The 55,535-nt window shown below is 66.5% G+C and carries 59 protein-coding genes and 2 riboswitches (2 of these 61 running past the window's edge); of the genes, 26 read left to right on the top strand and 33 right to left on the bottom strand.

All coding sequences use genetic code 11. The features are described 5' to 3' along the window. A protein-coding gene (locus tag AC4LGL_RS07165; RefSeq protein ID WP_491838107.1) for an alpha/beta fold hydrolase crosses the window boundary here: on the top strand, positions 1-274 show its 3' portion. The gene continues 536 nt to the left of window position 1, outside the view; only the last 274 of its 810 coding nucleotides appear in the window; its start codon lies off the left edge, out of view; it ends in the stop codon at positions 272-274. Positions 275-289: 15 nt separating this feature from the next. Here AC4LGL_RS07165 and AC4LGL_RS07160 read toward each other — a convergent pair whose 3' ends face one another. The 5 genes from AC4LGL_RS07160 to AC4LGL_RS07140 form a co-directional block, all read right to left on the bottom strand. Continuing rightward, a complete protein-coding gene (locus AC4LGL_RS07160; protein WP_491838106.1) occupies positions 290-1,696 on the bottom strand; it encodes a DUF1254 domain-containing protein in 1,407 nt (468 codons plus the stop codon). A gap of 75 nt (positions 1,697-1,771) precedes the next feature. Next, complete coding sequence (locus AC4LGL_RS07155) at positions 1,772-2,038, bottom strand: hypothetical protein (RefSeq protein ID WP_491838105.1); 267 nt, start codon at positions 2,036-2,038, stop codon at positions 1,772-1,774. A 127-nt stretch (positions 2,039-2,165) separates the two neighbouring features. Then, on the bottom strand, positions 2,166-3,254 hold the full coding sequence (locus AC4LGL_RS07150) for an adenosine deaminase (protein ID WP_491838104.1): 1,089 nt from the start codon (positions 3,252-3,254) through the stop codon (positions 2,166-2,168). A 111-nt stretch (positions 3,255-3,365) separates the two neighbouring features. Beyond that, positions 3,366-4,667: a thymidine phosphorylase gene (locus AC4LGL_RS07145; protein ID WP_491838103.1), complete on the bottom strand. Its 1,302-nt coding sequence runs from the start codon at positions 4,665-4,667 to the stop codon at positions 3,366-3,368. Positions 4,668-4,716: 49 nt separating this feature from the next. Further along, on the bottom strand, positions 4,717-5,115 hold the full coding sequence (locus AC4LGL_RS07140) for a cytidine deaminase (RefSeq protein WP_491838102.1): 399 nt from the start codon (positions 5,113-5,115) through the stop codon (positions 4,717-4,719). 214 nt (positions 5,116-5,329) lie between these two features. On the opposite strand from AC4LGL_RS07140, the gene sdhC reads away from it, so the two are divergent. The 6 genes from sdhC (at position 5,330) to AC4LGL_RS07110 (ending at position 10,427) form a co-directional block, all read left to right on the top strand. Next, entirely contained in the window at positions 5,330-5,746 is a 417-nt protein-coding gene (gene sdhC / locus AC4LGL_RS07135) for a succinate dehydrogenase, cytochrome b556 subunit (protein ID WP_082448777.1), read from the top strand. 47 nt (positions 5,747-5,793) lie between these two features. After that, positions 5,794-6,216, top strand: a complete 423-nt coding sequence (locus AC4LGL_RS07130) for a succinate dehydrogenase hydrophobic membrane anchor subunit (protein ID WP_003882378.1) — start codon at positions 5,794-5,796, stop codon at positions 6,214-6,216. Positions 6,217-6,219: 3 nt separating this feature from the next. Further along, the gene (gene sdhA, locus AC4LGL_RS07125) at positions 6,220-7,974 is read left to right on the top strand and encodes a succinate dehydrogenase flavoprotein subunit (protein WP_491838101.1); all 1,755 of its coding nucleotides are present in this window, start codon (positions 6,220-6,222) and stop codon (positions 7,972-7,974) included. Between the two features lie 3 nt (positions 7,975-7,977). After that, a complete protein-coding gene (locus AC4LGL_RS07120) occupies positions 7,978-8,763 on the top strand; it encodes a succinate dehydrogenase iron-sulfur subunit (RefSeq protein WP_064879385.1) in 786 nt (261 codons plus the stop codon). Between the two features lie 161 nt (positions 8,764-8,924). After that, positions 8,925-9,527 carry a carboxymuconolactone decarboxylase family protein gene (locus tag AC4LGL_RS07115; protein ID WP_491838100.1) on the top strand — a complete coding sequence of 201 codons (603 nt, stop codon included), beginning with the start codon at positions 8,925-8,927 and terminating at the stop codon, positions 9,525-9,527. A 108-nt stretch (positions 9,528-9,635) separates the two neighbouring features. Next, positions 9,636-10,427, top strand: a complete 792-nt coding sequence (locus tag AC4LGL_RS07110; protein WP_491838099.1) for a phosphatidylethanolamine N-methyltransferase family domain-containing protein — start codon at positions 9,636-9,638, stop codon at positions 10,425-10,427. Positions 10,428-10,430: 3 nt separating this feature from the next. Here AC4LGL_RS07110 and AC4LGL_RS07105 read toward each other — a convergent pair whose 3' ends face one another. From AC4LGL_RS07105 to AC4LGL_RS07055, 11 genes are all read right to left on the bottom strand, one after another. Beyond that, positions 10,431-10,925: a PPOX class F420-dependent oxidoreductase gene (locus AC4LGL_RS07105; protein WP_491838098.1), complete on the bottom strand. Its 495-nt coding sequence runs from the start codon at positions 10,923-10,925 to the stop codon at positions 10,431-10,433. Beyond that, a complete protein-coding gene (locus AC4LGL_RS07100) occupies positions 10,925-11,851 on the bottom strand; it encodes a sigma-70 family RNA polymerase sigma factor (protein ID WP_491838097.1) in 927 nt (308 codons plus the stop codon). The genes AC4LGL_RS07105 and AC4LGL_RS07100 overlap by 1 nt, the downstream gene beginning before the upstream one ends. A 23-nt stretch (positions 11,852-11,874) precedes the next feature. Continuing rightward, on the bottom strand, positions 11,875-12,225 hold the full coding sequence (locus tag AC4LGL_RS07095) for a cupin domain-containing protein (protein WP_491838096.1): 351 nt from the start codon (positions 12,223-12,225) through the stop codon (positions 11,875-11,877). A gap of 4 nt (positions 12,226-12,229) precedes the next feature. Next, on the bottom strand, positions 12,230-13,648 hold the full coding sequence (locus AC4LGL_RS07090) for an NAD(P)/FAD-dependent oxidoreductase (RefSeq protein ID WP_491838095.1): 1,419 nt from the start codon (positions 13,646-13,648) through the stop codon (positions 12,230-12,232). 53 nt (positions 13,649-13,701) lie between these two features. Continuing rightward, entirely contained in the window at positions 13,702-14,790 is a 1,089-nt protein-coding gene (locus AC4LGL_RS07085; protein ID WP_491838094.1) for an ABC transporter ATP-binding protein, read from the bottom strand. After that, the gene (locus AC4LGL_RS07080; protein WP_236734645.1) at positions 14,780-15,580 is read right to left on the bottom strand and encodes an ABC transporter permease; all 801 of its coding nucleotides are present in this window, start codon (positions 15,578-15,580) and stop codon (positions 14,780-14,782) included. Before AC4LGL_RS07080 ends, AC4LGL_RS07085 begins: the two co-directional genes overlap by 11 nt. Then, positions 15,577-16,464 (bottom strand): ABC transporter permease, encoded by an 888-nt coding sequence (locus AC4LGL_RS07075; RefSeq protein WP_055109611.1) that lies wholly within the window; start codon positions 16,462-16,464, stop codon positions 15,577-15,579. The genes AC4LGL_RS07080 and AC4LGL_RS07075 overlap by 4 nt, the downstream gene beginning before the upstream one ends. 16 nt (positions 16,465-16,480) lie before the next feature. Next, positions 16,481-17,605: an ABC transporter substrate-binding protein gene (locus tag AC4LGL_RS07070; protein WP_135360872.1), complete on the bottom strand. Its 1,125-nt coding sequence runs from the start codon at positions 17,603-17,605 to the stop codon at positions 16,481-16,483. Between the two features lie 71 nt (positions 17,606-17,676). Beyond that, positions 17,677-18,270: a type II toxin-antitoxin system RelB family anti-toxin gene (locus tag AC4LGL_RS07065; protein WP_003882365.1), complete on the bottom strand. Its 594-nt coding sequence runs from the start codon at positions 18,268-18,270 to the stop codon at positions 17,677-17,679. Between the two features lie 238 nt (positions 18,271-18,508). Beyond that, positions 18,509-19,657: an FAD-dependent oxidoreductase gene (locus AC4LGL_RS07060; RefSeq protein WP_491839290.1), complete on the bottom strand. Its 1,149-nt coding sequence runs from the start codon at positions 19,655-19,657 to the stop codon at positions 18,509-18,511. A 28-nt stretch (positions 19,658-19,685) separates the two neighbouring features. After that, entirely contained in the window at positions 19,686-21,173 is a 1,488-nt protein-coding gene (locus tag AC4LGL_RS07055) for a gamma-aminobutyraldehyde dehydrogenase (protein WP_491838093.1), read from the bottom strand. Between the two features lie 123 nt (positions 21,174-21,296). On the opposite strand from AC4LGL_RS07055, the gene AC4LGL_RS07050 reads away from it, so the two are divergent. The 6 genes from AC4LGL_RS07050 (at position 21,297) to AC4LGL_RS07025 (ending at position 27,622) form a co-directional block, all read left to right on the top strand. Continuing rightward, positions 21,297-21,812 carry an Lrp/AsnC family transcriptional regulator gene (locus tag AC4LGL_RS07050; protein ID WP_463793300.1) on the top strand — a complete coding sequence of 172 codons (516 nt, stop codon included), beginning with the start codon at positions 21,297-21,299 and terminating at the stop codon, positions 21,810-21,812. Then, positions 21,809-23,197, top strand: coding sequence for an aspartate aminotransferase family protein (locus tag AC4LGL_RS07045; protein ID WP_064936410.1), 1,389 nt, complete (start codon positions 21,809-21,811; stop codon positions 23,195-23,197). The genes AC4LGL_RS07050 and AC4LGL_RS07045 overlap by 4 nt, the downstream gene beginning before the upstream one ends. A gap of 89 nt (positions 23,198-23,286) precedes the next feature. After that, entirely contained in the window at positions 23,287-24,285 is a 999-nt protein-coding gene (locus tag AC4LGL_RS07040; protein ID WP_491838092.1) for an SMP-30/gluconolactonase/LRE family protein, read from the top strand. A 114-nt stretch (positions 24,286-24,399) separates the two neighbouring features. Then, positions 24,400-25,614, top strand: a complete 1,215-nt coding sequence (locus tag AC4LGL_RS07035) for a D-alanyl-D-alanine carboxypeptidase family protein (protein WP_491838091.1) — start codon at positions 24,400-24,402, stop codon at positions 25,612-25,614. A gap of 125 nt (positions 25,615-25,739) precedes the next feature. Next, positions 25,740-26,369 carry a TetR/AcrR family transcriptional regulator gene (locus tag AC4LGL_RS07030; RefSeq protein ID WP_491838090.1) on the top strand — a complete coding sequence of 210 codons (630 nt, stop codon included), beginning with the start codon at positions 25,740-25,742 and terminating at the stop codon, positions 26,367-26,369. Then, entirely contained in the window at positions 26,366-27,622 is a 1,257-nt protein-coding gene (locus tag AC4LGL_RS07025; RefSeq protein WP_491838089.1) for a glycosyltransferase, read from the top strand. The genes AC4LGL_RS07030 and AC4LGL_RS07025 overlap by 4 nt, the downstream gene beginning before the upstream one ends. Positions 27,623-27,719: 97 nt before the next feature. On the opposite strand, the gene AC4LGL_RS07020 is transcribed toward AC4LGL_RS07025, so the two are convergent. Further along, positions 27,720-28,577 (bottom strand): nitronate monooxygenase, encoded by an 858-nt coding sequence (locus AC4LGL_RS07020; RefSeq protein ID WP_491838088.1) that lies wholly within the window; start codon positions 28,575-28,577, stop codon positions 27,720-27,722. 21 nt (positions 28,578-28,598) lie between these two features. After that, a riboswitch (guanidine-III (ykkC-III) riboswitch) is annotated at positions 28,599-28,663 on the top strand. A gap of 12 nt (positions 28,664-28,675) precedes the next feature. Between AC4LGL_RS07020 and AC4LGL_RS07015 the strand changes: the two genes are divergently transcribed. Further along, complete coding sequence (locus tag AC4LGL_RS07015) at positions 28,676-28,993, top strand: DMT family transporter (RefSeq protein ID WP_491838087.1); 318 nt, start codon at positions 28,676-28,678, stop codon at positions 28,991-28,993. A 230-nt stretch (positions 28,994-29,223) separates the two neighbouring features. On the opposite strand, the gene yhjD is transcribed toward AC4LGL_RS07015, so the two are convergent. The 3 genes from yhjD to AC4LGL_RS07000 are packed head-to-tail and all read right to left on the bottom strand — an operon-like array spanning position 29,224 to position 31,725. Then, positions 29,224-30,240 carry an inner membrane protein YhjD gene (gene yhjD / locus AC4LGL_RS07010; protein WP_491838086.1) on the bottom strand — a complete coding sequence of 339 codons (1,017 nt, stop codon included), beginning with the start codon at positions 30,238-30,240 and terminating at the stop codon, positions 29,224-29,226. 20 nt (positions 30,241-30,260) lie between these two features. Beyond that, on the bottom strand, positions 30,261-31,277 hold the full coding sequence (trpS, locus tag AC4LGL_RS07005; protein ID WP_491838085.1) for a tryptophan--tRNA ligase: 1,017 nt from the start codon (positions 31,275-31,277) through the stop codon (positions 30,261-30,263). Between the two features lie 34 nt (positions 31,278-31,311). Then, positions 31,312-31,725 (bottom strand): MarR family winged helix-turn-helix transcriptional regulator, encoded by a 414-nt coding sequence (locus AC4LGL_RS07000; protein ID WP_491838084.1) that lies wholly within the window; start codon positions 31,723-31,725, stop codon positions 31,312-31,314. A 51-nt stretch (positions 31,726-31,776) separates the two neighbouring features. Between AC4LGL_RS07000 and AC4LGL_RS06995 the strand changes: the two genes are divergently transcribed. Beyond that, positions 31,777-32,394, top strand: coding sequence for a TIGR03086 family metal-binding protein (locus AC4LGL_RS06995; protein WP_491838083.1), 618 nt, complete (start codon positions 31,777-31,779; stop codon positions 32,392-32,394). On the opposite strand, the gene AC4LGL_RS06990 is transcribed toward AC4LGL_RS06995, so the two are convergent. Next, complete coding sequence (locus tag AC4LGL_RS06990) at positions 32,385-33,176, bottom strand: exodeoxyribonuclease III (protein ID WP_491839289.1); 792 nt, start codon at positions 33,174-33,176, stop codon at positions 32,385-32,387. The two genes, AC4LGL_RS06995 and AC4LGL_RS06990, sit on opposite strands and share 10 nt — an antisense overlap. A gap of 89 nt (positions 33,177-33,265) precedes the next feature. Here AC4LGL_RS06990 and AC4LGL_RS06985 point away from each other — a divergent pair, with 89 nt between their 5' ends. Then, complete coding sequence (locus AC4LGL_RS06985; protein ID WP_491838082.1) at positions 33,266-34,093, top strand: epoxide hydrolase EphH; 828 nt, start codon at positions 33,266-33,268, stop codon at positions 34,091-34,093. Between the two features lie 76 nt (positions 34,094-34,169). Here the strand turns inward: AC4LGL_RS06985 and AC4LGL_RS06980 are convergent, their stop codons facing one another. Then, positions 34,170-36,410 (bottom strand): NADP-dependent isocitrate dehydrogenase, encoded by a 2,241-nt coding sequence (locus tag AC4LGL_RS06980; RefSeq protein ID WP_491838081.1) that lies wholly within the window; start codon positions 36,408-36,410, stop codon positions 34,170-34,172. Positions 36,411-36,688: 278 nt separating this feature from the next. Continuing rightward, positions 36,689-36,808, top strand: a riboswitch (SAM riboswitch). Between the two features lie 171 nt (positions 36,809-36,979). Here AC4LGL_RS06980 and AC4LGL_RS06975 point away from each other — a divergent pair. The 3 genes from AC4LGL_RS06975 to AC4LGL_RS06965 are packed head-to-tail and all read left to right on the top strand — an operon-like array spanning position 36,980 to position 40,175. Then, positions 36,980-38,302: a bifunctional o-acetylhomoserine/o-acetylserine sulfhydrylase gene (locus tag AC4LGL_RS06975; protein WP_491838080.1), complete on the top strand. Its 1,323-nt coding sequence runs from the start codon at positions 36,980-36,982 to the stop codon at positions 38,300-38,302. A 20-nt stretch (positions 38,303-38,322) separates the two neighbouring features. Continuing rightward, positions 38,323-39,453: a homoserine O-acetyltransferase MetX gene (gene metX, locus AC4LGL_RS06970; protein WP_491838079.1), complete on the top strand. Its 1,131-nt coding sequence runs from the start codon at positions 38,323-38,325 to the stop codon at positions 39,451-39,453. Continuing rightward, positions 39,450-40,175 carry a class I SAM-dependent methyltransferase gene (locus AC4LGL_RS06965; RefSeq protein ID WP_491838078.1) on the top strand — a complete coding sequence of 242 codons (726 nt, stop codon included), beginning with the start codon at positions 39,450-39,452 and terminating at the stop codon, positions 40,173-40,175. Before metX ends, AC4LGL_RS06965 begins: the two co-directional genes overlap by 4 nt. 11 nt (positions 40,176-40,186) lie before the next feature. Here the strand turns inward: AC4LGL_RS06965 and AC4LGL_RS06960 are convergent, their stop codons facing one another. Next, positions 40,187-40,690, bottom strand: a complete 504-nt coding sequence (locus AC4LGL_RS06960) for a winged helix-turn-helix transcriptional regulator (protein WP_491838077.1) — start codon at positions 40,688-40,690, stop codon at positions 40,187-40,189. 82 nt (positions 40,691-40,772) lie between these two features. Between AC4LGL_RS06960 and AC4LGL_RS06955 the strand changes: the two genes are divergently transcribed. Next, positions 40,773-41,192, top strand: a complete 420-nt coding sequence (locus AC4LGL_RS06955) for a nuclear transport factor 2 family protein (protein ID WP_491838076.1) — start codon at positions 40,773-40,775, stop codon at positions 41,190-41,192. Here AC4LGL_RS06955 and AC4LGL_RS06950 read toward each other — a convergent pair. Further along, positions 41,182-42,729 (bottom strand): FAD-dependent monooxygenase, encoded by a 1,548-nt coding sequence (locus AC4LGL_RS06950; RefSeq protein WP_491838075.1) that lies wholly within the window; start codon positions 42,727-42,729, stop codon positions 41,182-41,184. The two genes, AC4LGL_RS06955 and AC4LGL_RS06950, sit on opposite strands and share 11 nt — an antisense overlap. Before the next feature lie 80 nt (positions 42,730-42,809). Next, positions 42,810-43,451 carry a TetR/AcrR family transcriptional regulator gene (locus tag AC4LGL_RS06945; protein WP_491838074.1) on the bottom strand — a complete coding sequence of 214 codons (642 nt, stop codon included), beginning with the start codon at positions 43,449-43,451 and terminating at the stop codon, positions 42,810-42,812. 104 nt (positions 43,452-43,555) lie between these two features. On the opposite strand from AC4LGL_RS06945, the gene AC4LGL_RS06940 reads away from it, so the two are divergent. The 3 genes from AC4LGL_RS06940 to erm all read left to right on the top strand — a co-directional run bounded on the left by AC4LGL_RS06940 (position 43,556) and on the right by erm (position 45,410). After that, positions 43,556-43,900: a type II toxin-antitoxin system Phd/YefM family antitoxin gene (locus tag AC4LGL_RS06940; RefSeq protein ID WP_491838073.1), complete on the top strand. Its 345-nt coding sequence runs from the start codon at positions 43,556-43,558 to the stop codon at positions 43,898-43,900. 9 nt (positions 43,901-43,909) lie between these two features. Beyond that, positions 43,910-44,533, top strand: coding sequence for an ATPase (locus AC4LGL_RS06935; RefSeq protein WP_491838072.1), 624 nt, complete (start codon positions 43,910-43,912; stop codon positions 44,531-44,533). A 136-nt stretch (positions 44,534-44,669) separates the two neighbouring features. After that, positions 44,670-45,410 (top strand): 23S ribosomal RNA methyltransferase Erm, encoded by a 741-nt coding sequence (gene erm / locus AC4LGL_RS06930; protein ID WP_491838071.1) that lies wholly within the window; start codon positions 44,670-44,672, stop codon positions 45,408-45,410. Here erm and AC4LGL_RS06925 read toward each other — a convergent pair. After that, the gene (locus tag AC4LGL_RS06925) at positions 45,407-45,700 is read right to left on the bottom strand and encodes a DUF3017 domain-containing protein (RefSeq protein ID WP_055109665.1); all 294 of its coding nucleotides are present in this window, start codon (positions 45,698-45,700) and stop codon (positions 45,407-45,409) included. The two genes, erm and AC4LGL_RS06925, sit on opposite strands and share 4 nt — an antisense overlap. After that, complete coding sequence (locus AC4LGL_RS06920) at positions 45,697-46,548, bottom strand: bifunctional methylenetetrahydrofolate dehydrogenase/methenyltetrahydrofolate cyclohydrolase (protein ID WP_064880194.1); 852 nt, start codon at positions 46,546-46,548, stop codon at positions 45,697-45,699. The genes AC4LGL_RS06925 and AC4LGL_RS06920 overlap by 4 nt, the downstream gene beginning before the upstream one ends. Before the next feature lie 37 nt (positions 46,549-46,585). On the opposite strand from AC4LGL_RS06920, the gene AC4LGL_RS06915 reads away from it, so the two are divergent. Next, the gene (locus tag AC4LGL_RS06915) at positions 46,586-47,809 is read left to right on the top strand and encodes an NADH:flavin oxidoreductase (RefSeq protein WP_491838070.1); all 1,224 of its coding nucleotides are present in this window, start codon (positions 46,586-46,588) and stop codon (positions 47,807-47,809) included. A 23-nt stretch (positions 47,810-47,832) separates the two neighbouring features. Next, positions 47,833-48,717 carry a diphosphate--fructose-6-phosphate 1-phosphotransferase gene (locus AC4LGL_RS06910; protein WP_491839288.1) on the top strand — a complete coding sequence of 295 codons (885 nt, stop codon included), beginning with the start codon at positions 47,833-47,835 and terminating at the stop codon, positions 48,715-48,717. Here the strand turns inward: AC4LGL_RS06910 and AC4LGL_RS06905 are convergent. After that, positions 48,714-50,474: a BamB-related PQQ repeat family beta-propellar protein gene (locus AC4LGL_RS06905; protein ID WP_491838069.1), complete on the bottom strand. Its 1,761-nt coding sequence runs from the start codon at positions 50,472-50,474 to the stop codon at positions 48,714-48,716. The genes AC4LGL_RS06910 and AC4LGL_RS06905 overlap by 4 nt on opposite strands. Before the next feature lie 76 nt (positions 50,475-50,550). On the opposite strand from AC4LGL_RS06905, the gene AC4LGL_RS06900 reads away from it, so the two are divergent. After that, positions 50,551-53,214: an FHA domain-containing protein gene (locus AC4LGL_RS06900; RefSeq protein ID WP_491838068.1), complete on the top strand. Its 2,664-nt coding sequence runs from the start codon at positions 50,551-50,553 to the stop codon at positions 53,212-53,214. A gap of 182 nt (positions 53,215-53,396) precedes the next feature. Here the strand turns inward: AC4LGL_RS06900 and AC4LGL_RS06895 are convergent, their stop codons facing one another. The 5 genes in view from AC4LGL_RS06895 to AC4LGL_RS06875 are tightly spaced (at most 34 nt apart) and all read right to left on the bottom strand, a layout consistent with a single transcriptional unit that may run on beyond the window. After that, complete coding sequence (locus tag AC4LGL_RS06895; protein ID WP_418020357.1) at positions 53,397-53,960, bottom strand: pentapeptide repeat-containing protein; 564 nt, start codon at positions 53,958-53,960, stop codon at positions 53,397-53,399. A 3-nt stretch (positions 53,961-53,963) separates the two neighbouring features. Further along, positions 53,964-54,575: a GTP-binding protein gene (locus tag AC4LGL_RS06890; protein ID WP_003882325.1), complete on the bottom strand. Its 612-nt coding sequence runs from the start codon at positions 54,573-54,575 to the stop codon at positions 53,964-53,966. Continuing rightward, entirely contained in the window at positions 54,556-54,921 is a 366-nt protein-coding gene (locus AC4LGL_RS06885) for a DUF742 domain-containing protein (RefSeq protein ID WP_082448780.1), read from the bottom strand. Before AC4LGL_RS06885 ends, AC4LGL_RS06890 begins: the two co-directional genes overlap by 20 nt. A 34-nt stretch (positions 54,922-54,955) precedes the next feature. Further along, complete coding sequence (locus AC4LGL_RS06880) at positions 54,956-55,363, bottom strand: roadblock/LC7 domain-containing protein (protein ID WP_019346515.1); 408 nt, start codon at positions 55,361-55,363, stop codon at positions 54,956-54,958. Next, positions 55,360-55,535 carry the final stretch of a HAMP domain-containing sensor histidine kinase gene (locus AC4LGL_RS06875; RefSeq protein ID WP_491838067.1) on the bottom strand. Its footprint extends 2,824 nt past the window's final position, so the window shows 176 of its 3,000 coding nt (coding positions 2,825-3,000); its start codon lies beyond the right edge, outside the window; it ends in the stop codon at positions 55,360-55,362. Before AC4LGL_RS06875 ends, AC4LGL_RS06880 begins: the two co-directional genes overlap by 4 nt.

The following is a 55,535-nucleotide window of genomic DNA, read 5'->3' as shown; positions in this document are numbered from 1 at the left end:
GCCGAGCGATCAGGAACTGCGCGACGCGGACCACTTCTTCAACCACGAACTCCGCGCCACCACCCGCTTCCTGCCCGATGTCGCCGCGCTCAAGAACGGACGGGTCGTGCTGGGACTCGGTGAGGAGTCCGGGCGCCTGTTGACGAAGCGGACCACCATGGCACTGGCCGACCTGCTGGGCGTGCGCCCGGTGAAGTTCCCCGGCGACCATGGTGGATTCATGGCTGCGCCAGGGACTTTCGCCGACGTACTCCGTGGGGTGTTGCGCGACTGACCTGTCCGCCGAAGGTCAGTGTTTGATGACCTTCGGCGGCTGCCAGGTGCCGTTGAGCGCCTCCTCCTTGGGCCAGTACAACCGCAGGATCATCTGGAACGGTCCGTCCGGCGCCGGCAGCCAGTTCGCCTCTTTCTCTGCGCCGGGCGACTGATTCTGCACGTAGATCGTGACGCCACCGTCGGGATCTTTGACCAGACTCGGCAGCATCGGCGAATTGATGAGGTACCGGTTGATCGGGTTGGCCACCAACAGGCTCTGCGGCATCTTGTACATCGTGGTCGACCAGAAGGAGTTGACCGGTGGCAACTGCCCGGGCGCGAACCGCACGGTGTAGTTGTTGTTCCCGGCCAACGGTGCCCCGGTCGAGTCGACGGCCAGCACCGGGTAGATGGCCTCCTGCGCGGTGTTGCCGTAGATGCCCAGCACCGCGGCAGCCATGCGGTAGAGGTAGTTGTCCTTCAACGCTTCCCGCGTGCCGAACAGATCGGCCGACGTCACCTGGCCGGAATCCAGCTTGTCTTTCTTGAAGGTGTTGACCTCGGCCCAGGCGTCGGCCATCCCGTCCTGCACGGCTTGCAGGGTTTCCTTGCTCATGGTGTCGGGGTTGAAGTCGCCGTCGGGGCCGATTCCGATGGTGGCGAATCGAGCCCGAAGATCCTTCTCGGAAGGCACTTCTGGCGCGTATTTCAGAAGAAAGTTGAGGATCTGGAAGAACTTCGGCGACGTCTTCTGCTCATCGGGGGTCAGCGGCGCGATGAAGTCCACCGCAGGAGCGGTCGATGCGGGCTGCTTGGCGAACGCCGAGAGCGGCTCGACGGTGTAGCCGGCCTGGATCTTCTTGACATTGTCGATGTCCTTCGGATCGAACAGCTGCGTGCGGTAGATGACCAACGCAAAATCGGTGTCGGAGCGGATCACCTCGGTGATGCCGGATGGCTTGTCGCCCTTCCAACTCGGGCCGGCCAGCAGGTACTTGCCGCCACCGTTCCCGGTGGCGCGACTGCCCACGTAGGCGAAGTTATAGGTGTAGCTGTCGATGAACTGCAGCGAGTAGTACCGGCCTGCCTCGATCGGCGGCACAGTGAGCACCAACGGTTCTGCGCGTAGGTCAGCGCCCAACATCGTGTACGGAGTATCGGAGTTGGGTGTCTGGATCGTGGTGTCCTCGGGCGTGAACACCCGCGCGATGCTGTGCGTCTGGTTCCAGTCACCCTTGTACTGGGGGTTGGCCTTGTCGACGAAGTAGGCGTGCTGGATGCGATACGAATCGACCATCGGGAAGCCGTATATGTAAGCCTGCTTGACGATCTCGCGCACCGTCTCCGGTGTCGGCGCCGCGCCGGGCGACTCCTTGGCCCCACCACAGCTGACCACGGCCGCAAGCAGCAGGGCGGTCAGTCCGAACGACAAATACTTCATCCATCACTCCTGATCGAGTCGAAACTGGCACTGGCGCGGCAGATCCACTGCCGCGCCAGGTCGAAATTGTCTTTCTCAGCAGGGGTCGCCGGGAGGGGTGAAGTAGGGAACGCCTTCGACGGTGTAGCACGGAACTTCGCCCGGTACGTAGGGGACATGTGCGGCCGCGATGGCCGCGCCGGTAGCGACATCGCCGGCGATGTTGGTGCAGCCTCCGGCGGCGAAATGGCGTCCGTCTGCTCCGGCGCAGACGTCGGCGGTCGGTACCGCGACAACCGGAAGGAGCACCGCCGCCGTTGCCAGCACTGCGCCGGACAACACCGTGGTGAGGGGTCGGGCCATGAGGTCTCCTCGTTGATCCGGGCACGATCTTGCGTCGGGCCTGCTGGATTGTCGCAGCCGTAAACGCTGTTGTTACAGCGTTTCGACTGGAAATTTTCGGCGAGGAGAATTTGCCCGACGCGGTAACTCAGCCGACCAGGACCGCGTACCGGGGTTTGATCACCTCGTCGATGATGGCGAGCCGTTCATCGAAGGGAATGAACGCCGACTTCATCGCATTGATGGTGAACCGCTCCAGGTCGCTCCAGCCGTAGCCGAAGGCCTCGACCAGGCGCAGCATCTCCTGGCTCATGGTGGTGTCACTCATCAGCCGGTTGTCGGTATTGACGGTGACGCGGAACCGCAGCCGGGCCAGCCGGTCGAACGGATGCTCGGCGATGCTGGGCGCCGCCCCGGTCTGCACGTTGCTGCTGGGGCACATCTCCAGCGGAATTCGCTTGTCCCGCAGGATGGATGCGAGCCGGCCCAGATGCTGGGTGCCGTCGTCGAACTCGGTGATGTCATCGACGATGCGCACCCCATGGCCCAGCCGGTCAGCCCCGCAGAATGCGATGGCCTCGTGGATGGACGGCAAGCCGAACGCCTCACCGGCGTGAATGGTGAAGCGCGCGTTGTTACCTCGCATGTATTCGAACGCGTCGAGGTGCCGGGTGGGCGGGTACCCAGCCTCGGCTCCGGCGATGTCGAAACCGACAACACCCTTGTCGCGGAAGCGGATTGCCAGTTCGGCGATCTCCCGGGAGCGGGCAGCGTGACGCATCGCGGTGACCAGGCAGCGCACGGTGATGGTGCGCCCCTCGGCAGCGGCCGCCTTCTCGCCGTCGGCGAAGCCGGCCAACACGGCGTCGACCACGTCGTCGAGCGACAGGCCGCGATCGATGTGTAGTTCGGGGGCGAACCGGATCTCGGCGTAGACGACGTTGTCGGCGGCGAGGTCCTCGACGCACTCGTAGGCGACGCGGTGCAACGCCTCCGGGGTCTGCATGACCCCGACGGTGTGGGCGAACGGTTCCAGGTAGCGCACCAACGAGCCGCTGTGCGCGGCGGTGCGGAAGAACGTGGCCAGCTCGTCGACCTCGGTGGCCGGCAGGTCGTCATAGCCGAGCTGGCCGGCCAGATCGAGCACCGTGGCCGGCCTCAGGCCGCCGTCGAGGTGGTCGTGCAGCAGGGCCTTGGGAGCGTGCTGGATCTTGTCCAGACTCAGCGGCGTACTCATGCCCCCATCATGCGCGTCAGCGGCGCCGCTGCGCCGTCGAAACCGGGTCGCGGCGGGTGACGACCAGACCAATACCGGCCTATTTGTGAGTGTCCGCGGATTGGCGCCGCGTCAGCCGATCCGGTCGATGATCAGGGGCCGCTGCATGGGCGCGGTGTCGCCGACCGTCCAGGCGCCGTCGAGTTCAGCCAGAGCACCGGGCAGCCGCTCGGGCGTTTCGGTGTACAGAGTGAACAGCGCCTCGCCCGCGGCGACCGGCTCTCCCGGCGTGCGGTGGATCCGCACGCCCGCGCCGAACTGCACCGGTTCGCCCGGCTGGGTACGGCCGGCACCCAACCGCCACGCGGCCAGCGCCACGCCCATGGCATCGAGATCGCCCATGATGCCGCCGTGCGGGGCTGTCACGGTCTCCGTGGCCGTCCCGATCGGTAGCGGGTGGGTCAGATCCCCGCCCTGGGCCGCCACCAGCGCACGGAAGCAATCCATCGCGCTGCCGTCCCGCAGGGTCTCGGCCGGGTCGGAGTCACCGATGCCGGCCGCATCGAGCATCTCCGTCGCGAGCGCCAGCGTCAGCGCGACCACGTCGGACGGCCCGCCGCCGGCCAGGACCTCCAGCGACTCGCTGACCTCCACGGAGTTGCCGACGGTCCGGCCCAGCGGGCAGTTCATGTCGGTGAGAAGGGCCCGGGTCGGCACCCCGTTGGCATTGCCGAGGTCGACCATGGTCGCCGCCAGCTCACGCGACTCGGCCTCGGTCTTGAGGAACGCGCCACGGCCGACCTTGACGTCGAGCACCAGGGACCGCGCCCCTTCTGCCAGCTTCTTGCTCATGATGGAACTGGCGATCAGCGGCAGTGAGTCGACCGTCGAGGTGATGTCGCGCAATGCGTAGATCTTCCGGTCGGCCGGCGCCAGCTCGCCTGCGGCGAAGATCGCCGCCCCGATGTCCCGAAGTTGTTGCCGGATCTGGCCTTTCGACAATTCGGCGGTGAAACCCTGGATCGCCTCGAGCTTGTCCAGCGTGCCGCCGGTATGCCCGAGCCCGCGCCCGGAGGCCTGCGGGACGCTGGCACCACAGGCCATCACAACCGGCAGCAGCGGAATGGTGATCTTGTCCCCCACCCCGCCCGTGGAGTGCTTGTCCACCAGGGCCAGTGGGCGGCTCGGCGCGGCCGCACGGCGGAGATCAGAGAAGTCGAACCGCTCCCCGGAATTGACCATGGCCGCCGTCCACCGGGCAATCTCGGCCGGCGTCATCCCCTTCAGGAAGATCGCCATCAGTAGCGCCGACATCTGTTCGTCGGCGACCCGTCCATGGGTGTAGCCGTCGATCACCCAATCGATCGCGGCGTCGGACAGAACACCGCCGTCACGCTTGGTTCGGATCACGGTAGGTGCGTCGAGATGCGACATGGCCGCCAACCTACTCGCCAGTAACCCGGAGTTGTTGGACCACTTGGCCTTACCTACGCTCCAGGTCGTCGGGCCCGAAGGCGTCGGGCAGCAGCTCGCCCAGCGGCCGCGGGCCCCGGGGATGGTCGATCAGCAACTCGGGGCCGCCGTGCTCGAGCAGCACCTGCCGACAGCGCCCGCAGGGCATCAACGCGCCCCCGTCCGGGCCCACACACGCCAGTGCGATGAGCCTTCCGCCGCCCCCGGAATGCAGGGCGCAGGCCACAGCACACTCGGCACAGAGACCTAGGCCATATGAGACATTCTCCACATTGCAGCCGGTGACGACGCGGCCGTCGTCGACGAGGGCGGCAGCCCCCACCGGGAACCCCGAATAGGGGGCGTAGGCGCGAGAGGAAGCCTCGATCGCCTTGTAACGCAACAGGTTCCAGTCGACATCAACAGTCATGCGGCCACCCCCGGCAAAGGTTCTGAATGCATTCCGAAACCCCAATTCCCGACCCGCACAGTAAGATAGGTAAGCCTAACTTTCTCGCGTTTTTGCGGTAGAACGGCTCAACCGTAATTCCTTCGCCAGTACAAATGGGTTTAGAGTCGCCCCGAGGTTTGGGGCTAATTCACAGGCAGGTCCCGAACGTCCACCGAAGACGTTGGAGGGCGAGATGAGTACTCAGACGGAGGTGCCGGCTCCGCAACCCAGGAAAACCCGTCGGCGCACCCTGTACAAGGGTGACCCGGGAATGTGGTCCTGGGTATTGCACCGTATTACCGGTGCCACGATTTTCTTCTTCCTGTTCGTACATGTCCTTGATACCGCGCTGGTCCGGGTGAGCCCGCAGGCCTACAACGAGGTCATCGAGACGTACAAGACGCCCATCGTCGGACTGATGGAGATGGGCCTGGTCGCCGCGGTGCTCTTCCACGCACTGAACGGCATCCGCGTCATCCTCATCGACTTCTGGCAGCAGGGTCCCCGCTACCAGCGGCAGATGCTCGCGGTCGCCGTCGGCGTCTTTGCCGTGGTCCTCATCGCAGCACTAGGAGTTCTCGGTATGCACATGGCGGAGCGGTTCCTGTGAGCGCGCCAGGAGCGGGCGAGTCGCGGTTGGGCCGTCCGGCGCCGGTGATGGAGCGCGAGCACGACCGGCCGGCCGCGCTGGACCACCCACGCGCACCCCGTCGCCCCCGCGGTATCCCCTACTTCGAGAAGTACGCCTGGCTGTTCATGCGGTTCTCCGGCCTGGCGCTGGTGTTCCTCGCACTTGGCCACCTGTTCATCATGCTGATGTGGCAGGACGGCGTGTACCGCATCGACTTCAACTACGTCGCACAGCGCTGGGCGTCCCCGTTCTGGCAGATCTGGGACATGGCCCTGCTGTGGCTCGCGATGATCCACGGGGCCAACGGCCTGCGCACCATCATCGGCGACTATGCCCGTAAGAACGTCACGAAGTTCTACCTGAATTCGCTGCTTCTGCTGGCGACAGGGTTCACGTTGGTTCTGGGTACCTACGTCCTGGTCACCTTCGACCCGAATATTGGGGGTTAACCAATGATTCAGGAACACCGCTACGACGTCGTCATCGTCGGCGCCGGCGGCGCCGGCATGCGCGCTGCCGTCGAGGCCGGCCCGCGCGTCCGTACCGCAGTGCTCACCAAGCTGTACCCGACCCGGTCCCACACCGGCGCGGCCCAGGGCGGCATGTGCGCCGCACTGGCCAACGTCGAAGAGGACAACTGGGAATGGCACACCTTCGACACCGTCAAGGGCGGCGATTACCTCGCTGACCAGGACGCCGTCGAGATCATGGCCAAGGAGGCCATCGACGCGGTGCTGGACCTCGAGAAGATGGGCATGCCGTTCAACCGGACGCCCGAGGGCCGCATCGACCAGCGCCGGTTCGGCGGGCACACCCGCGACCACGGCAAGGCCCCCGTGCGCCGGGCCTGCTACGCCGCCGACCGCACCGGCCACATGATCCTGCAGACGCTGTACCAAAACTGCGTCAAGCACGACGTGGAGTTCTTCAACGAGTTCTACGCCCTGGACATCGCGCTGACCGATACTCCGGCGGGCCCGGTGGCCACCGGCGTCATCGCCTACGAGCTGGCGACCGGCGACATCCACATCTTCCACGCCAAGGCGGTCGTCTTCGCCACCGGCGGTTCGGGCCGGATGTACAAGACCACCTCCAACGCCCACACGCTGACCGGTGACGGCCTGGGCATCATCTTCCGCAAGGGACTTCCCTTGGAAGACATGGAGTTTCACCAGTTCCACCCGACAGGCCTGGCCGGCCTGGGCATCCTGATCTCCGAGGCCGTGCGCGGCGAGGGCGGCCGGTTGCTCAACGGCGAGGGTGAGCGGTTCATGGAGCGCTACGCGCCGACGATCGTCGACCTTGCGCCGCGTGACATCGTCGCCCGGTCGATGGTGCTCGAGGTGCTCGAAGGCCGCGGTGCCGGACCGAACAAGGACTACGTCTACATCGACGTGCGTCACCTCGGCGAGGACGTGCTCGAGGCCAAGCTGCCCGACATCACCGAGTTCGCCCGCACCTACCTGGGTGTGGACCCGGTGACCGAACTGGTGCCGGTCTACCCGACCTGCCACTACGTCATGGGCGGCATCCCGACCACGATCCACGGCCAGGTGCTGCGCGACAACACCAACGTCATCCCCGGCCTGTACGCCGCCGGTGAATGTGCGTGTGTGTCGGTGCACGGCGCCAACCGCCTCGGCACCAACTCGCTGCTGGACATCAACGTGTTCGGCCGCCGCGCCGGTATCGCCGCCGCCGAGTACGCCGCCAACCACAACCACGTCGACCTGCCGGAGAACCCGGCCGACATGGTGGTCGGCTGGGTCGGCGACATCCTGTCCGAGCACGGCAACGAGCGCGTCGCCGACATCCGCACTGCCCTGCAGCAGTCGATGGACAACAACGCCGCGGTGTTCCGCACCGAGGAGACGCTCAAGCAGGCGCTGACCGACATCCACGCACTCAAGGAGCGCTACGCGCGAATCACGGTGCACGACAAGGGCAAGCGCTACAACAGCGACCTGCTCGAGGCGATCGAGCTGGGCTTCCTGCTGGAGCTGGCCGAGGTCACCGTGGTCGGGGCGCTCAACCGCAAGGAGTCCCGCGGCGGGCACGCGCGTGAGGATTACCCCGATCGCGACGACACCAACTACATGCGCCACACCATGGCCTACAAGGAGGGCAGCGAGCTGCTGTCCGACATCCGGCTGGACTACAAGCCCGTGGTCCAGACGCGGTACGAGCCGATGGAAAGGAAGTACTAGACCGTGAGTGCACCTGTCATCGACAAGCCCGAAGCCGGCGATCCGCCGCTGCCCCCGGTCCCCGAGGGCGCGGTCATGGTCACCCTCAAGATCGCCCGGTTCAACCCCGAGGACCCCGACGCCGCGGGCTGGCAGAGCTTCCGGGTTCCATGCCTGCCCTCGGACCGGCTGCTCAACCTGCTCCTGTACGTGAAGGGCTACCTGGACGGCACGCTGACCTTCCGGCGCTCCTGCGCCCACGGTGTGTGCGGCTCGGATGCCATGCGGATCAACGGCGTGAACCGGCTGGCCTGCAAGGTTCTCATGCGGGATCTGCTGCCCAAGAAGGCGAGCAAGCAGCTCACCATCACCATCGAGCCGATCCGCGGCCTGCCCGTGGAGAAGGACCTCGTGGTGGACATGGAGCCGTTCTTCGACGCGTACCGCGCGGTGAAGCCGTACCTGATCACCAGTGGTAACCCGCCCACCAAGGAGCGCATCCAGAGCGCCACCGACCGGGCCCGCTACGACGACACCACCAAGTGCATCCTGTGTGCGTGCTGCACCACGAGCTGCCCGGTGTACTGGAGCGAAGGGTCGTACTTCGGCCCCGCTGCGATCGTCAACGCGCACCGGTTCATCTTCGATTCGCGTGACGAGGCGGCCGCCGAGCGGCTGGACATCCTCAACGAGGTCGACGGTGTGTGGCGCTGCCGCACCACCTTCAACTGCACCGAGGCCTGCCCGCGTGGCATCCAGGTGACCCAGGCGATCCAGGAGGTCAAGCGCGCGCTGATGTTCGCGCGCTAGGCCTGTCGCCGACCCTGCTTACCGGGCGTCGATTCTGCGCTCAGATCGTGTTTTCGAGGGGAATCCCGATCTGAGCGCAGCGTCGGCGCCCGTTTTGCATTCTCGCGCCCCGGCGGTCACACCCGCTGTCACACATTTCGGGGCCATCTCGTCTAACGGGTATGACCGAGACCAAGACACGAATTCCTGCTGTAACCCCCAAACAAGCCGGCCTGCTGACCCGAGCCATGTACTGGTACGCCAAGCGCCAGTTCGGTGAGGTGCCTGAGCCGTTCGCGGTGGCTGCCCACCATCCGCGTCTGCTGGTCGCCAACGGTGTCCACGAGATGCTGCTGCAGGGCGGCTCCAAGAAACTGCCCGCCACGGTTCGCGAGCTCGCGGTGTTCTGGACCGCGCGCACCGTCGGCTGCTCGTGGTGTGTGGACTTCGGCTCCATGCTGATGCGGCTGGAGAACCTCGACGTGGAACGGCTCAAGTCGATCGACGACTACGCCACCTCGCCGCTGTTCACCGATGACGAGCGCGCCGCGATCGCCTATGCGAACGCGATGACCACCGACCCGCACACCGTCACCGACGAGCAGGTGACCGATCTGCAACGCCGGTTCGGCGACGACGGCGTGATCGAGCTGACGTATCAGATCGGGGTGGAGAACATGCGGTCGCGGATGTACTCGGCGCTGGGCATCACCGAGCAGGGCTTCAACTCCGGGGATGCGTGCCGGGTGCCCTGGGCCGACGAGCGCTCGCGCGAGGAGCAGTGACTCCGGAGTAAGCGCGGGCGCTGGCTTCAGGATGCGGCCAGGTGGTAGAACACGTTACAGAAACAGCGGCCCCTGCTGCTGAAACCACCTGCTCAGCGAGGAGCGCCCATGCACTGGTACACCGGCAACACGTTCTACGACACCGTGTTGACCGCGGCCTTCGCGTTCGCCGTATTCGTGATCATCGGCGGCTTCTTCGCCCAGAGCTCCTATGGGCGTTTCTCGACGACGAAACTCGGCCTCAACCTCAACCCGAAGCTCGGCTGGTGGCTGATGGAGATTCCCGCGACCGTGGTGTTCTTGATCAGCTACCTGGCCGGGCCGCACCGTTTCGAGCCGACGTCCCTGGTACTGGCGGGAATCTGGATGCTGCACTACGCCAACCGGGGCTGGTTCTTCCCGCTGGCGATCCGCCAGGTGCCGGGCAAGCGGGGCACCTTCAACGTCTCGGTGATCGTGATGGGCATGCTCGTGACCTCCATGCACGGCTACCTCAACGGGACCCTGTTCAGCCACGACTTCTTCGGGCAGTACACCACCGCCTGGTTGACCGACCCGCGATTCCTGGCGGGGTTGGTGATCTACCTGTGCGGGTTCGCGTTGCTGGTCAACTCCGAGTCGATCGTGCGAAATCTGCGGGAGAAGAAGAATCCGGGTGGTGCCGAGTACCGGATCCCGTTCGGTGGCGGCTTCCGGTTCGTCACCAGCCCGGCCTATCTGGGCGAGATCATCGCCTGGTCCGGTTTCGCGCTGCTGACCTGGGCCCTGCCCGGCGTTGCGATCCTGTTGATCACCGCAGGAAATCTGATTCCCCGGGCGCTGGGCACCCACGGTTGGTACCAGGAGAAGTTCCCCGAATACCCCACCGACCGCAAGGCGTTGATCCCCTACGTCCTGTGAGCGTCACGCCTCCGCGGGCGTGATCTCGATGTAAGCCGTTGGTACCCCGGCCAGTTGGCTGCCGTAGTCGAGGCTGCGCTCGAACACCTTCATCGGCGCACTCCAGTTGGCGGCGATCACCGCCTCGGCGTGGGCGTGTTCGGCCTCGGGCAGGATGCGCGCCACGCCGGCGACGACGGGTCCGCTGGGCTTACCGCGTAGATTGCTCGCGACCACAAGGACTTTCGGGTTGTTGCGGATTCGCTTGACCTTCCCGGTCGACGGATCGGTGCGCACATAGATCTTGCCGCCGGCCACACCGTGGTTGATCGGGCTGGGCATCGCCTCACCCGAGCGCTTGAAGGTCACCAGCACGATCTGGCGGTACTTCTCGAAACCGGAGAAGTCCGATCCGGTGGGCGCGCCGATGTCGAAGGCGTCGCGATGGCGCATCTTGTCCATGCCGCGGAACATCATTCGGCTGAACGTGTGGGCCAAGGTGCCCGGTTCGTTCGGCATCACTGGCCACCTCCGTGCTCGGCACCCCCGCGAAGGGGCGATCCGGTGAACTTGTCAGGGTTGGCGATGTCCCACACCGCGCAGACCAAGCCGTCGCGAACGGTGAAGATCGTGACCCGCGGCATCATCTCGGGATACCCGTCCCCGGCGGGCGCGCCTGCCGTGTAGACCCCCAGCTGGCCGTTGACGAGGGCAAATTGACTGCCGGCCAACCAGTTCGGGCCGTACTTCTTGGACAGGCCGAGGATGAACCGGGCCACCTTGTCCGGCCCGTGGATGACACGGGCAGCGGTCGGGGCGCGACGGTTCGAATCGCCGGTGAACGTGACGTCGGGGTGCAGCAGCCGTACGACGGCATCGAGCTCCCCCGACGCCAGCGCGGCCATCAGCTCACCGGCGACCTGGTTGTGCAGGTCGTCGGGCGACGAAGCAGGCGGATTGTCGGAGACCGCGCGGCGGGCCCGCGAGGCCAGCTGGCGGGCCGAGGCATCGCTGACGCCGAGCACGCCGGCAATCTCGCTGAAGGGCAGGCCGAACCCGTCGTGCAACACGAACGCCACCCGCTGATCGGGGGTGAGCCGCTCCAGCACCACCATCGCGGCGAACCGGGCGTCCTCCCCCGCCACCACGCTGGTGAGCGGGTCGTTGGCGTCGAAACCGGTCACGACGGGCTCGGGCAGCCATTCCCCGTAATACGCTTCGCGCCGATGCGCGGCCGAGCGGAGCCGGTCCAGCCCGAGCCGGCTCACCACGGTGGTCAACCAGGCCCGTAGGTCGGCGATCTGGGTACGATTGGAGTCCCAGCGGATCCACGCGTCCTGGACGATGTCCTCGGCATCGGCGAAGGTTCCGGTGAGGCGATAGGCCACGGCAAGCAGGTGTGGCCGCAACTCCTCGAACTCGCCGACCCGAGCGCTCGCGGTCATGCCCCCCAGTTTAGGGCGCGCCCTCAGGCACCGACCATGACGTAAGTCTTACGGATCGCCTCCGTGACGAACCACGTCCCGCGCCACCCTCGAGGCAGGACCAGCAGCGTGCCCGGCCCGATGTCGGCGCGCGTTCCGTCCTCCCCGACCACGGTCCCGGCGCCCGAGATGATGTGACACACCTCGGTCGCACCCGAACGGTCTGCGGTGAACTCACCCGGGCCGCATTCCCACACCCCGGTGTCGGTCACCGCGTCGGCCCAGACACTGATCGCAGATTCCAGCTGACCGCTGACACTCGTCGGTTTCGGTTGCGGCTCGGGCAGTTCGGCCCTGGACGCGTCAACATGCAGCAGGTTCACAGTCGTCTCCATCGCGTCAGCGCCCCGTGATCTTGTTGGCCACCCGCGCCAGCCCACTGGTACCGGCCAGCCCACGGGTGGACTCGCGACGGTCAGCGGTGCGGTACAGCGCATACATCGCCTGGACCCCGAGCCACCGGAATGGCTCCGGTTCCCACTTGCGGACCCGTCGCCCCACCCAGGGCAACCGGGTGAGCGCGGTGTCACGCTTGAGGACGAGGTCGGCGAGGGTGTGCCCGGCCAGGTTGGTGGTGGTCAGGCCGCTGCCGACATACCCGCCCGCGGTGCCGAGCCCGCTGGCCTGGTCGAAGTCCACGGTGGCGGTCCAGTCGCGTGGCACTCCGAGCACGCCGCACCAGGCGTGCTCGATCGGAACATCGCGGGTAGCGGGGAACATGTCGCGAACCAGTGCGCCGAGCGCGTCGATGGTCCACTGCTGGGTGGCCCCGCGATGATCGAGCGCCGAGCCGTACCGGTACGGGATCCCGCGGCCGCCCAAGGCGATTCGATTGTCCGCCGTACGCTGGGCGTACATGTAGCCGTGCGCGTAGTCGCCGAGGAGCTCGGCCCCCTTCCAGCCGACCTCCTGCAGCACGGATTCCGGAAGCGGTTCGGTCACGACCATCGACGAGTTCATCGGCAGCCACGCGCGGCGTTGTCCCGGCATGGTCGCGGTGAAACCTTCGAGACAGCGCAGGATCACGGGGGCGCGGACATCGCCGCGGGCCGTGATGGCCCGGCCGGCCTTGATGTCGGTCACCTCGGTCTGCTCGTAGATGGCGACGCCCATGCCCTCCACCACGCGGGCCAGGCCGCCCACCAGCTTGGCCGGCTGCACGCGTGCACAGTGCGGGGTGAACAGCGCACCCATGGCGCCTTCGACCCGGATGCGGGCATTGGATTCGTCACCGGTGAGCACAACGAAGTCCTCCTCGGTCGCACCCCAGCTCCGCTCGTAGTCGAGCGACTCGCGCAGCCTGCCCATCTGGGCCTGGTTGCGTGCCACGTGCAGCACACCGTCCTTGACGATGTCGGCCTCGATACCCTCGGACTCAGTGACGCCGATGACCTCGTCGACCGCACCCCGCATGGCCCGCATGAGTTCAACGACGCCGCCGTGACCGTGCGTGGAAGCGTAGGCGTCGCGGGACCCGGCGAGTTCGGCGGACAGCCATCCACCGTTACGGCCGGACGCCCCGAAACCGGCGAACTCCTTCTCCAGCATCACGATTCGCAGGTCAGGCTGTTCCCGCTTGAGGTAATACGCTGCCCACAAGCCGGTCAGCCCGGCCCCGACGATGCAGACGTCGGCTTCGAGCGACCCCGGCAGCGGCGGTCTCGATTTCGGAAAACCCGCCGCGCGATACCAGAACGACACGCTGCCGTTCACGAAGTCATTGGCGAGACCGCTGGTCGTGCGACCGTCGGGGGACATCTTGGTTCTCCTGTACTCGTGGCTGTTGTCAGTGATGGATATGCCGGCCGACGTCACGTGTCGGCGGGCAGGATCGTGGCGACATCCGGATCGAAGGTCAACCAGACCTTCTGCCCCGCCTGGGTCGGCGTGATGCTGTCCGCACTTTCCCGGACGAGCGCTACGGTGCCGTCGGGCAGGCTGACCTCGACCTTGCGGGAGTTGCCTAGGTAGATTTCCTGAATCACGGTGCCCGGCACCGCATTGACGGCCTCGGGCTCCGCATCGCCGGTGAGGATGCGGATCCGCTCCGGACGCACCACCACGGCCACCGCGTCACCACTGGCAGCATCGCCCCGGCCGGCCACGATCCGCCGCCCATAGGCGTTCACGGCGAGCCCGTCTTCGAGCTTTCCGTAGAACAGCGACGACTCCCCGAGGAACCGGGCCACGAAGATGCTCTGCGGGCGCTCGTAAAGATCTGTGGGCGAACCGATCTGTTCGATTCTGGCCTTGTTGAACACCGCGATGCGGTCGGACAGCACCAGGGCCTCGTCCTGGTCGTGCGTGACGTAGACGAACGTGGTGCCGAGCTCGCCGTGGATGCGCTTGATCTCCAGTTGCAGCGAATCGCGCAGTTTCTTGTCCAGCGCACCGAGCGGTTCGTCCATCAGCAGCACCCGCGGTTCGTAGACCATGGCCCGGGCGAACGCGACCCGCTGCTGCTGACCACCGGACAGTTCCTTGGGCATCCGCTTGCCGTAGCCGTCGAGGCCGACGGTCCGCAGCGCGGCAGCCACCTTCTCGCGACGCTGCGCCTTGGCCATCTTGCGTTGCCGCAGCGGATATTCGACGTTGTCGATCACCGTCATGTGCGGGAACAGCGCGTAGTGCTGGAACACCATGCCGATGTTGCGGCGGTACGGCGGCAGATCGGCGACCGGCCGACCGTCGATCAACAGCTCGCCGTCGGTGACGTCGGCGAAGCCGGCAATCATGTTGAGCGTGGTGGTCTTTCCCGAGCCGCTGGGGCCGAGAAGGGTGAGGAATTCACCCGGCCGCGCATCGAGGTCGATGGCGTTGACGACGGTCTCCGACCCGTAGGTCTTGGTCAGGCGCCGCATGGTGATCGACGCTCCGTGCGGGGTTTGGTCAGTGGACACGGTTCCTCCTGCGCGAATAGATGCCCGCGACGACGGTCAGACACGTCGTGAGGGCGAGGATGAGGGTGGCGGCCGCAGCGATGGTGGGATCGGTGTCACGGGTGACCGAGGCATACATCTTGACCGGCAATGTCTGCAGATACGGGTTCTGGATGAACAGCGACAACACCACTTCGTCGAAGCTCGTCGCGAACGCGAACAGCGCACCCGAGAGCACCCCCGGGGCCACCGAGGGCAGTGTGACGGTACGGAAGGTGGTCCAGCGGCCGGCACCGCAGATCGCCGCGGCATCCTCCAGGCGCCGGTCGAACCCCTGCAGACTCGCCATCACCGGCACGATGACGAACGGCAGCGCCAACATGCTGTGCGCGACGACGAAGCCGAACACCGTCCCGAGCAGGTTGAGCCTCAGAAACAACGCGTACAGGCCGACCGCTACCACGATCACCGGGACAACCATGGGAGCCAACAGGAATGCGCGTATCCCCTGCCGCCCGGCCAGCGAAGTGCGGCTGAGCGCCACCGCCGCGGCAGTGCCGAACAAGGTCGCGAACACGGCCACCAGGACGCCGACTTCCAGGCTCGCCTTCAGGGCCGAGATCCACGCGGGATCCTCGAAGAACGTGTGGTACCACCGCGTCGACCATCCGGTCGGCGGGAACGCGAACGAGGGCCGGTCGGTGAAGCTCAGCGGCACCACGATCAACGACGGTGCGACCAGCCATAGTCCGACACCCGCACAGAACAGTCCGAGCAGAACGTTCCAGAACGTCTTCATGTGCCGTGTCATGCCGTGCGCTCCTTCCGGTTTCGGCGCAGCAGATACATCAGGGCCGCGAGGACCAGGAAGGTGACGAGCAGCAAGACCACGCCCATCGCCCCTCCCCTGCCCCAGGCCAGCAGGCTGGTGACCTGCACATAGATCTGCTGACTGATCAGGGCGTCATCGGGAGCGCCGAGCAGCGCCGGGGTGACGTAGAAGCCGAGGCTGCTGATGAACACCATCAGGCAGCCGGCTCCCACACCGGGCATCGACAGCGGAACCCAGATCCTGGCGAACGAGATCACCGGTCGCGCACCGAGACTCGACGATGCGAGCACGAGCCTGCGGTCGATACCGGACATCACCGCGTACAGCGGCAGCACCATGAACGGCAGCAGGATCTGGCTCATGCCGATGACCACACCCAGATTGGTGCGCAGCAACGGCACACCGCCCAGCCCGACGAAGGACAGCAGGGTCTGTATCGGTCCGCCGTCCTCCAGCAGGATCACCCAGGCGAAGGTGCGCACCATCAAACTGGTCCAGAACGGCACCAGCACGATAAGTGTCAGCGCGATACGCACCGCCGGTCCGAACGCGACCATGGCATACGCGTACGGGTAGCCGAGAATCAGGCAGATCGCCGTGACCTCCAGGCCCGTGGTGAACGTGCGCAACAGAACACTGCGTTGTACGGAATCGCCCAGGTACCAGGCGAAGTTGCCGAAGCCGAGTTCTGGATCGCTGAAGGCCTGCCAGAACATGATGACCAGCGGCAGTCCGAACACCCCGACCACGAGCAGGATCGACGGCAGCAACAACCCGACGTCGCCCAATCTCCGACCCGAAGGCGGGGCGGTTGTCTGAGTCTTGGGTGGCGCTCCGCCCGCCAGAACATCGACCATCGACATGCGACGAAAACCCTTCCTAGCCCGCGAGCCAGGCCGTGTACTTGGACGCGATCTCTTCCTGGTGTTCGGCCCAGTACGCGAGATCAAGTGGGAACCGGTCCTTTTCCCGCTCCGGCGTGGTGGTCAGATACGACCGGGCGAGATCGTCGAGCTGTGGCTTGGCGTCGACGTTGATCGGGCTGTACGACGTGAGCTCGGCAAGCTTGGCCTGCTGCTGCGCACCGAGGTAGAAGTTGATGAACGCCATGGAGGCCTTGGGGTTCCGGGCGCCGACGGGCACGGCGATCGTGTCAGCCTCGGGCATCCACTGGTCCCACATCGGGGCGAACGGCGCCCCGTTCTTGACGGCCGAATACGCCCGGCCGCTCCATACCAGCGCCATGTCGACCTGGCCGGATTCGATGAGCTGCTGGGACTGCGCGCCCGTGGTCCAGAAGATCGTGTCCTTGCGGATGCTGTTCATCTTGTTCAACGCCCGGTCCAGGTCGATCGGGTAAACCGCGTCGCGCGCCACGCCGTCGGCGAGCAGTGCACCTTCGAGAACACCCGGGTCGAGCTCACCGGGCACGCCCTCGATGGCCCGCTTACCCGGGAACTTCGCAGTGTCGTAGAAATCGGCCCAGGTCTTCGGCGGGTTGGCACCGTACTTCTCGGTGTTGTAAACCACGATCAGGCCGTAACCCATTGCGGGGACCGAACAATCGTCGGTCTTGGTGCCCGCCGGCAGCTTGCTGATGTCCACGATGCTGGTATCGAGCGGCATGAAGAGGGTGCCGCAGTTCTTGGCGGTGAAGACGTTGGTGCTGTCGACCACGTCCCAAGTCACGTTCTTGGAGTCGACCTGGGCCTTGATCTTCGAGTTCTCGGTGGGACCGTCCTGCAACACTTTTGCCCCGGACTGCGCCGCGAACGGTTCGATCGCGGCTTTCGCCTGACCGTCCTGGAAGATGCCGCCGTAGGAGACGAATGTCATCGTGGTCCCTTTGAGAGCACCCTCTTTGACCGTGCCCGCTTGCGGCGGTCCGCTGCCCAGATCCACATCGGCGGCCTGGCCGGGACCTGCCGGCGTACATGCGGTTGCCAGGAGAACGCCTGCGGCGATCAAGGCGGGCACACTGCGGGCGACAGGTGAGGTGTTCATTTGCGGATCTCCTTTGATCTGGGCGGAAAGGTGTTCGCGGATGCGGGCATCCGCAGCGGGTGAGCGGCCCGTCAGGTCGGCCAGTCAGTCGGGGGGCTGACGATCCAGATGAGTTCGACCGGCGCGTCGCTCAAGTTGTGGACGGTGTGCGGCATGGATGTCCGGTACTCCGCGCTGTCGCCCGGTTCGAGCAGATAGCGCTCGCCGTCGAGCTCAAGGGTCGGAGTGCCGGCGATGACGATGAGGATCTCCTGCGCGTCACCGTGCACATATGCCTCGCCCGCACTCGAACCGGGCGACAGTTCCCCCGCGTACACTTCGAGGTTTCGCAGCGGCTTCTGCGACAACAGGTACTTCGAGCTCAGCTCCGACACCTCGATGGTGGGGCGAGCCGCCTTCCGGAGAATGCGGACGTCGCTGACCTCGTCGTCGGTGAACAGGTCGGGCAGGACAATGCCCAGTGACTGCGCCAACCGGCGCAACGTTCCGACACTGGCGTTGACCTGGCCGCGTTCGACCTGGCTGAGGAAGCCCGGGGAGATACCGGCCCTGTCGGCCAACTGCCGAAGAGACATCTTCCGCGCGGCGCGGAACTGCCGGATCCGGGCACCGACCACGGTGTCTGCCGTCGTCCCAGCGGGGTCCGGCTCGACAGTCGCACTCATATCGAAACATCCGTTCGTCTCATCAGAGCAGGAGGATTGTTTTCAACGAACACTTTGTTCGCTCAGGCCGAACCCTATGTCTGCTTTGATTGCGCACGCAAGGGCTGGATCACATTCCCCACACTTTGTGGGATAGGACACAGTGGCTCGTTATCGGCTGCCGTCAGCAGAAATGCCGTCGATTAGCACGGCGGAAACCGCCATCGGCGACTGATTTCGTAGACCCGTCGGACGCCTTCTAGTGCCTGCCGAGCACATGCGGGCCGGTGCGCGCGGGCACGCCCTGGGCGAAGCGCGCCAACGACCATGCGGCTACATCAGCGTCCGGCATGCGCCCCTCGGCCAGATCGGCGAGCACCTCACCCATCAGCGCGGAGTACTTGAAGCCCTCCCCCGAGTCCCCGCAGGCGATGACGATCCCTCCGGCGAGCCGATCGACGACGAAGGTGCCGTCGGGAGAGTCGGTCCAACTGCACACCTGGGCGTCGAGCACCGTCGGATTCACCGAGGACATATCGGCGCGCACCCGGTCACGCAGGACAGCGGTCCGCCCGGCATCGGGCGTCCGGTCGATGTCGCCGGCCCGGTAGTCCCGCAATGGCTTGTCCAGACCGATCTTGTAGCCCGCGCCCGGCGAGGGCATGGCGTAGATGCCGGGGCGGTCATCACCCGGCCCGTCGAACAGGCACGGAAAGTCGTCGGTGGCAGCAGGATCGGCCGGATCGCCGAAGTAGACCACCTGTTCCAGATATGGGTGCAGCGACAGCTCGAGGCCGAGCGGTGACAACAGCGGCCAAGCCCCCGGCCCGGCAGCGATCACCACGACGTCGGCGCCGATGGCATCCCCGTCGTCCAGCACCACCCGGACACCGTTGGCGGCCTTCTCCACAGCGCCCACATCCCGTTCGAGAATCGTTGCGCCGGAAGCACTCCGGAGAAGCTTCAGCTGAGCCTTGAGCGATTCCACGGCCAGGACGACACCCGCCACCGGCTGCCACAGTGCGTCGCGTCCGTCGCCGCGCAGACCGGGGAAGAACCGGTCCACATCGCCAGGGGCCACGCTCGTGTACGACACCCCGAGAGCGTCCAGCGTCGACTGCACGGCAGGCAGTGACTGGTCGTCACGCCACAGCAGGCCACGGGTGAGGAACACCGGGGTGCCGGCACGTTCGGCGAGGCGGTGCATCGCATCAACCCCACGCTGCGCCAACCGCACCCGGAGCGGGTCGGGATCGGCCAGCCTCCACAACCGGGTCGATCCCCCGGATGACGACAGCGTGTTGAGCGGGCCGTAGCGGTCGATCAGCGTCACCCGGTGCCCGCGGCGGGCGAGTTCGGCCGCGGCGGGCAGACCCCAGGCACCCGCGCCGATCACCACGCACTTCATGGCCACGGCTGCATTCCCTCCGGATCGGTCAGCGCTTGTTGAAAACCGTTCGGTGCCATTCTTTTTCGGCGACCCCGGTGATGTCGCTCATCACATGCTTGATGGTGAGGTACTCCTCGAACGAGTAGTCGCTCATGTCCTTGCCGAAGCCGGACGCGCCGACGCCGCCGTGCGGCATCTCGCTGATGATCGGGATGTGGTCGTTGACCCACACGCATCCGGCGTTGATCTCGCGTGAAGCCCGCTGGGCGCGGTACACGTCGCGGGTCCAGGCCGAGGCGGCCAGGCCATAGACGGTGTCGTTGGCCTGCCGGATCGCGTCGTCGTCATCGGTGAACGGGCGCACGGTGAGCACCGGTCCGAAGATCTCGTCGCGATAGACCTCGGAAGTCTCCGCGACATCGGCGATCAGGGTGGGCCGATAGAACGCACCGGGCAGGTCGGGCGCTACGCCGCCGGTGACGACACGGCCGCCCTGCTCGGGTGCGCGCGCCACCATCTGCGCGACCTTGTCGCGGTGGGCGAACGAGATGAGCGGGCCCAGGTCGGTGTCGGGATCGTGCGGATCTCCGACCACCATCTTGCTCATCACCTCGGCGACGCCGGCGACGAAGTCGTCGTACAGGTCGCGGGCCACGATGGCCCGGGTCGCAGCGGTGCAGTCCTGGCCCGTGTTGATCAGCGAACCGGCCACCGCGCCCTGGATCGCGGCGTCCAGATCGGCGTCGTCGAACACCACGAACGGCGCCTTGCCACCCAGCTCAAGCTGGGTGCGGTGGCCGTGGACTGCGGCGGCCGCCATCACCTTGCGGCCGACAGCGGTCGAGCCGGTGAAGGTGACGACGTCCACGTCGCGGTGCCCGGCGAGGGCGGTACCCACGTCCGCGCCACCACCGGTGACCACGTTCAACACTCCGTCGGGCAGCCCGGCCTCGGTGGCCAGCCGCGCCAGAGTGAGGGTGGTCAGCGGGGTGATCTCTGCAGGCTTGATGACGACGGAACAGCCGGCCGCCAGCGCGGGGATGACCTTCCACACCGCCATCTGCAGCGGGTAGTTCCACGGGGTGATGGTGGCGACGACGCCGACGGCTTCGCGCCGGATGCTGGAGGTGTGGTCACCGGAGTACTCCGCCGTGGCCTTGCCCTCCAGGTGGCGGGCCGCGCCGGCGAAGTAGTCGATGTTGTCGATGCTGCCGGGCACGTCGAACTCGGTGGCCAGGCGCACCGGCTTACCGGTCTGGCTGACCTCCTCGGCAATCAGCTGATCAGCATGTTCGTCGGCGAGCTTGGCCAGCTTGGCCAGCACGGCGGACCGCTCGGCGGGTGTCGCCTTGGACCACGCCGGGAACGCCTGGCGGGCAGCGGCGACGGCGTTGTCGACGTCGGCAGGAGTGGCCAGTGCGTAGTCGGCAACGGCCTGCCCGGTGGCCGGGTCGATGATCCGGTGGGTCGGCCCGGACGTCGCCACCGACGCGCCATTGATCCAGCTGCTTGTCACATTCACTGCCACGCTCATGGGGCCCCACGGTAACCGATAGCAGATTTGATCTCTACGCAATCCCGCGTTCGGCCCGGTTCAAACGAGGGATTTCATCGATTCGATTGCCACAAACAACGGATTCCGTGCACAATCAGAGTCATGAGCAACCCTGAGGGTGACGACCTTCAGCCCGTCCAGCTGCGGGTGAACAACAATTCTCGCACCGCCTTTCAACTCGACGACCTGTCGAAGGCGATCATCGAGAAGCTGCAGGCCGACGGCCGCCGTTCGTATGCCGGGATCGGTAAGGCCGTGGGCCTGTCCGAAGCCGCGGTGCGCCAACGCGTGCAACGCATGGTCGACGCGGGTGTCATGCAGATCGTCGCGGTCACCGATCCGCTGCAACTCGGGTTCGCACGCCAGGCGATGATCGGCATCCGGTGCACCGGCGACACCCTCAAGCTGGCCGAGAAACTGTCCGCCATCGACGCCGTCGACTACGTGGTACTGACCGCCGGATCCTTCGACGCCATCTGCGAAGTGGTCTGCGAAGACGACGACAGCCTGCTCGAACTTCTCAACACCCAGATCCGCTCGCTGCCGGGAGTGATAACCACCGAAACCCTTGTTTACCTGAAACTCGTCAAACAGCAATACAATTGGGGAACGCGATGACTATCGCAGAACACGCACCAACCACCTCCACCACAGATCTGGCCGCCAAGGCCAACCGCCATCTATGGGGACACTTCGCCCGACACGGCGAAGGCATCACACCGCCCATCATCACCCGCGGCGAGGGTGTCCGGATCTTCGACGACAAGGGCAAGAGCTACATCGACGGCTTGTCCGGCCTTTTCGTCGTCCAGGTCGGCCACGGCCGCAAGGAACTTGCCGAGGCCGCCGCCAAGCAAGCCGAGAAACTGTCCTTCTTCCCGCTGTGGTCCTACGCCACGCCGCCGGCCATCGAACTGGCCGAACGCGTCGCCAACTACGCCCCCGGCGACCTGAACCGGGTCTTCTTCACCACCGGAGGCGGCGAAGCCGTCGAGAGCGCCTGGAAACTGGCCAAGCAGTACTTCAAGCTGACCGGAAAACCCGGTAAGCACAAGGTGGTTTCGCGTGCGATCGCGTACCACGGCACCCCGCAGGGCGCGCTGGCGATCACCGGCATCCCGGCGTTCAAGGCGCCGTTCGAGCCGCTGACCCCCGGCGGCTTCCGCGCACCGAACACCAACTTCTACCGGGCACCTGCCGAATATGCGCACGACGAAAAGGCTTTCGGTCGCTACTGCGCCGACCGGATCGCCGAGGCCATCGAGTTCGAGGGCCCCGAGACCGTGGCCGCGGTGTTCCTCGAGCCGGTGCAGAACGCGGGCGGTTGCTTCCCTCCCCCGCCCGGCTACTTCGAGCGGGTGCGCGAGATCTGCGATCAGTACGACGTGCTGCTGGTGTCCGACGAGGTGATCTGCGCTTACGGTCGCATCGGGTCGATGTTCGCCTGCGACGACCTGGGCTACGTGCCCGACATCATCACCAGCGCCAAGGGCCTGACCTCGGGCTACTCGCCACTGGGCGCCATGGTGGCCAGCGACAGGTTGTTCGAACCGTTCAACGACGGCAAGACTGTCTTCGGCCACGGCTATACCTTTGGCGGGCACCCGGTTTCAGCCGCGGTCGCCATGGCCAACCTCGACATCTTCGAGCGCGAGGGCATCAACGACCACGTCAAGCAAGCCGCCCCGGCGTTCCGGGCCACCCTGGAGAAGCTCTACGACCTGCCGATCGTCGGCGACGTCCGCGGCGAGGGCTTCTTCTACGGCATCGAACTCGTCAAGGACAAAGCCACCAAGGAGACGTTCAACGACGAGGAGTCCGAGCGCCTGCTGCGCGGGTTCCTGACCCCGGCACTGTGGGAAGCCGGACTGTACTGCCGCGCCGACGACCGTGGCGACCCAGTGATCCAACTGGCCCCGCCGCTGATCAGCGGGCAGGCCGAGTTCGACGCGATCTACGAGATCCTGCACGGCGTGCTGACCGAGGCCGGAAAGCTGTTGTAACTCGGCTTCTTTTGCGCGAAACGGCATTCCAGCAGAACAAGTTCGAGTAACTCCCTGCCGGAATGCCGTTTCGGCGGCAGACTGGCAGCGTGCCTCGCAAGCCAGCCATCGACCCGGTCCGTTGGACACCGCCACCGATCGCCCCGCTGCCCGAATACGGGCCGGCCGAACTGACCATCGTCCCGCTGCCTGGCGAAGGACCTGAGGATGTCGTGGTCGATACCTCCGGGCACCTGTGGACCGGGCTGGTCGATGGGCGCATCGTGCGGGTGTCGCCCGACGGAGCCGCAACGGTGGTGTCCGACACCGGCGGACGCCCGTTGGGCCTGCACGTCGCCCGCGACGGCCGCGTGTTGATCTGCGACAGTCACCGGGGGCTGCTGGCTCTGGATCCTTCCACCGGAGTGTTGTCGACGCTCGTGGAGTCCGTGGCCGGCCGGCCCCTGAAATTCTGCTCGAATGTGACCGAGACTGCAGACGGCACAATCTATTTCACCGAGTCGACCAGTCAGTTCCATTTCGAGCATTTCGCCGGCGCCATCATGGAGGCCCGTGGTCGCGGCAGCCTGTTCCGGCTGAGCACCGACGGCTCCGTCACCACCTTGTTGGACGGCCTGTACTTCGCCAACGGCGTGACCACCACCGCCGACGAATCGGCGTTGGTGTTCGCCGAAACTCAGGGCCGGCGGCTGTCGAAGTACTGGCTGAACGGGCCGCGGGCCGGGACCGTGACGCCGCTGGCAGTGCACCTGCCCGGCTATCCGGACAACATCTCCACCGGCGCCGATGGCCGGATCTGGGTTGCGATGGTGTCCCCGCCCAATGCTGCGGCGGAAGCGCTCGCGCCGCGTGCGCCGATGATCCGAAAACTACTGTGGCAGTTACCTGACCGAATCCAACCCAAGATCCGCCCGCAAGTGTGGGCACTGGCCTTCGACGCCGACTCCGGCGAGGTGCTCGCCGGGCTGCGCACCACCCGGCCAGATTTCGGTACGGTCACCGGGCTCGTCGAATCCGCAGGCAGGTTGTGGATGTCCACCATCGCCTTCCCGGCGCTCGCCTACGCCGAGCTTCGCGATCTGGGGTGAGCACCGGGCGCCCGTCGCCGCGATTCCACTTCGATCACAATCGTCACACAAACCACACACGTCACAGCGTGGCAAACGGGAAATTTGGTGCCGATCACCTAATCTTCGGACACGATGGCGACCTTGCGGAGGACTACCCAGCGCGCGGTGTCCGCGTTTGCGGCACTGGCGATGCTGACGGCACCCCTGATGACGGCCGGCGCGGCCAATGCTGACCCGGCGCCCGAATGCCCGTACAAGGTGACCACTCCTCCAGCGGTTGACGCCTCCGAAGTGCCCAAGCCGGGCGAGGTCGCACCGGGACCACTGCCCGTGCCCGCCAAGACGGTTGGCGGTGAGGCGCTTTCAGGTTGTGGAGTGATCACCGCCGCAAACACTCCGCCACTGCCCAACGATGTCTCCGCCGAGGCCTGGGTGGTCGCCGATCTCGACAGCGGCGACATCATCGCTGCCCGCGACCCGCACGGCCGCCACCGTCCGGCCAGCATCATCAAGGTGCTGGTGGCCACCGCTGCGCTCAACGAACTCAACCTCAACAAGTTGGTTGCCGGCACTCAGGACGACGCCAACTCCGAGGGCACCCGGGTCGGCGTCGGTCCCGGCGGTCAGTACACGATCAACGACCTGCTGCACGGTCTGCTGATGCACTCCGGCAACGATGCCGCACATGCCCTGGCGGTTCAGCTGGGCGGCATGGACCCCGCGCTACAGAAACTGAACATCCTGGCCGGCAAGCTCGGCGGACGCGATACCCGTGCGGCCACTCCTTCTGGCCTGGACGGCCCAGGTATGAGCACCTCGGCCTACGACATCGCCCTGTTCTACCGCTACGCCTGGGAGAACCCGGCATTCGCTGACATCGTCGCCACCCAGACCTACGACTTCCCGGGCAGAGACGGCAATCCGTCCTATCCGGTGGAGAACGACAACAAGCTGCTCTACAACTACCCGGGCGCGATGGGCGGCAAGACCGGATACACCGATGATGCGGGGCAGACCTTCGTGGGCGCCGCCAATCGTGACGGCCGCCGCCTGGTGGCCATCTTGATGAAGGGCACCCGGGTCCCGATCGCGCCATGGGAACAGGCCGCACACCTGCTCGACTACGGGTTCGCCACTCCCCCGGGAACCAAGGTCGGGACCCTCGTCGACCCCGATCCGTCCCTGACCACCCCCAAGGCTGACCCAGCGGCCGCAGCGCAGGCGGCTTCGGTTCTGCCTCCGGCAGATGCCCTGCCCGTGCGGATCGGCGTCGGGATCGTCGGAGTGTTGGTGGTGTTCATGCTCATGATGGGCGCGCGGTCGCTGAACCGCCGCACCATTCGTTAATCCCTTTCGCGGATCAGTCTTCCGCCAGCAGACGTCGCGGTACCCGGAACTGCAGTTCTCGGGTACGGCGACGTCTTTTCGTCGTACCCTTGCCAGGTTCTGACCGATCGGTCTAATCTCAGACCATGCGGTCTGAAGGCACGAAAACGTTCACCGAACAAGCCCGGCGGCGGCAGATCGTCGACGGTGCCTTGGAAGTGATTGCCGAACGGGGCTATCCACAGGCATCCCTGGCGCGCATTGCCGAACACATCGGTATCGCGAAAAGCGCTGTCCTGTACCACTTCACCAGCAAGTCTGAAGTGGTCGAGGCAGTCTTCACCGAGATCTTCACTCGCGGGGCCGCGGTGATCGTGCCCGCCGTCAACGCCGAAACCACCGCGGCGGCAAAGCTGTCCGCCTACATCCGGGCCAACGTCACATTCGTCGCGGCCAACCGGTCGGCGGCCGTGGCCATGCTCGAGCTCATCTCCGGTTACCGCGACGCGGACGGGCTACGGGTTGACCAAGCCGCCGCCAAGGCGGTGCAGGAACATCCGCCAGCCGGAGAAATGGCCGCCCTCGACCCGCTGACCATCTTCACCGAAGGTGTGAGCAACGGTGAATTCCGCGATCTGTCACCGCTGCTCATGAAGAACATCCTGCGCGGCGCGCTGGACAGCGCCGCACAGGAGTACGCCCGAGATCCCGAGTACGACGTCGTCGGCCACGGCGAAGCGATCGTGGAGATCTTCGAGAAGGCCACCGCACCATGACCACGATCGCCATCATCGCCATCGGCAGTCGCGGTGATGTCGCCCCGCTGACCGGGGTCGGGGTACGGCTGCGGCAAGCCGGTCACCGCGTGATCGTGGTGGCGTTTCAGGCATTCGCCGATCTGGTGACCGGATGCGGGCTGGAGTTCCGCGGACTCGACGACGGCCTCGGCGACGACACCGCCGAGCTGTCGGACGTATCGGCACGCCAGGCCGCACAAGCCATGGCAGCGTTCTTCTCCCCACGCGGAATGCGGACGTTGGGCAACGATGTGCTGGCCGCCGTGGGTGACGAGCGACTCGATGCCCTGCTGCTGTCACCGTTCGCCGAACTGGTCGGCCATCCGCTGGCCGAGGCGCTCGCCATCCCCAGCATCGGCGTGCGGATGCAGCCCATGTCGGCGACTGCGGACTACCCGCCGGCATTGCTGGGAGCAGGGACCGCCGGGCGATACGGAAACCGGTCGGCGGCGCGGATCGGCGAAACGCTGATCGACGGCCTGTACGGCAGGACTACCAATCACTTTCGCGAGCAGCTCGGTCTGCCGAGGCGCGCCGCCGGGCTGCTGCGGCAGCAACGCACCGATGCGAGCTGGCCCATCCTGTACGGCTACTCCTCCGCGGTGCTGCCCCGACCCTCGGACTGGAGAACCGGGATCGACGTCGTCGGCTACTGGTGGCCGGCCCGCCCTTCCGGGTGGGAAGCACCCCCCGAACTGGTGAAGTTCCTCGACGCCGGCCCACCACCGGTTGTCATCGGTTTCGGCAGTACCGTCAACAGCCGCGACGCGGCTGAGAAGATGTCGGCCGTAGTCACGCAGGCCGTTCGCATCGCGGGCGCGCGGGCAGTGATCCAGGCCGGTTGGTCGGGCCTACATGCCTACGGGGACGACGTGCTCGTGGTCGGCGATGTGCCGCACGATTGGTTGTTCCCACGGGCGTCCGCGGTCGTACACCACTGCGGCGCGGGCACCACAGCTGCGGGGCTACGGGCAGGCGTACCGACGATTGCTGTACCTGCCGGCTTCGGAGACCAACCGTTCTGGGCGCGACACCTTTTCGAACTCGGAGTCAGCCCGCCGCCTCTCCGGCAGAATCGCCTGAGCCCCGGCGGGCTCGGCGCCGCAATACGAACGGCGCTGTCGAACAACATATTTCGAGACAGCGCCAACAGTCTCGCGACGCGCATCAGTACCGAGGATGGCGCGGGAAAGGTGGTGTCGACAGTGGAGCGGGCACTCAGCTACCGCTGAGGAAATCTCCCATTCGGCTGACACATAATTGCCACACGTGTTAAATACACCCCGGGCCTGCCAATCCGCCGCCGCTCTCGGCGGTTTGGCAGGCCCATCATCGCCAACGTCGCAGTAGCTGCTCGGCACCGTCGGACAGCGACGCCACGATTTCAGCCGCGCTCACCGAGCGTCGAACCTCCCCGACGCCCTGCCCCGCGTTGACCGGGGACCCACGCAGCACCCGTTCGGGAATACTTGCCGGCCAGCGATATCCGGCGGCGATGTCGTACTCGCTGGTGAGCTCGGTGGCGTCACCCGCTGCGGTCAGCAGCGCCTCACGCGCCGGGACCGGGGTCAACGCCTCCACACAGGCGGCGAACGCCGTGCCGACCCAGGCCGCGCCCGCCCCGGCCGCCAACACCGCGGCCACGGCCCGCGGCGACGAGATCCCACCGGCAGCCAGCACCGGTACGTCGACCACGTCGAGCACCTCGGCCAACAGCGGCAGCGTCCCGACCGTCGGCTCACCGTGACCGCCGCCCTCGGCGCCCCGCGCCACCACCACGTCGACACCGGCGTCGACTGCCCGCCGGGCCGCATCGACCGTCGCCACCTGGGTCGTCACCGTCAGGCCCGCATCATGCGCCCGACGGACCCAGTCCCAGTCCTCACCGAAGCTCACGCTCAACAACGCCGGCTGAGCCGCCAGCGCGACGTCGAAGAGATCCGGCCGATCGTGAACGACCCAGTGCACCAGGCCAATTCCGAATCGCTGTCCATCGAGTTGTGTCAATTCAGCGGTCAGTTGCTCCGCCGTCGCCGAACTGCCCATGCCGACCATGCCGAGGCCTCCGGCAGCCGAGACCGCGGCGGCCAGCCGGCCTCCGGCCGCACCACCCATCGGCGCGTTGACGATAGGGACGTCGATGCCGATCGACTGCGACCATGTGGTTGCCAAGCTCACAGCCCGCAATGTTACGTCGTTGTTACAATGGCAACTGCCAGCACATGGCACCGGACGAGGCCACCCGTACCCGGCCAGCGACAAGACGGGGTGTTTGGAGGTGTGCCATGGCTTGGCTGATTCTCGTCGTCTCAGGTGTCCTGGAAGCAGTCTGGGCGACCGCCCTGAGCAAGACCGACGGTTTCACCCGTCTGGTTCCGTCAGTGATTTTCGGTGTGGCGCTTGTGTTCTCGATGATCGGACTGGCCATCGCGATGCGTAGCCTGCCGCCCGGCACCAGCTATGCGATCTGGGTCGGCATCGGCGCGGTGCTCACCGTCGGCTTCGCGATGATCACCGGCGCGGAATCCGCATCGGTGATCAAGGTGCTGCTGATGCTCGGTGTCGTCGGCTGCATCGTGGGCCTCAAGGCCGTCAGCCACTAGCTAGCTTTTTCCCGCCGGCGCCGACTGTGTCACGCCAGCGTGGCTCTCGGCGTCGCGAGCTGCACTGGCGTGACAGTCGGTTGCCCGCGATAGAGCCGATGCGACGCTTCACGCGCGAGTGTCACGCTGGAGTGGCAGCCGCGTTCGACAGCCACTCCAGCGTGACAAACCGGCCACCGCCGCAGACAGCCACAGCCACGGCCGCAGCCACAGCCGCAGACCCTCAGCCACTACCTGCGCAGTAAGCGCGAAAGCCCGAGCGCGCCAATGGCTCCCATGGCAGCGGCGGCCAGCGCGCCGGACACCCCGATCCCCTCGTGGACCTGCACCCGGGTGACGATCTTCGCGGGGTCCGGTGGTGGCACCGGCGCCTCGGCCAGGCTCTCCGTGGACGTCGCCGCCCAGGCCGTCGCGAACAGGATGAGCCGCGCGGTGACGTAGGCGAACACCATCAAACCCAGCACCGGCCCGAACGTCGCCCCCGCCGGGCCGTTCAGCACGGACTGCAGATAGATCGACGCCACCTGCTTGAAGATCTCGAAACCCACGGCGGCCAAGAGGCCGGCCCGGATCGACCGGCGGAACGGCACCGGTTCGCGCGGCAACCGGGAGATGATCCAGGTGAACAGCAGCCACGAGATCGAGACCGACACCGCGATCGAGATGACGCGTAGCCCGCCGCCGAGTATGGCGCCGTCGTGAAGGCCGATCCAGCGCAATATCTTCCGCATCAAGGAGGGGTCCCCAAGCACGGTCAGCCCGATGGTGACCACCATCGCCAGGAACGCCGACACCAGGGCGAGCAGATCCGACAGCTTGTTACCGACGAAGCTGGATTCGGCGTGTTGCTCCCACATCTGGCTCAAAGCCTCGCGCAGGTTCGCCATCCAGCCCAGGCCGGCCCACGCCGCGGTTGCGAGGCCGATCACGCCGACCGTGCCGCGCGAGGCAATGGCCGAATCCATCAGGGTAACCAGTTGCTGGCCGAGGTCACCGGATACCGCCTCACGGATCCGGTGCTCGATTTCTTCGAGCAGATCCGGACGGCGCGACAGCAGGAAGCCACCGGCGGCGAACCCGACCATCAGTAGCGGGAACAGGGCGAAGATCGTGAAATAGGTGATGCCAGCGGCGTAGAAGTTGCCGTTGCAGTCGTTATAGCGCTCCTGCGCCCGCATCACGTGGTCGAACCATGGAAAGCGCGCACGCACTCGGGCCAGTAGCCCCGGCTTCTCAGGCTCGTCCACCGCCGACCCCTCCCTGGCGCTTATGGCGTTTGCTGGAGAAACCCTATCCTGTCGTAAACCCGGGCGAGGGTCTTCCCCGCGACCTCCCGGGAATGTTCCGCGCCGGCGGCCAGCACAGCCTGCAGTTCTGCGGTGTCAGCCAATAATTCGTCCACGCGTGTCTTGATCGGCGTGACGAACTCCACCACGGCCTCGGCGGTCTCCTTCTTGAGATCGCCGTAGCCGCGGCCCGCGTAGCCCTCGACCAACTTGTCGACGTCGGTGCCGGTCACCGCGGACTGGATGGTCAGCAGGTTCGAGATGCCGGGCTTGGCCTCCGGATCGAACCGGATCTCACGCTCACTGTCGGTCACCGCGGAGCGGATCTTCTTGGCTGTGGCCTTCGGGTCGTCGAGCAGGCTGATCAGCCCGGCATCGGACGCCGCAGACTTGCTCATTTTCGACGACGGATCCTGCAGGTCGTAGATCTTGGCCGTCGCCTTGGGAATCATGGCCTCGGGCACCACGAACGTGTCGGGGAACCGGGCGTTGAACCGCTGCGCCAGGTCGCGGGCCAGCTCCAGGTGCTGACGCTGGTCTTCCCCGACCGGGACCAGGTCGGTGTCGTAGAGCAGCACGTCGGCGGCCATCAGCACCGGATAGGTGAACAGGCCCACGGTGGTGGCGTCCGCACCCTGCTTCTGCGACTTGTCCTTGAACTGTGTCATCCGCGATGCCTGGCCGAAGCCGGCGAAACATCCCAGCACCCAAGCCAATTGACTGTGCTCGGGCACGTGGCTCTGGACGAACACGGTGCTGCGCGCCGGATCGATACCCAGCGCCAGGTACTGCGCGGCGGTCACCAGCGTGCGCCGGCGCAGGGTCTCGGGATCCTGCGGCACGGTGATGGCGTGCTGGTCGACGACGCAGAAGAACGCCTCGTACCCGTCCTGTAGCTGCGCCCAGTGCGTGACGGCGCCCAGGGCATTACCGAGGTGCAGGGAGTCCGACGTGGGCTGAGCGCCCGAGAATACGACCTGTTTGCTTCCGCTACTCATGATGCTGTTGATTTTCGCACTGGCGTCATCCGGATTATTCGGGGGTCAGCCGCTGCAGGACCCGCAAGAACACCGCACGCTCGTCTGCCGACAGCTCGCCGAGCCAACGCTCCTCCCCGCGCTGGATCTCCCGCTGGGCCGCATCCTTGACCGCACGGCCCGCTTCGGTGATGCCCAACAGCCGGACCCGCCGATCGTCGGGGTCGGCCTCGCGCTCGATGAAGCCCTGCTGTTGCAGGTCATCGAGGGTGCGGATGATGCGGGTCTTGTCCGCGCCGATCGCCTCGGCCAGCGCCGCCTGCGTTCGCACCGACGACCGGTCGAGCGCGAGCAGGACGACGTAGCCCCACATTGTCAGCCCGTGGGCGTCGAGTACCGGCTGCTCGGCGGCCATCAGGTCCCGCATCAACGGGGCAAGCATGGCCGCCAGATCCGGGCGCTTCGACATCCGCTCATGGTAGGCGTTGCAATATCGTAAGCTCAGGCTTATCGTATGCTTATGCCTACTATTGAAACCGGCCTCCGCACCTTCCATCGCGTCGCCGTGCTGCGCTCCGTCGAAGCCGTCGACGCGGTCCGCACCTCCGACCTGAACCGCCCCACGCCGTGCACGGAGTGGACGTTGGCGGACCTCCTGGCGCACATGACCGTGCAGCACCACGGGTTCGCCGCGGCCGCGCGCGGAAATGGCGCCGACGAAGCGGTATGGCAGGTGGCGACGGTGGCCGACGCCGTCCGCGCCGACCCGGTCGGCACCTATGCTGCTGCCGCCCACGATGTGCTCGACGCGTTCGCGGCCGACGGAATCACCGAGGCGACGTTCGCCTTGCCCGAGTTCGGACCGGATGCGACATTCCCCGGCGCGTTGGCGATCGGATTCCACTTCGTCGACTACGCCGTCCACGGGTGGGATGTCGCAGCTTCGATGGGTGTGCCGTACCAACTGCCCGACGACGCGGTCACTGCCCTGCTTCCGCTGGTCATGGGGATTCCCGACGGAGACTTGCGTGACAGTGCGGCGTCACCGTTCGACCGGGCGGTCGATGCCACGGCCACAACGGAATTCGAGAAGATCCTGCTGCATCTCGGCCGCAGGCCGAACTGGCGTCAGCCGTAGCTGACCGTCACCGGTGAGTGATCCGACCACCGCAGCGCGTACAGCTCGGCCCGGTCCACCCGCGCCGACGTTGCCCGGACCGCCAGGGTCGGGCTGGCCAGGTGATAGTCGATGCGCCAACCGGCGTCGTTGTCGAAAGCCTTGCCGCGCCACGACCACCAGCTGTAGGGCCCGGCCACATCGGGATGCAGCACCCGCACGACGTCCACCCAGCCGGTGCCCAGAAGCTCAGTGAGCCAGGCCCGCTCGCTGGGCAGGAAGCCGGCCTTCTTGACGTTGCCCTTCCAGTTCTTGATGTCGTTCTCGGTGTGTGCGATGTTCCAGTCACCGCAGAGCACCGCGTCGGTGGCCTGCAGCTCGGCCATCCGGGCCGCGATCGTGGCCATGAACCGTTCCTTCTCCAGCTGACGGTCCGTCTCGGCCTCGCCGGTCGGCACGTAGATGCTGGCGACCGTGACTCCCGCGGTGTCCACCTCGAGGTAGCGGCCGTGAGCCTCGAACTCGTCGGACACCAGCAGTCGCGCAGCCTCGATGGGGTGTCGGGACAACACCGCAACGCCGTTGCGGCCCTTGACATGCGGGACGGCCGAGGCCAGATTCCACCCGTCGGCCAGTGCCGGGGTCAGGGCATCGTTGAGCTGCTCGTCGTCGGCCCTAGTCTCCTGCAGACACACCACATCGGCGTCGGTCTCCTTGAGCCAGGGCAGCAGGCCGAGGTTGTCGGTGGACCGCTGCTTGACCGCGGCGCGGATGCCGTTGACGTTGATGGTGCTGACGGTCAGGGGTCCCGGAGATGCCACGGCCCCGACCCTACCGACCCACACCGACAGCCCCTTGCGGTACCGGCGGTATCACCTTAATGTCGGGCGACATGGCTGAACGTGCTCCCATCCACCTGGGATCGGGCGAACCAATTCTGTTGCTGCACCCCTTCCTGCTGTCGCAGAGCGTGTGGAAGTACGTCGCGCCGCAACTCGCACAGACCGGGCGCTACGAGGTGTTCGCACCCACCATGGCCGGCCACCATGGCGGCGCACACGCGCCGCTGCTCCTCGACGTCGCGACACTGGCCGACGACGTCGAACGCCGCCTCGACGAACTGGGCTGGTGCACCGCGCACATCGTCGGAAACTCGCTCGGCGGCTGGGTGGCCTTCGAGCTGGAACGCCGCGGCCGGGCCCGCACGCTGACCGGCATCGCCCCCGCGGGTGGCTGGTCGATGCACACGCTGGCGAAGTACGAGATCATCGCCAAGTTCCTGGCGGCCCTGCCGATCGTGCTGTCTACTGCACTGTTGCGTCAGCAGCTGCTCAAACTCCCGATGACGAAGCAGATCTCATATCTGGCCGTGAGTGCGACCCCTGAGGTGCTCAACGACAGCGACCGTCGCGATCTGATCGACGATCTGGCACACTGCCCGGCCTACTTCAAGCTCATGGTCAAGGCACTGACCACCGCGGGACTGATGGAGATCAAGAACTCGCGAACCCCGACCCAACTCGTGATCTGCGAGAAGGACCGGGTGCTGCCCGCGCCACGCTTCACCCGGCACTTCACCAAGAGCCTGGCGCCCGACGCGGTGGTCACCACGCTGAAGGGTGTGGGGCACGTCCCGATGTTCGAGGCACCCGACACCATCACCCGGCTGATCACCGAATTCGTCGACCGGCACATGGACCAAACACGCGCGACGGGGTAGTCGACCATGCGCGCAGGCTCGGAGAGCTGAGCACAGGCTCGGCGCGGATGCTGCCGCGCCGAGCCCGACCTGCTAGCTAGGCCTTGTCGAAAGCGGCCAGCGCGTCGTTGAGCGTCTTGCTCGGACGCATCACCGCGGCGGTCTTCTCGGCGTCCGGGTAGTAGTAGCCGCCGATGTCGGCCGGCTTGCCCTGCGCCGCGTTGAGTTCGGCGACGATGGCCTGCTCGTGCTCGCCGAGCGACTTGGCCAGCGGCGCGAAGTGCTCGGCCAGCTCCTTGTCCTCGGTCTGCTCGGCCAGTGCCTGCGCCCAGTAGAGCGCGAGGTAGAACTGGCTGCCGCGGTTGTCGAGCTCTCCGGTCTTGCGCGACGGAGACTTGTTCTCGTCCAACAACTCTCCGGTCGCGGTGTCGAGCGCGTGCGCCAGCACCTTGGCCTTCTCGTTGTCCAGCTTGTTGCCCAGGTCCTCGAGGCTGGCACCCAGCGCGAGGAACTCGCCGAGCGAATCCCAGCGCAGGTGGTTCTCCTCCACCAACTGGTGCACGTGCTTGGGCGCCGAACCACCGGCACCGGTCTCGTACAGCCCGCCACCGGCCATCAGCGGCACGATCGAGAGCATCTTGGCGCTGGTGCCCAGCTCCAGGATCGGGAACAGGTCGGTCAGGTAGTCGCGGAGGATGTTGCCGGTCACCGAGATGGTGTCCTGGCCGCGGATCAGACGCTCCAGGGTGTAGCGCATGGCCCACACCTGCGGCAGGATCGTGATCTCCAGCCCCTCGGTGTCCTCCTCCTTGAGGTAGGCCTTGACCTTCTTGCGCAGCTCGTTCTCGTGCGGACGCTCGTCGTCGAGCCAGAACACGGCAGGCATACCGGACAGCCGGGCCCGGTTGACGGCCAGCTTGACCCAGTCGCGGATCGGGGCGTCCTTGACGATCGGCATGCGCCAGATGTCGCCCTCTTCGACCTCCTGGCTCAGCAGGACCTCACCGGAATCGATGTCGACGATCTTGGTGGTCCCGGCCTGAGGGATCTCGAAGGTCTTGTCGTGGCTGCCGTACTCCTCGGCCTTCTGCGCCATCAGGCCGACGTTGGGAACGGTGCCCATCGTGGTCGGATCGAACTGACCGTGGGTCTTACAGAAGTTGATCACTTCTTGGTACATCCGGGAGAAGGTCGACTCCGGGTTGACCGCCTTGGTGTCCTTGGTGCGGCCGTCGGCGCCGTACATCTTGCCGCCGAGCCGGATCATCGCCGGCATCGACGCGTCGACGATCACGTCGGACGGCGAGTGGAAGTTCGAGATGCCCTTGGCCGAATCGACCATGGCCAGCTCGGGGCGGTGCTCGTGGCAGCGGTGCAGATCCTCGACGATCTCTTCGCGCTGCGAGGCCGGCAGCGCCTCGATCTTGCTGTAGAGATCCGACAGACCGTTGTTGACGTTGACGCCGAGCTCGTCGAACAGCTTCTGGTGCTTGGCAAAGGCGTCCTTGTAGAAGACCTTCACTGCGTGGCCGAAGACGATCGGGTGGCTGACCTTCATCATGGTCGCCTTGACGTGCAGCGAGAACATCACGCCCGTCTTGTAGGCGTCCTCGATCTGCTCCTCGTAGAACTCGATCAGCGCCTTCTTGCTCATGTACATGCTGTCGATGACGTCGCCCTCGTCGAGCTTCACCTCGGGCTTCAAGACGATGGTCTCGCCCCCGGTGGTCTCCAGCTCCATGCGGACGTTGCGGGCCTTGTCGAGCGTCATCGACTCTTCACCGTGGTAAAAGTCGCCGGTCTTCATGGTCGCCACGTGAGTGCGGGAGGCCTGCGACCACTCGCCCATGCTGTGCGGGTGCTTGCGCGCGTACTCCTTGACCGCCTTGGGCGCCCGGCGGTCCGAGTTGCCCTCGCGCAGAACGGGGTTCACCGCGCTGCCGAGGATCTTGGAGTAGCGGTCCTTGAGGGCCTTCTCCTCGTCGGTCTTCGGATCACCCGGGTAGTCCGGGATTGCGTAGCCCTTCTCCTGCAGCTCCTTGACGGCAGCCACGAGCTGCGGGACCGAGGCACTGATGTTGGGCAGCTTGATGATGTTGGTCTCGGGCAGCTGGGTGAGACGGCCCAGCTCGCCGAGGTTGTCCGGGACGCGCTGGTCCTCGGTGAGGTAATCGCTGAACTCGGCCAGGATGCGAGCTGCCACCGAAATGTCACTGGTCTGGACATCGATGCCGGCGGGCTCGGCAAAAGCGCGGATGATCGGCAAGAAGGAGTACGTCGCAAGCAGCGGCGCCTCGTCGGTCAGCGTGTAGATGATGGTCGGCTGCTGGGCAGTCATGGTTGCTCTCCCGGCGTCAGTCTGGGTTCGACGAGGATCACTCGTTCTCACCCGCGGTTATTCGCTGCTCTGTATCGCGGGCCAGACTACAAGGGCGCGGTCGGCCGCGAAGGAGCAGCTTTCATTACTGACCAGTAACTTTGGCCTAAGTCCAGGCGTCCAACTCCTCTATGCGACGGCCGGACCGAACGTGCCTCAGCCCCCGTTTCACAGAACGGGCAAACACCCCGGGACAACCGACTGGCACGGCCTCAGCGCGTTGCGATAAGCTGCAGGCCGGTCATGAGTGTCAGCATCAAGCCCCGGCTTGCTGGCCGGCAACCCTCCAACCGCGGTGGGGTGCCCCGGGTGATGACCAGGTTGAGCAGCTGTGAGCAGCTGCAAGGCAAGCGCGGGTCCGAAGGTACGGGCCCCCAGACAGACAGGGAAACCTGATGGAGGCCACCCGTATGTATGTGTCCGTGAATTGTTGGTGTCTGCTGCCTGTCGTCGCCGACGACAGGCGCGACTCCCAGTAGCCGACCACACCCCTACCTTCCTCATCCCCTCACCGGAGGAGACACCAAGCCATGACAACCGCCGAGAACTGGTCATTCGAGACCAAGCAGATCCATGCGGGGCAGACGCCGGACAGCGCCACCAACGCCCGGGCCCTGCCGATCTACCAGACCACGTCGTACACGTTCCGCGACACCGACCACGCCGCCGCCCTGTTCGGACTGGCCGAGCCGGGCAACATCTACACCCGGATCATGAATCCCACGACCGACGTGGTCGAGCAGCGCATCGCCGCGCTCGAAGGCGGCGTCGCTGCCCTGCTGCTGTCCTCGGGCCAGGCCGCCGCAACATTCGCCATCCTCAACCTGGCCGGCACCGGTGACCACATCGTGTCGAGCCCCCGCCTGTACGGCGGTACGTACAACCTGTTCCACTACACGCTGCCCAAGCTCGGCATCGAGGTCAGCTTCGTCAAAGACCCTGATGCTCCCGACTCATGGCGCGCGGCCGTCCGGCCGAACACCAAGGCCTTCTTCGCCGAGACCATCTCCAACCCCCAGATCGATGTGCTCGACATCCCCGGCGTATCCGCCGTGGCACACGAGAACGGTGTCCCGCTGATCGTCGACAACACGATCGCCACGCCCTACCTGATCCAGCCCATCGCACTCGGCGCCGACATCGTGGTGCACTCGGCCACCAAGTACCTGGGCGGACACGGTTCGGCGATTGCCGGCGTGATCGTCGACAGCGGCAACTTCGACTGGACCAACGGACGCTTTCCGGGATTCACCGAGCCGGACCCCAGCTACCACGGCGTGATCTTCGCCGAGCTCGGCGCTCCGGCCTACGCCCTCAAGGCGAGGGTGCAGCTGCTGCGCGATCTGGGCAGCGCCCTGTCACCTTTCAACGCCTTTTTGATTGCGCAGGGATTGGAAACGCTGTCGCTGCGTGTTGAACGCCACGTGGCCAATGCGCAGAAGGTCGCCGAGTACCTGTCCGGGCACTCCGGCGTCACCTCGGTGAATTACGCCGGACTCCCCACCTCGCCCTGGTATGAGCAGGGTCAGAAGCTGGCGCCCAAGGGCACCGGCGCGGTGCTGGCATTCGAGCTGGCGGGCGGCGTGGAAGCGGGCAAGGCGTTCGTCAACGCCCTCACGTTGCACAGCCACGTCGCCAACATCGGTGATGTGCGCTCGCTGGTGATCCACCCCGCCTCGACCACACACGCACAGCTCTCCCCCGAGGAGCAGCTGTCCACCGGCGTGACCCCCGGGCTGGTGCGGCTGGCCGTCGGTATCGAGGGCATCGACGACATCCTGGCCGACCTGGAGCAGGGATTCGCCGCCGCCCGTCCGTTCAGCGGCGTCGCGCAGACTGCGGCGACGGTGTAGGACGGCGAGAGAAGACCGGCATGACGATCACCGAAGAACCCGCCGTGTCCACCGTCCCGTTGCCTGCCGAAGGCGAGATCAGCGTGGTGCACATCGGTGCCCTGACGCTGGAGAGCGGCACCGTCCTGCCCGACGTGTCGATCGCCGTGCAGCGCTGGGGCGAGCTGTCTCCCGCACGCGACAACGTGGTGATGGTGCTGCACGCGCTGACCGGCGACTCCCATGTCACCGGACCGGCCGGCGACGGCCATCCGACCGCTGGTTGGTGGGACGGGGTGGCCGGACCGGGCGCCCCGATCGATACCGACCAGTGGTGCGCGATCTCGACCAACGTGCTCGGCGGCTGCCAGGGCTCGACCGGACCGGGTTCCCTTGCCCCCGACGGAAAGCCATGGGGCTCACGGTTTCCCCAGATCACGATCCGCGACCAGGTCGAGGCCGACCGGGCTGCACTGGCCGCCCTCGGCATCACCGAGGTGGCCGCGGTCGTCGGCGGGTCGATGGGCGGGGCCCGAGCGCTGGAATGGCTCGTCGGGCATCCCGACGAGGTTCGGGCCGGGCTGGTACTGGCCGTCGGGGCCCGCGCGACCGCCGATCAGATCGGCACCCAGAGCACCCAGGTGGCCGCGATCAAGGCCGATCCGGACTGGCAGGGCGGTGACTACTACGGCACCGGCCGGTCACCATCGGCCGGCATGGAGATCGCCCGGCGCTTCGCGCACCTGACCTATCGCGGTGAAGAGGAACTCGACGACCGCTTCGGCAACGACGCCCAGGGCGACGAGGACCCGACCGACGGGGGACGTTACGGGGTGCAGAGCTACCTCGAGTACCAGGGCGGCAAGCTGGCCCGCCGATTCGACCCTGGCACCTATGTGACCCTCTCGGATGCGCTGTCCACCCACGATGTGGGCCGCGGCCGCGACGGAGTCGCCAGCGCACTGCACAGTTGTCCGGTGCCCGTCATCGTCGGCGGGATCACCTCCGACCGGCTCTACCCCATCCGGCTGCAACAGGAACTGGCCGAGTTGCTGCCGGGTTGCAACGGCCTCGACGTGGTCGACTCGGCGTTCGGCCACGACGGCTTCCTGGTCGAGACGGAGGTGGTGGGCAAATTGATCCGCCGCACACTGGAGCTGGCACAGCGGTGAGCTCACCCAAGGCGCGTTCCCTGTCCTTCGGCTCTGAGGCCGCAGCCTACGAACGCGGCCGGCCGTCGTATCCGCCGGAGGCGATCGACTGGCTGCTGCCCGAGGGCGCCCACGACGTGCTGGATCTGGGCGCAGGTACCGGCAAGCTGACCACCCGGCTCGTCGAGCGCGGACTGGACGTCATCGCCGTCGACCCCATTCCGGAAATGCTTGAGCTGCTGTCCAACTCGTTGCCCGACACCCCGGCACTGCTCGGTACCGCCGAGGAGATCCCACTGGCCGACAACAGCGTCGACGCGGTACTGGTGGCCCAGGCGTGGCACTGGTTCGACCCGAAACGGGCGGTCAAGGAAGTCAGCCGGGTGCTGCGCCCGGGCGGTCGGCTGGGGCTGGTGTGGAACACCCGCGACGAGCGGTCGGGCTGGGTCAAGGATCTGGGACGGATCATCGGACCCGAACATGATCCCAACAGCGAGGTGGCACTGGGTGAACCGTTCGGCGGGATCGAACGTCACCAGGTGGAGTGGACGAGTTATCTGACGCCCCAGGCGCTCATCGATCTGGTGGCGTCGCGCAGCTACTGCATCACCTCACCGGAGCGGGTGCGCACCCAGACGCTGGAGCAGGTCCGCGAACTGCTGTCCACCCACCCGGCGCTGGCCCATTCATCGGGCCTGGCACTGCCCTACGTCACGATCGGTATCCGGGCCACACTTGCCTGAGGACAACCGAACTAGGCGTCGCGGCCCATGATGAACTCGCCGATGACGGCGGTACCCGGGCCGGGCCGCGCACCCGGACCGGCCGTGGCGGTGGTGGTGTCGGCGCTGAGTTCGCCGCCGCACTGGGCACATACCGTCTTCGCTGTTGTGACACAACCACATTCAGTGTGAACGAGCAGGGCCGGCGGCCCATCCGACCCGGCCTGCCACTTGTCCCCCCACGCCAGCAGCGTTGCGATCACCGGGTAGAGGTCGCGACCTTTGTCGGTGAGCAGGTATTCGTACCGCGCCGGCGCGCTCTGATACTGCCGTCGTTCCACGACTCCGTGGCCTTCGAGTTCGTCGAGACGCGCGGCCAGGATGTTCGACGCGATACCGAGGTCGCGGCGGATGTCCTCGAACCGCGTCAACCCCGCGAACAGGTCACGCAGGATCAACGGGGTCCAGCGTTGCCCGACCACGTCGACCGCGCGCGCAATCGAGCACGCGATATCGCCGAAGGACTGTTTGGGCACACCCGAACCGTAGTCCATTGCGAATTGCAATGAACAGAGATTAGGGTGGGTTGCAATTCACAAGTGACTGAAGGATGGGGCGATGACAACGACGACAGACTCGGTCAACGCGTTCTGCGAGGCCACCCGCACCAACGACATCGACCGAGTGATGGCCACGCTGGCCCCAGACGCGGAACTCATCTCGCCGTTGTCCGGCCGGATGGTGTTCCGCGGACACGACGATCTCCGCTCGCTGCTCACCGCGGTGTACGGCGGCCTGCGGCAACTGTCGTGGCAGGAACCGATCGGCGAGGGACAGATTCGCGTGGCCGTCAGCGAAGGCCGGGTCGCGGGCGTCACCATCACCGACGCACTGGTGCTCGAACTCGACGACACCGGCCAGATTCGGCGGCTGCGCCCGCACCTGCGGCCGTGGCTCGCGACCACGGTATTCGCACTCCTGCTCGGACCGAAGATCGCCCGCCACCCCGCCGTCCTGCGCCGCGCCCTCAGGCGCTGAGCGCGTCCGGTTCCGCCTCCGGTCCGACCCAACGCTGCAGCGCGCCACGTAGTCGGTCCTGGTCGCGCTCTTCGAAATCGTCTGCCGCCCAGGCGACATAGCCGTCAGGCCGGATCAGCAGGAACGCGGCGGGCGCGCCTTCTGCGGTCGCCACCGTCACGTCCAGCCGGTCGCGCCAGCCCTCGACCCCGTCGGCGCAGGCGCCGCCGGACAGGTCGAGCAACATCGGCCTCCCCGACTGCAGCAACTCGGCAACCCGGCGACCGTCGTCCAGAACGAAATCAGGCACGAAGTATCCGGACAGCCGGTGCTCGTCGTCGACGTCGTAACGGACATCCGACCCGGCCAGGACTCCGGCGATGTGCGCCGCACCGTCCGGCGTGGCCAGGAGCTCGCCGAAAAGCTGTCGCAGTGCGGTGACTTCGGGCCCGGAGGCCATCAGCGCGGCCTGGGCCATCGAGTGCATCATCACCCGCTGCCCGGCCGGCCAGCGCTCACTGTGATAGCTGTCCAGCAAGCCGTCAGGCGCCCAGCCCTGCACTGTGGCAGCCAGTTTCCAGCCGAGGTTCATCGCGTCCTGCAGTCCCAGGTTCAGACCAGGACCGCCCATCGCCGAATGCACGTGGGCGGCATCTCCCACCAGGAAGACGTTGCCCGCGCGGTACTGCTCGGCCTGACGGGTGTTCTGGCCGTTGATGCGGCGCAGAGCATGCGGTCCCGGTCCGTCCGGGGGTTCGATCGGCAGATCGGCACCGACCACTCGCCTCACGCTCGCGCGCAACTCGTCGATCGTCAGCTCCGGTGCGCCCTCCGGCAGGACGGAGCCGTACTCGATGGTCCCCAGCATCGACCGGCCCTCCTGGAACTCGGCGTAGATCAGCACTCCATCGTCGAAGCGATTGTGTCCGAAGGGGATTCGTCCGATACCAGGGATGTTCAGTTGGCCGTAGCCCGCGCGCAACTCATCCGGCAGGCTGATGTGGGCCACCCTCGCGACCATCTCGGTGGTCAGCCCGGGGAATTCGATGCCTGCCTTCTTCCTGACCGGACTGCGGCCCCCGTCGGCGCCGACGAGATAGGTGGTCGCCAGCCGGTAGTTACCCGCGGGCGCGGCGACCTCCACGGTGATGCCATCGGATTCCTGCCGGAGATCGACGAACTCATGCCCCCACCGGATCTCGACCCCAAGGCCCTGCACCCAGTCGACCAGTTGGCGCACGACCTTGGGCTGTTGAATCAGCATGCCGTACATCGGGTTGTCGACCACATCGACGAACGGCACCTGCATGCCCGCAAAGATGTAGCCCCCCATCGGCTCCGGGGCCGCGTCCGAACCACTGAGCGTCCGGTACAGACCCCGCAGATCGAGCACGCGGTTGGCCTGCCCGACAATGCCGTTGGCCTTGAGCTCCTCGCTGGGCTCCGGCAACTGCTCCAACACCACCGGCCGCACCCCGGCCAGGGCCAACTCACCGGCCACCAGCAGACCGTTGGGGCCGGCGCCGGAGATGACGACGTCCACCTTGTTCTCGTTCATGAGTCCCCTCCGTACTTGTTTGGCACCCTGTGTGCGTCGGTTCCTACGCCAGGGCTGTTGTTCGACCGCCACGACAACCCTCAGGTAGAAATCGGCGGTGGCGATTGGCTTCCCGGTTCAGGTAGACCCGCGGCGACCGCCGCGAACCCTTTGCGCAGTAGTGACGTGAAAGACACTGGCGGATCGGCGATCCCGTACTCGTCCATCGCAACATCGCCGACCGCACGCACCACGGCGGCCACCAGCCGCGGATACATGTCACGTTCCGGGTCGGTGCCGGTCCGTTCGGCGATCGCCGTCACCCACTCGTCGGACATCCCCCGGAAGGTCGCATCGCGTATCTCTGGGATCATCAGCAGTTTTCGGACCTCGGCCAGCTGCCGGCGGGTCGGCAGCACGCTCTCCGCACCGTAGACGTCGGACATATCGGCGTCCACCGGATTAATCACGGACTCGGTGATGGCGGTCCACAGTGGTTCGTCGGCCGGCCGGGATCTCAGCAGGTCGATGCTGCGACGCAAGCGTTCCTGCTGCCGGTACGCCAGCGCGTCGTACTTGCCGGCGAAGTAGTTGGTGAAGGTGCGCACCGAGACCCCGGCGAGATTGGCGATGTCTTCGCGGGTGACGTTCTCCAGCCCGCGCTCGAAAGCCAACGTCAACGCCGCATCGCTCAGCGCCCGTCGGGTGTCGAGCTTCTTGCGTTCCCGCAGTCCCGGTTCCATGCCACCACTGTAGAACAATTAGTGCCCACTGGGCAATATTGCCTACTGGGCATTTCCTGAGAATTGCCGGTGGCTGAAATAGCCAAAATGGCTAAAATGGCCATATGGCTACGCTGACTTTCCGCAACCGCGCCGGCGAGCTCGTCGATGTGCCCTCCGTCGCGGCCACCCGGTTCAAGAACGAGTTCGCCGCGATCGTCGAACAGGCCGCCCTCGGCGGCGCCGTCACGATCACCAAACACAATGCCCCCAAGGCGGTGCTCGTCTCCTACGCCGAGTTCGAGGCGCTCACCCGCGCCAACGCCCCGGCCCTCGACGAGCTGACCGAGGAGTTCGACACCCTGCTGGAACGCATGCAGACGCCGGAATCCAAGGCAGCCGTGGGCGCTGCCTTCGACGCCACACCCGAGCAGCTGGGCGCCGCAGCGCAATCGGCACAACGAGGCTGAGCCCGTCAGGTGCCTTGCATCTACGTCCTTGCCGGGGTCAACGGCGCCGGCAAGAGCAGCATCGGCGGTGCCACCATCCGCTCTTTCGGAGGCGACTACTTCAACCCCGACGAAGCCGCTCGCCAGCTGAGGGCCGCCAATTCCGAGCTCGACCAGACCCGTGCCAACAGCCTGGCCTGGCATCAGGGCAAGCGGCTACTGGAACGCGCCATCGCCGAAAAGCTCGACCTGGCCATCGAATCCACCCTCGCCGGCAGCACCATCCCCCGCCTGTTGACCGAAGCCACCGCCGAAGGGTTCGAAGTGCGGATCTGGTACGTCGGGCTGGCCTCCCCCGAGCTGCACATCGAGCGGGTACGGCACCGGGTGGGCACCGGCGGTCATGACATCCCGGAATCCTCGATCCGGCGCCGGTGGCGACACAGCAGGCAGAACCTCGTGCAGTTGCTCCCGGTGGTCACCGAACTCCGCGTCTACGACAACTCTGCCGACGCCGATCCAGCCGGTGAGCACGCCCCGCTGCCGGTCCTGGTGCTGCATGTGGCCCACGGCGAGATCGTCGGGCCGGCCGATCTGTCGAACACGCCGGAATGGGCCAAGCCGATCGTGGCGGCTGCACTGAAATTGGGTTGAGCACCTGGGCCGGCGCACCTACCGTGTTGGCCATGTCAGTGACCTACATCCGCTTGCGCATCACCTAGCGGCGGATCTGCACTTCCTCTAAACATCCGCCGCAGCAGCGTCTTGCCCCTGCGATCGCGGAGTGTCCGTGTCTTCACCTCATCACGGCCGGCACGAATACGGCCAGAATTTCCTGTGCGACCGACGAGTGGTCGCCAATATCGTCAAAATCGTCTCGCACACAACAGGTCCCATTGTCGAGATCGGCGCCGGAGACGGGGCACTGACCCTGCCGCTGCAACGGCTGAACCGACAGCTGACCGCCATCGAGATCGACCCTCGGCGAGCCGGCCGACTGGCGGCCCGAACCACTGCCGAGGTGGTCGAAATCGACTTCCTGCGGTACCGACTGCCATCGGTACCTCATGTCGTGGTGGGCAATCTTCCGTTTCATCTCACCACTGCCATCCTCCGGCGCCTGCTGCACGGCCCGGGATGGACCGATGCCGTACTGCTGATGCAGTGGGAGGTGGCCCGGCGACGGGCCGCCGTGGGCGGCGCCACCATGATGACCGCGCAGTGGTGGCCATGGTTCGAATTCGGTTTGGCACGAAAGGTGTCCGCGGACGCGTTCCGTCCAAGGCCCGGAGTGGATGCCGGCCTGCTGACGATCAGACGCCGCGGTGAACCCCTGGTCCCACCGGCCGACCGTCGCCGGTATCAGGCACTGGCACACGAGGTGTTCACCGGACGGGGTCGCGGCCTGGCGCAAATTCTGCGACAGCGTGTAGACCGGCGGTGGTTGCAGGCCAATGGAATTCACCCGTCGGCACTTCCACGAGATCTGTCCGCACCGCAATGGGCGGCGTTGTTCGCAGCGGTCAGCTAGCTGGTGCCGAGCGGGTCGATGGTCCAGGCGATGTAGAGCACGATGGCACTCACCGTCGCGGTGGTCGTGAAGTCGATGGTCCGCGAACGCACCACCAGGAGCCCGGCCCGGTCATCGGTCAGGGCCAGCCGCAGCGCTGCCGCCGCGCCCACGCCGATCCCGATCACCAGCGCGCCGCGGCGCCAATAGCCCGCCACCACCAAGGCGAAGGCCGCGATGAAGATCAGCCCGACCACCAGGATCGGCCACTGGCCGGCGAACACCTTGCGGACGAACTCGTTCACTGTCACGCCAGTTTCGACTCTTCGGCCTCGACGACGTTGGTCAGCAGGAACGCCCGCGTCAGGGGCCCCACCCCGCCCGGGTTGGGTGACACGTGCCCGGCGACGTCCCAGACGTCAGGCGCGACGTCACCGGTGAGCTTGCCGTCCACCCGGCTCACACCGACGTCGACGACGGCGGCACCGGGCTTGACCATGTCGGCGGTCACCATGTGCGGCACCCCGACCGCGGCGATGATGATGTCAGCCTGCCGCGTCAGAGCAGGCAGATCGCGGGTACCCGTGTGGCACAGCGTGACCGTGGCGTTCTCCGAACGCCGGGTGAGCAACAGGCCCATCGGCCGGCCGACTGTCACCCCGCGCCCGATCACCACGACATGCGCCCCCGCGATCGGCACGTCGAACCGCCGCAGCAGGTGCACGATGCCGCGCGGCGTACAGGGAAGAGCCGCTTCCTTGCCCAGCACGAGCCGGCCCAGGTTGGTCGGATGCAGACCGTCGGCGTCCTTGGCCGGATCGATGCGCTCCAACGCGGCGTTCTCGTCCAGATGCTTCGGCAGCGGCAGCTGCACGATGTAGCCCGTGCACTCCGGGTTGGCGTTGAGCTCGTCGATGGTCTCGTCGAGCTGCGCCTGGGTGATGTCGGCAGGCAGGTCGCGGCGGATCGAGTTGATCCCGACCTTGGCGCAGTCGGCATGCTTGCCGCGCACGTAAGCCTGCGAACCGGGGTCGTCACCGACCAACACGGTTCCGAGCCCGGGCGTCCGGCCCGCTTCGGTCAATTTCGCGACGCGCTGCTTGAGATCAACGAAGATCTCGTCGCGCGTGGCCTTACCGTCCAACACAATGGAACCCACGGGTGCCATTGTGTCAGCCGCGTGGCAGGCTCAGCATATGAACACCCAGCCCAATGTGTTCACTGACGTATTCAGTGAGGCCAAGCTCGGCCCGGTGACGCTGCGCAACCGCATCATCAAGGCCGCCACCTTCGAAGCATCCACACCCAATGCGCTGGTCACCGATGATTTGATCAACTACCACCGGCTGCCCGCGGCCGGCGGCGTCGGCATGACCACCGTCGCGTACTGCGCGGTCTCCCCCGGCGGCCGCACCGACGGCTGGCAGATCTGGATGCGGCCCGAGGCCGTGCCCGGACTCACCAAACTCACCGAGACCATCCACGCCGAGGGTGCGGCCATCAGTGCCCAGATCGGCCACGCCGGGCCGGTCGCCAACTCACGCACCAACAAGGCCAAGGCACTGGCGCCGGTGCGGTTCTTCAACCCGCTGTCGATGCGGTTCGCCAAGAAGGCCTCGATCGACGACATCCGCGATGTCACCGAAGCGCACGCCAATGCCGCACGGCTGGCCATCGACGCCGGATTCGACGCGGTCGAGGTTCACCTCGGCCACAACTATCTGGCCAGCTCGTTCCTGTCCCCACTGATCAACCGGCGCACCGACGAGTTCGGCGGTTCGCTGGAGAACCGGGCAAAGGTGGCCCGCGGTGTGGTGCGCGCGGTCCGCGACGCCGTCGACAAACACGGCGACCGGAAGATCGCCGTCGTCGCCAAGCTCAACATGAGCGACGGCATCCGCGGCGGCATCCCGATGGACGAGTCGCTGCAGACCGCGAAGTGGCTCGAGGAGGACGGCGGGCTGGACGCCATCGAGCTCACCGCAGGCAGCTCGCTGGTCAACCCGATGTACCTGTTCCGCGGCGGCGCTCCGGTCAAGGAGTTCGCGGCGAACTTCAAGCCGCCGATCAGCTGGGGCATCCGGATGAGCGGCAACAAGTTCTTCCGCGAATACCCGTACCACGAGGCGTATCTGATGCGCGACGCCGAGAAGTTCCGCGCCGAGCTGACCATGCCCATCATCCTGCTGGGCGGCATCACCAACCGGGAGACCATGGACCGGGCGATGGCGGCGGGCTTCGACTTCGTCGCGATGGGCCGCGCGCTGCTCGCCGAGCCGGACCTGCTCAACCGGATCAAGGCAGAGGACGAAAAGGGTTCGGTCAAATCGCTTTGCACACACTGCAACGAGTGCATGCCGACGATCTACAGCCACACCCATTGCGTGGTGACGGGAGCCCCGGACACACTCGTGAGGTGAGCACAGACGCCGTCAGCGACACCATGGTGACCTACCGCTACGTGCGGGTCGGCCTGGTGGCGCTGGTGGTGTTCCTGTTGACCTCGCTGGCATTGACCTGGGCACACACCTGCCCGCAGGGGTCCATCAGCGCGTTCTTCTACACCCGGACCCACGCGGTGTTCCTGGCTTCCCTGTGCGCGATCGGCATCTGCCTGATCGCCTACAAGGGCAGCCGGGTGGGTGAGGACGCTCTGCTGAACTACTCCGGCTTCATGGCGTTCATCGTCGCGCTGGTACCCACCGGCCCCGGCGACGACCTGTGTCGGCCATGGCTTCCCACCGTCAGCGACCCGTTCGGCGGCGTCGCCAACAATGTCGCCGCGTTGTTCGTGGCCGTCGCCGTCGGCACCGGGATGTACCTGGCGCTCGGTCGCTGGCGTCGCCCGCAAGTGCCGCCCGTGCCGTCCGAACCGTCCTGCGCCGAGGCCGCCACCCTGTGGAAGACCGTCGCGACCGCGCTGCTACGGGTCGAAAAGTGGCTCCCGACAGCGCTGTTGGTCATCTCCATCGCCGGTGCCCCACTGATGCTGTGGGACTGGTTCGCCGAACACGCACACGTCATCGCCGCGGTGGCGATGTTCCTGGCCATCACGCTCGTCGCGGTCTACCACGCGTGCTACGCGCGGGCCGCCGTGCGCCAGCACCTGGCCCGGTTCTACGCGACCATCGCCGCGCTGATGCTCGTCACCGTGGTGGCCGGCGTCGTGTTGCTGATCCTGGGATGGCATTTCGGCGTCATCACCGTCGAACTCATCCTCATCGTGCTTTTCGCGGTGTTCTGGGCCGTGCAGACCTGGGACGTCTGGGACGCCCAGGACCGCTACCCGGCAGAAGCCGTGCCGGCGCTGGCCGAGACACCCGCTTAGGCGGTGTACCCGTCGATCTGCAGCGTCTTCCCCTCGGCCCGCAGAACCAGCACCGCACCCGGGGACGGGACGAGGCCCTCCACCGATTGAGCCGGCACCGTTGCGGTCTGGGCACACGTCTTCGCGTCGAAGGCGCGCAGTGATCCCCCGGCACCCCGGTCGGCGAGGACCAGGGTGCCGGGGAACGCCACGTAGGCAGGTTGATCGACGCGCCGACTCGGCACGGTCGAGCGGGCCGGCTCAACGCCATCGGGGAGCTGGCACAGTTGCCGACCGTCAGCACCGAACAGGGTCAGCCGAGTCGCCCGATCATCGAGATACCACACCACGAAATCATCACTGGGGCCATAGGATTCGGCCAGACGTGCGTCCGCCGGCAATGGGCTGACGGTGCGGTGAACGATATCGGCATACCTGACATCCGCGGGTGTTCCGGATCCCAGCATGGAAACGAAGACTCCAATGCCATTGGCCGGGCGGGCCGCGATCTGGAGGTAGCGCTGATCGATCGGCGCCTTCGGGTCGACCTTTTGCTCCGTCAGCACTGTGTCCCAACCGATTTGTCCGGTTTCGGGATCGAGCACGCTCAACCAGACCTTGCCGTCCTCACATTGGACGGTCGACACCACGCCGGAGGCCGTCACGATGGGTTCGGTGATGGCGCAACCGAGATGGGGAGCGGGCACGCTCCACAACACGCGGCCGGTCCGGCTGTCGTACCGGGACCAGATGCGCTCGTCGTTCCACCCGACGATGAACGGACCGGTCGCGGCGCGATAACGCCCACGGACCGCCGCGCCCAGGGCTTCATCGCCGCTGGCCCAAAGCTGCGCACCGGTGACTGCATCCAGACCGACCAGGCCACCATCGATGAACGCCACCACCGTGGCGCCGTTGTCGACCACCCGCATTCCGCTGACGGCTATCTCCGCCGGCCCGGTACGCGCGTAGTGCCAGCGCTCCTTGCCGTCGGAACCGTAACCCGTGATGCGGCCGTGCTGATACACGGCGAAACCGGCTCCGGCCGAATCGATGTCGTATACCGACACGTCTTTGTCGGCGAACGCGTCAGGCACCGACACGGTGAACGTCCGCTTCCCCAACGCAGTGGGAATCGCGGGCACATCGGTAGCTGCTGCCGTCGACGAGTCGACGAATCGCCCGTCGTCACCGGCGCGGAAGGCGCCCGCGGTCACCACCGCGGCAACCACGACGGCGATCGCTGCACCGACCGCCAGCAACTTCACCGAGCCCCGTTCCAACCGCGGGAAGGCCCGCGCGGCCAGGAACGTCGCCGCCGCGCCGGCCAGGCACAACCACCACGACGCCGCGCCGAGAGGCAACGCCGTGGTGACCGGGGCGCTGTCCATCACCCGGTGGTAGAACGCCGGGATGCCCTGGCTGATGTAGGCGATGACCAGTATCGCCGCCACACCCGCGGCACCCGCCGGGGTGGCCGCCAGATCACGGTCGGTGCGTCCGCGCCAGACGCTGTAGGCCATCGCCGCGATCAACACCACCGCGATCACGGTCACCACCAGCGCCATCCGATTCGGCAACGCGTCGCCCCAGCGGTGCATACCGGACACGTACCAGGCGCTCTCACCTGCACTGCGCGGCGCAACCAGCCGCGCCCAGGCGCTCAGCGCCAAGGCCCACACCAACCACACCGCTGCCGCACCGGCCAGCACGGTGCCCACCTGCCGCAGCGCACCGAGTACCCGCCCGGCCGCCTTCTGCGCCCCTTCAGAACCCATGCGTGCCATCGTCACACGCCGCCACACCGCCGCAACGGCCCAGCCCCGGTGAGAACAACCGATAGAGTTGAGCGCGATGAGCCCTGCGCTGACCGTTCGTTACGACGGGTCGACCCGTACCTTTGCCCCGGGCAACGATGTCGTCATCGGCCGAGACCTCCGCGCCGACGTCCGCATCGCCCACCCGCTGATCTCGCGTGCCCACCTGGTGCTGCGCTTCGACCAAGGTCGATGGGTCGCGATCGACAACGGCAGCCTCAACGGCATGTACGCCAACGGCCGCCGGGTGCCCACGCTCGACATCCATGACGGCCAGGTCGTCAACATCGGCAACCCGGACGGACCACAGCTGACCTTCGAGGTCGGCCGGGTCCAGGAGGGGTCCGTCGGCCGCACGCCGACAGCAGCAGTACCGATCGCGAACCGGCCCAGTGGCGCCTGGCCCACCCAGGCCGCACCCGGGCGGCAGCAGTACGGCCAGCCACCCGCGGCCCAGCGGCCCGGTTACTCGTCCGGCCCGCAACCTCGCTACCCGGCCCCGCCCACCGGTGGGTATCCCAGCGGTCCACAGGGCGGTTACCCGAGCGGCCCACAATCCGGCTACCCGAGTGGCCCGCAGACCGGCCACCCCAGCGGTCCACAGGCCTATCAGCCCCCACCCGTTCGCAACTCGAACCCGGGCGCGGCGCCGACGACGATGGGGCCGGCTGCCGCCTCGGCCCGCGGCAGCAGTGAGTCCGGCGGCAACATCGCGACCAGCATGCTCAAGATCCTGCGCCCCGGACGCCCCAGCCCGGCACCGGCAGGCGCGGTGAAGATCGGCCGTGAAACCGACAACGACATCGTCATCCCCGATGTGCTGGCCTCGCGGCATCACGCCACGTTGATCCCGATGACCGGCGGCACCGCGATCCGCGATGAGCGCAGCATCAACGGCACGTTCGTCAACGGCGCCCGCGTGGACTCCGCGATCCTGCACGACGGCGACGTGGTCACCATCGGCAACGTCGACCTGGTGTTCTCCGGCGGCACCCTCGTGCGCCGCAGCGAGACCGAGGCCGACACCCGCACCGGGGGCCTCGAGGTCCGGGCCCTGACATGGACGATCGAGGGCAACAAGACGCTGCTCGAGAACATCTCGCTCGACGCACGACCCGGCATGCTGACCGCCGTCATCGGTCCGTCGGGCGCGGGCAAGTCGACGTTCGCCCGGCAGGTCGCCGGCCTGACCCATCCGACCAGCGGCACGGTCACGTTCGAGGGCCACGACGTCCACGCCGAGTACGCCTCGCTGCGATCCCGCATCGGCATGGTGCCGCAGGACGATGTCGTGCACGGCCAGCTCACCGTCCGGCAGGCCCTCATGTACGCCGCCGAACTGCGACTGCCGCCAGACACCACCAAAGCCGACCGCGAACAGGTCGTCATGCAGGTGCTCGAAGAACTCGAGATGACCAAACATCTCGACACCCGGGTCGAAAAGCTGTCCGGCGGACAGCGCAAACGCGCCTCGGTCGCCCTCGAACTGCTGACCGGCCCGTCCCTGCTGATCCTCGACGAACCGACCTCGGGTCTGGACCCGGCATTGGACCGCCAGGTCATGACGATGCTGCGCCAGCTCGCCGACGCCGGCCGCGTCGTGCTCGTCATCACGCACTCCCTGACGTATCTGGACGTGTGCGATCAGGTGCTGCTGCTGGCGCCGGGCGGGAAGACCGCGTTCTGCGGGCCGCCGGACGAGATCGGCGAGGAACTCGGCACCACCAACTGGGCCGACATCTTCAGCACCGTCGCGGGCGACCCTGAAGGAGCCAAGCAGCGGTACCTCGCCAAACACGGCCCCCCGCCGCCGAAACCGCCCGCCGAGAAACCGGAGAGCCTCGGCGAGCCGACGCACACCAGCCTGTTCCGCCAGCTGTCCACGATCGCCCGCCGACAAGTCCGGCTGATCGTGTCCGACCGCGGCTACACCGCGTTCCTGTTGATGCTGCCGTTCATCATGGGTGTGCTGTCGTTGTCAGTGCCCGGTGATGTCGGGTTCGGTCTGCCGGTGCCGGCCGTCCAAGGCGGCGAAGCGCCCAACGAAGCGGGCCAGATCTTGGTGATGCTCAACGTCGGCGCAATCTTCATGGGCACCGCGCTGACCATCCGCGCACTGATCGGTGAGCAGGCGATCTTCCGTCGTGAACAGGCCGTCGGCCTGTCGACGACGGCGTACCTGATGGCCAAGATCGCAGTCTTCGCAGTGTTCGCGGTGATCCAGTCCGCCATCGTCACGGTGATCACGATCCTCGGCAAGGGCTGGGGCCCGGGCGCTGTCGACAGAGGTGCGTTCCTGGGCGGCCGCAACCTCGAATTGTTCATCGACATCTCGATGACATGTGTGGCCTCGGCGATGGTCGGGCTCGCGCTGTCGGCACTGGCCCGCTCGGCCGAGCAGATCATGCCGCTACTGGTGGTGACGGTGATGAGCCAGCTGGTGTTCTCCGGCGGCATGATCCCGGTGACCGACCGCGTCGTGCTGGATCAGTTGTCCTGGATCACCCCGGCGCGCTGGGGCTTCGCCGCCTCAGCATCGACCATCGACCTGACCCGCCTGGTGCCGCCACCGCTGCTGCCCGCCGACTCGCACTGGAAGCACACCCCGTCGGTGTGGCTGATCAACATCGGCATCCTGTTGCTGCTCTGCATCGTCTACACCGGGTTCGTCCGCTGGCGGATCCGACTGAAATCCGCCTAGCCCTCGCCAGCGTCCAAACCCTTCGTCGCGCCCACCTTTTGTCACTCCGGAGTGACGCTCGAGCTCGGGCGTCACTCCGGAGTGACAAAGCGGATTTGGGTGCCGCGCTGGCGTGACGCTCGACGCCGACGGTCACGCTGGCGTGGCAAAGCGGGCGCCGGAAGGCCGCGGCTGAGCCCCCGCTACCCGCCGTGGACGTCGAGACCGTGGGCGGCCGAGTAGGCCAGCGCCTGGGAGATGTCGATCTTGGCGCCACGCAGTTTCGCAGTGGTCCAGAAGGTGGGGTCGACGCGGGCACCACGCAGATCGGCCTCATCGAGCTTGGCGTCCTGCACCCGGGCGCCGGTCAGGTCCGCCTGCCGTAGCACCGCCTTGCGCAGGTCCACACCGACCAGACTGGCCTCGCGCATCCGGCAGTCCGACAGGTCGACCCCGCGCAGATCGCAGCCGCCCAGCACGGCCAGCGTCAGATCCGACTCCACGATCTTGATCGGCCGCAGCCGGCACTCGGTGAACACCGAGCCCAGCAGGCTGCAGTTGGTGAACTCGCTGTGCCACAGCGTGGCGCGGCGAAACGTGCAGTTGCGGAACGCCGAGCCGAAATGTTGCGACTCGGACATGTCGACACCGCTGAAATTGCACTCGGTGAACACCACCCGCTCGGTGCGCAACCGGCTCAGATCTTCCTCGCGGAAATCGTGACCTGTGAATTCCCTGTCCGCCCAGGCGGTTTCGTCAGCTACCACGCCTCAGCCGGGCAACGCCGACATCGTCGTCAACGAGTACTCGGTGACGGCGATCAGCGCAGCCTTGGCCGAGTTGCGGTCGCGGGCATCCACGGCGACCACCGGGATGTGCTCCGGCAGCGCCAGAGCCTTGCGGACCGCCTGGGTGGGATGCTTTGGCGCGTCGTCGAACTCGTTCACCGCGACGATGAACGGCAGCTTGCGGGCCTCGAAGAAGTCGACCGCGGCGAAGCTGTCCTGCAGGCGGCGCACGTCGACCAGGATGATGGCGCCGATCGCGCCGCGCACCAGGTCGTCCCACATGAACCAGAACCGTCGCTGCCCGGGTGTGCCGAACAGGTACAGCACCAGATCCTCGTCCAGCGTGATGCGGCCGAAGTCCATCGCGACGGTCGTGGTGCGCTTGTCCGGGGTTCCGTCCAGGGCGTCGACGCCCTCAGACACGTTGGTGACCAACGCTTCTGTGCGCAGCGGCATGATCTCGGAGACCGCGCCGACGAATGTCGTCTTCCCTGCCCCGAACCCGCCAGAAATGACGATCTTCGTCGAGGCGGCCCCACGTCGGGGGGCGCCACCGCCGGAGGCCGAGCGGGGTTCAGAGTGCTCGTAGGCCACGCAGGGTCCTTCCAATCAATTCGCGGCGTTCGTCGAAGCTAGCCGAATCATCAAGGGTGGCTTCCACCCGTAGATAACCCTGCGTCACCAAGTCCCCGATCAGCACGCGCGCCACGCCGAGCGGGAGAGATAAATGAGCGGCAATCTCGGCAACCGAAGGACTGCCGGTGCACAACTCTACGATCTGTGCGCGCACATCGTGCCCAGTCCAGCGCGGTTCACGTGTCGTGTCGGTTTTTTGTATCGGCGCTTCCAGCGGAAGGTGCACGCGCGAGTCGGTGCGGCCGGCCGTCAGCGTGTACGGCCGCACCAGACTCGGACGGTCAGTAGTTTCCGGTTCGTCCACAGGCACCTCGCGAAGGGCAGAAGGGGTCGGGGACTCAGGACGGTTGCGGCGTACGGCGCGAAGACTGCACCACCGCGCCGACCCGTTCGACCAGAATGGCCATCTCGTAGCCGACCTGCCCGATGTCACACGACGGGGCGGTCAGGGTGGCCAGGTTGGAGCCGTCGCCCACCCGCATCAGCAGCAGGTAGCCGTTCTCCATCTCGACCACCGACTGCATCACGTGACCGCCATTGAACAACTGGGAGGCACCGGTGGCTAGGCTCGCCAGGCCGGAGGAGACCGCGGCGAGCTGGTCGGCCCGCTCGACCGGCATGTGTTCGCTGGCAGCCATCAGCAGTCCGTCGGCCGAAACCAGCACCGCGTGGGACACCCCGGATACCTCGCGGGCGAACTTGGACACGAGCCAGTCCAGGGAGTCGCGCTGCGTCGGACGGGTCATTCGTTATCGGTTCCTCTGGTCTCACGGGCATGCGATCGTCCGGCGTGCACGCCCCCGAAAAGGTTGCTGGTGCTCGTACGGACAGACTCGGGGTCACGCGGTTTGAACGCCGCGAACATGCCGCTGTCAGGTTCGTCTGCCGATGCTACCGTCTCGAAGCCCTCGTCGTTAC

This window comes from Mycolicibacterium arcueilense, assembly GCF_058536225.1.
Note: the sequence above shows the minus strand (reverse complement) of the source record. Positions and strands in the feature narration are given on the sequence as shown.

Coding starts and splice junctions, on each gene's coding strand:
- AC4LGL_RS07160 (WP_491838106.1), bottom strand. CDS start 1,696: ATGAAGTATTTGTCGTTCGGACTGACCGCCCTGCTGCTTGCGGCCGTG.
- AC4LGL_RS07155 (WP_491838105.1), bottom strand. CDS start 2,038: ATGGCCCGACCCCTCACCACGGTGTTGTCCGGCGCAGTGCTGGCAACG.
- AC4LGL_RS07150 (WP_491838104.1), bottom strand. CDS start 3,254: ATGAGTACGCCGCTGAGTCTGGACAAGATCCAGCACGCTCCCAAGGCC.
- AC4LGL_RS07145 (WP_491838103.1), bottom strand. CDS start 4,667: ATGTCGCATCTCGACGCACCTACCGTGATCCGAACCAAGCGTGACGGC.
- AC4LGL_RS07140 (WP_491838102.1), bottom strand. CDS start 5,115: ATGACTGTTGATGTCGACTGGAACCTGTTGCGTTACAAGGCGATCGAG.
- sdhC (WP_082448777.1), top strand. CDS start 5,330: ATGAGTACTCAGACGGAGGTGCCGGCTCCGCAACCCAGGAAAACCCGT.
- AC4LGL_RS07130 (WP_003882378.1), top strand. CDS start 5,794: ATGGAGCGCGAGCACGACCGGCCGGCCGCGCTGGACCACCCACGCGCA.
- sdhA (WP_491838101.1), top strand. CDS start 6,220: ATGATTCAGGAACACCGCTACGACGTCGTCATCGTCGGCGCCGGCGGC.
- AC4LGL_RS07115 (WP_491838100.1), top strand. CDS start 8,925: ATGACCGAGACCAAGACACGAATTCCTGCTGTAACCCCCAAACAAGCC.
- AC4LGL_RS07110 (WP_491838099.1), top strand. CDS start 9,636: ATGCACTGGTACACCGGCAACACGTTCTACGACACCGTGTTGACCGCG.
- AC4LGL_RS07105 (WP_491838098.1), bottom strand. CDS start 10,925: ATGCCGAACGAACCGGGCACCTTGGCCCACACGTTCAGCCGAATGATG.
- AC4LGL_RS07100 (WP_491838097.1), bottom strand. CDS start 11,851: ATGACCGCGAGCGCTCGGGTCGGCGAGTTCGAGGAGTTGCGGCCACAC.
- AC4LGL_RS07095 (WP_491838096.1), bottom strand. CDS start 12,225: ATGGAGACGACTGTGAACCTGCTGCATGTTGACGCGTCCAGGGCCGAA.
- AC4LGL_RS07090 (WP_491838095.1), bottom strand. CDS start 13,648: ATGTCCCCCGACGGTCGCACGACCAGCGGTCTCGCCAATGACTTCGTG.
- AC4LGL_RS07080 (WP_236734645.1), bottom strand. CDS start 15,580: ATGACACGGCACATGAAGACGTTCTGGAACGTTCTGCTCGGACTGTTC.
- AC4LGL_RS07075 (WP_055109611.1), bottom strand. CDS start 16,464: ATGTCGATGGTCGATGTTCTGGCGGGCGGAGCGCCACCCAAGACTCAG.
- AC4LGL_RS07070 (WP_135360872.1), bottom strand. CDS start 17,605: ATGAACACCTCACCTGTCGCCCGCAGTGTGCCCGCCTTGATCGCCGCA.
- AC4LGL_RS07065 (WP_003882365.1), bottom strand. CDS start 18,270: ATGAGTGCGACTGTCGAGCCGGACCCCGCTGGGACGACGGCAGACACC.
- AC4LGL_RS07060 (WP_491839290.1), bottom strand. CDS start 19,657: ATGAAGTGCGTGGTGATCGGCGCGGGTGCCTGGGGTCTGCCCGCCGCG.
- AC4LGL_RS07055 (WP_491838093.1), bottom strand. CDS start 21,173: ATGAGCGTGGCAGTGAATGTGACAAGCAGCTGGATCAATGGCGCGTCG.
- AC4LGL_RS07050 (WP_463793300.1), top strand. CDS start 21,297: ATGAGCAACCCTGAGGGTGACGACCTTCAGCCCGTCCAGCTGCGGGTG.
- AC4LGL_RS07045 (WP_064936410.1), top strand. CDS start 21,809: ATGACTATCGCAGAACACGCACCAACCACCTCCACCACAGATCTGGCC.
- AC4LGL_RS07035 (WP_491838091.1), top strand. CDS start 24,400: ATGGCGACCTTGCGGAGGACTACCCAGCGCGCGGTGTCCGCGTTTGCG.
- AC4LGL_RS07030 (WP_491838090.1), top strand. CDS start 25,740: ATGCGGTCTGAAGGCACGAAAACGTTCACCGAACAAGCCCGGCGGCGG.
- AC4LGL_RS07025 (WP_491838089.1), top strand. CDS start 26,366: ATGACCACGATCGCCATCATCGCCATCGGCAGTCGCGGTGATGTCGCC.
- AC4LGL_RS07015 (WP_491838087.1), top strand. CDS start 28,676: ATGGCTTGGCTGATTCTCGTCGTCTCAGGTGTCCTGGAAGCAGTCTGG.
- trpS (WP_491838085.1), bottom strand. CDS start 31,277: ATGAGTAGCGGAAGCAAACAGGTCGTATTCTCGGGCGCTCAGCCCACG.
- AC4LGL_RS07000 (WP_491838084.1), bottom strand. CDS start 31,725: ATGTCGAAGCGCCCGGATCTGGCGGCCATGCTTGCCCCGTTGATGCGG.
- AC4LGL_RS06995 (WP_491838083.1), top strand. CDS start 31,777: ATGCCTACTATTGAAACCGGCCTCCGCACCTTCCATCGCGTCGCCGTG.
- AC4LGL_RS06985 (WP_491838082.1), top strand. CDS start 33,266: ATGGCTGAACGTGCTCCCATCCACCTGGGATCGGGCGAACCAATTCTG.
- AC4LGL_RS06980 (WP_491838081.1), bottom strand. CDS start 36,410: ATGACTGCCCAGCAGCCGACCATCATCTACACGCTGACCGACGAGGCG.
- AC4LGL_RS06975 (WP_491838080.1), top strand. CDS start 36,980: ATGACAACCGCCGAGAACTGGTCATTCGAGACCAAGCAGATCCATGCG.
- metX (WP_491838079.1), top strand. CDS start 38,323: ATGACGATCACCGAAGAACCCGCCGTGTCCACCGTCCCGTTGCCTGCC.
- AC4LGL_RS06955 (WP_491838076.1), top strand. CDS start 40,773: ATGACAACGACGACAGACTCGGTCAACGCGTTCTGCGAGGCCACCCGC.
- AC4LGL_RS06950 (WP_491838075.1), bottom strand. CDS start 42,729: ATGAACGAGAACAAGGTGGACGTCGTCATCTCCGGCGCCGGCCCCAAC.
- AC4LGL_RS06945 (WP_491838074.1), bottom strand. CDS start 43,451: ATGGAACCGGGACTGCGGGAACGCAAGAAGCTCGACACCCGACGGGCG.
- AC4LGL_RS06940 (WP_491838073.1), top strand. CDS start 43,556: ATGGCTACGCTGACTTTCCGCAACCGCGCCGGCGAGCTCGTCGATGTG.
- AC4LGL_RS06915 (WP_491838070.1), top strand. CDS start 46,586: ATGAACACCCAGCCCAATGTGTTCACTGACGTATTCAGTGAGGCCAAG.
- AC4LGL_RS06910 (WP_491839288.1), top strand. CDS start 47,833: ATGGTGACCTACCGCTACGTGCGGGTCGGCCTGGTGGCGCTGGTGGTG.
- AC4LGL_RS06905 (WP_491838069.1), bottom strand. CDS start 50,474: ATGGGTTCTGAAGGGGCGCAGAAGGCGGCCGGGCGGGTACTCGGTGCG.
- AC4LGL_RS06900 (WP_491838068.1), top strand. CDS start 50,551: ATGAGCCCTGCGCTGACCGTTCGTTACGACGGGTCGACCCGTACCTTT.
- AC4LGL_RS06880 (WP_019346515.1), bottom strand. CDS start 55,363: ATGACCCGTCCGACGCAGCGCGACTCCCTGGACTGGCTCGTGTCCAAG.